At 59.0% G+C, this 57671-nt stretch carries 52 protein-coding genes and 1 other RNA gene (2 of these 53 only partly in view); 21 read left to right on the forward strand and 32 right to left on the reverse strand.

Annotated elements, in window-relative coordinates:
* From FTW19_RS12065 to FTW19_RS12090, 7 genes are all read right to left on the reverse strand, one after another.
* Positions 1-120, reverse strand: the 5' end (the start) of a protein-coding gene (locus FTW19_RS12065) for a vWA domain-containing protein (protein WP_147647860.1). The gene continues 1122 nt to the left of window position 1, outside the view; only the first 120 of its 1242 coding nucleotides appear in the window; the start codon lies at positions 118-120; its stop codon lies off the left edge, out of view.
* A 23-nt stretch (positions 121-143) separates the two neighbouring features.
* Entirely contained in the window at positions 144-830 is a 687-nt protein-coding gene (locus tag FTW19_RS12070) for a class I SAM-dependent methyltransferase (RefSeq protein WP_246153706.1), read from the reverse strand.
* Between the two features lie 81 nt (positions 831-911).
* Entirely contained in the window at positions 912-1127 is a 216-nt protein-coding gene (locus FTW19_RS25815; RefSeq protein WP_187143442.1) for a hypothetical protein, read from the reverse strand.
* Between the two features lie 4 nt (positions 1128-1131).
* The gene (locus tag FTW19_RS12075; protein ID WP_246153707.1) at positions 1132-2688 is read right to left on the reverse strand and encodes a magnesium chelatase; all 1557 of its coding nucleotides are present in this window, start codon (positions 2686-2688) and stop codon (positions 1132-1134) included.
* 11 nt (positions 2689-2699) lie between these two features.
* The gene (locus FTW19_RS12080) at positions 2700-3464 is read right to left on the reverse strand and encodes an MgtC/SapB family protein (protein ID WP_187143443.1); all 765 of its coding nucleotides are present in this window, start codon (positions 3462-3464) and stop codon (positions 2700-2702) included.
* Between the two features lie 132 nt (positions 3465-3596).
* Positions 3597-3905: a tetratricopeptide repeat protein gene (locus FTW19_RS12085; protein WP_147647862.1), complete on the reverse strand. Its 309-nt coding sequence runs from the start codon at positions 3903-3905 to the stop codon at positions 3597-3599.
* A 20-nt stretch (positions 3906-3925) separates the two neighbouring features.
* Positions 3926-4882 (reverse strand): quinone oxidoreductase family protein, encoded by a 957-nt coding sequence (locus FTW19_RS12090; RefSeq protein ID WP_147647863.1) that lies wholly within the window; start codon positions 4880-4882, stop codon positions 3926-3928.
* Between the two features lie 74 nt (positions 4883-4956).
* On the opposite strand from FTW19_RS12090, the gene FTW19_RS12095 reads away from it, so the two are divergent.
* From FTW19_RS12095 to dnaJ, 5 genes are all read left to right on the forward strand, one after another.
* On the forward strand, positions 4957-5478 hold the full coding sequence (locus tag FTW19_RS12095; RefSeq protein WP_147647864.1) for an acyl-CoA thioesterase: 522 nt from the start codon (positions 4957-4959) through the stop codon (positions 5476-5478).
* 41 nt (positions 5479-5519) lie between these two features.
* On the forward strand, positions 5520-6353 hold the full coding sequence (locus FTW19_RS12100) for an Mrp/NBP35 family ATP-binding protein (RefSeq protein ID WP_147647865.1): 834 nt from the start codon (positions 5520-5522) through the stop codon (positions 6351-6353).
* Positions 6354-6566: 213 nt separating this feature from the next.
* Positions 6567-7634: a heat-inducible transcriptional repressor HrcA gene (gene hrcA / locus FTW19_RS12105; RefSeq protein WP_246153708.1), complete on the forward strand. Its 1068-nt coding sequence runs from the start codon at positions 6567-6569 to the stop codon at positions 7632-7634.
* Between the two features lie 34 nt (positions 7635-7668).
* Positions 7669-8199 carry a nucleotide exchange factor GrpE gene (gene grpE, locus FTW19_RS12110; protein ID WP_147647866.1) on the forward strand — a complete coding sequence of 177 codons (531 nt, stop codon included), beginning with the start codon at positions 7669-7671 and terminating at the stop codon, positions 8197-8199.
* Positions 8200-8337: 138 nt separating this feature from the next.
* On the forward strand, positions 8338-9480 hold the full coding sequence (gene dnaJ / locus FTW19_RS12115) for a molecular chaperone DnaJ (protein ID WP_147647867.1): 1143 nt from the start codon (positions 8338-8340) through the stop codon (positions 9478-9480).
* Between the two features lie 77 nt (positions 9481-9557).
* On the opposite strand, the gene FTW19_RS12120 is transcribed toward dnaJ, so the two are convergent.
* The 3 genes from FTW19_RS12120 to FTW19_RS12130 form a co-directional block, all read right to left on the reverse strand.
* Positions 9558-10268: an RsmE family RNA methyltransferase gene (locus tag FTW19_RS12120; RefSeq protein ID WP_147647868.1), complete on the reverse strand. Its 711-nt coding sequence runs from the start codon at positions 10266-10268 to the stop codon at positions 9558-9560.
* A gap of 253 nt (positions 10269-10521) precedes the next feature.
* Positions 10522-11907 carry an L-serine ammonia-lyase gene (locus FTW19_RS12125; protein WP_147647869.1) on the reverse strand — a complete coding sequence of 462 codons (1386 nt, stop codon included), beginning with the start codon at positions 11905-11907 and terminating at the stop codon, positions 10522-10524.
* 82 nt (positions 11908-11989) lie between these two features.
* Positions 11990-12940, reverse strand: a complete 951-nt coding sequence (locus FTW19_RS12130; protein WP_187143444.1) for a HEAT repeat domain-containing protein — start codon at positions 12938-12940, stop codon at positions 11990-11992.
* A 105-nt stretch (positions 12941-13045) separates the two neighbouring features.
* Here FTW19_RS12130 and FTW19_RS12135 point away from each other — a divergent pair, with 105 nt between their 5' ends.
* The 4 genes from FTW19_RS12135 (at position 13046) to FTW19_RS12150 (ending at position 17913) form a co-directional block, all read left to right on the forward strand.
* Positions 13046-14623 carry a YifB family Mg chelatase-like AAA ATPase gene (locus tag FTW19_RS12135; protein ID WP_147647871.1) on the forward strand — a complete coding sequence of 526 codons (1578 nt, stop codon included), beginning with the start codon at positions 13046-13048 and terminating at the stop codon, positions 14621-14623.
* A gap of 500 nt (positions 14624-15123) precedes the next feature.
* Positions 15124-15342: a DNA-directed RNA polymerase subunit omega gene (locus FTW19_RS12140; protein ID WP_147647872.1), complete on the forward strand. Its 219-nt coding sequence runs from the start codon at positions 15124-15126 to the stop codon at positions 15340-15342.
* Positions 15343-15501: 159 nt separating this feature from the next.
* Positions 15502-16752, forward strand: coding sequence for a transcription termination factor Rho (gene rho, locus FTW19_RS12145; RefSeq protein WP_147647873.1), 1251 nt, complete (start codon positions 15502-15504; stop codon positions 16750-16752).
* A 300-nt stretch (positions 16753-17052) separates the two neighbouring features.
* Positions 17053-17913, forward strand: a complete 861-nt coding sequence (locus FTW19_RS12150; RefSeq protein WP_187143445.1) for a GNAT family N-acetyltransferase — start codon at positions 17053-17055, stop codon at positions 17911-17913.
* Between the two features lie 8 nt (positions 17914-17921).
* Here FTW19_RS12150 and FTW19_RS12155 read toward each other — a convergent pair whose 3' ends face one another.
* Positions 17922-20831: a serine/threonine-protein kinase gene (locus tag FTW19_RS12155; protein ID WP_187143446.1), complete on the reverse strand. Its 2910-nt coding sequence runs from the start codon at positions 20829-20831 to the stop codon at positions 17922-17924.
* A gap of 306 nt (positions 20832-21137) precedes the next feature.
* On the reverse strand, positions 21138-21800 hold the full coding sequence (locus FTW19_RS12160; protein WP_147647876.1) for a riboflavin synthase: 663 nt from the start codon (positions 21798-21800) through the stop codon (positions 21138-21140).
* A gap of 138 nt (positions 21801-21938) precedes the next feature.
* On the opposite strand from FTW19_RS12160, the gene FTW19_RS12165 reads away from it, so the two are divergent.
* The gene (locus FTW19_RS12165) at positions 21939-22238 is read left to right on the forward strand and encodes a hypothetical protein (protein WP_147647877.1); all 300 of its coding nucleotides are present in this window, start codon (positions 21939-21941) and stop codon (positions 22236-22238) included.
* 267 nt (positions 22239-22505) lie between these two features.
* On the opposite strand, the gene ribD is transcribed toward FTW19_RS12165, so the two are convergent.
* The 8 genes from ribD to FTW19_RS12205 form a co-directional block, all read right to left on the reverse strand.
* Positions 22506-23630, reverse strand: coding sequence for a bifunctional diaminohydroxyphosphoribosylaminopyrimidine deaminase/5-amino-6-(5-phosphoribosylamino)uracil reductase RibD (gene ribD / locus FTW19_RS12170; protein WP_147647878.1), 1125 nt, complete (start codon positions 23628-23630; stop codon positions 22506-22508).
* Positions 23631-23913: 283 nt separating this feature from the next.
* On the reverse strand, positions 23914-24909 hold the full coding sequence (gene ftsY / locus FTW19_RS12175; RefSeq protein ID WP_147647879.1) for a signal recognition particle-docking protein FtsY: 996 nt from the start codon (positions 24907-24909) through the stop codon (positions 23914-23916).
* 37 nt (positions 24910-24946) lie between these two features.
* Positions 24947-25939 carry an NAD(P)H-dependent glycerol-3-phosphate dehydrogenase gene (locus FTW19_RS12180; RefSeq protein ID WP_147647880.1) on the reverse strand — a complete coding sequence of 331 codons (993 nt, stop codon included), beginning with the start codon at positions 25937-25939 and terminating at the stop codon, positions 24947-24949.
* Position 25940: 1 nt separating this feature from the next.
* Positions 25941-26564, reverse strand: a complete 624-nt coding sequence (plsY, locus tag FTW19_RS12185; protein ID WP_147647881.1) for a glycerol-3-phosphate 1-O-acyltransferase PlsY — start codon at positions 26562-26564, stop codon at positions 25941-25943.
* A 53-nt stretch (positions 26565-26617) separates the two neighbouring features.
* On the reverse strand, positions 26618-27862 hold the full coding sequence (locus FTW19_RS12190) for a competence/damage-inducible protein A (protein ID WP_147647882.1): 1245 nt from the start codon (positions 27860-27862) through the stop codon (positions 26618-26620).
* Positions 27859-28914 carry a gluconolaconase gene (locus FTW19_RS12195; protein ID WP_147647883.1) on the reverse strand — a complete coding sequence of 352 codons (1056 nt, stop codon included), beginning with the start codon at positions 28912-28914 and terminating at the stop codon, positions 27859-27861. The genes FTW19_RS12190 and FTW19_RS12195 overlap by 4 nt, the downstream gene beginning before the upstream one ends.
* 214 nt (positions 28915-29128) lie before the next feature.
* Entirely contained in the window at positions 29129-29638 is a 510-nt protein-coding gene (locus tag FTW19_RS12200) for a phosphatidylglycerophosphatase A family protein (RefSeq protein WP_147647884.1), read from the reverse strand.
* A complete protein-coding gene (locus FTW19_RS12205) occupies positions 29628-29846 on the reverse strand; it encodes a DNA gyrase inhibitor YacG (protein WP_147647885.1) in 219 nt (72 codons plus the stop codon). The genes FTW19_RS12200 and FTW19_RS12205 overlap by 11 nt, the downstream gene beginning before the upstream one ends.
* A gap of 218 nt (positions 29847-30064) precedes the next feature.
* Here FTW19_RS12205 and FTW19_RS12210 point away from each other — a divergent pair, with 218 nt between their 5' ends.
* On the forward strand, positions 30065-30406 hold the full coding sequence (locus FTW19_RS12210) for a hypothetical protein (protein WP_147647886.1): 342 nt from the start codon (positions 30065-30067) through the stop codon (positions 30404-30406).
* A gap of 68 nt (positions 30407-30474) precedes the next feature.
* Here FTW19_RS12210 and rimO read toward each other — a convergent pair whose 3' ends face one another.
* Positions 30475-32043, reverse strand: a complete 1569-nt coding sequence (gene rimO, locus FTW19_RS12215) for a 30S ribosomal protein S12 methylthiotransferase RimO (RefSeq protein ID WP_222705578.1) — start codon at positions 32041-32043, stop codon at positions 30475-30477.
* A gap of 89 nt (positions 32044-32132) precedes the next feature.
* Between rimO and ffs the strand changes: the two genes are divergently transcribed.
* From ffs to cmk, 7 genes are all read left to right on the forward strand, one after another.
* An RNA gene (gene ffs / locus FTW19_RS12220) (signal recognition particle sRNA small type) lies at positions 32133-32230 on the forward strand.
* 85 nt (positions 32231-32315) lie between these two features.
* Positions 32316-33332 carry a beta-ketoacyl-ACP synthase III gene (locus FTW19_RS12225; RefSeq protein ID WP_147647887.1) on the forward strand — a complete coding sequence of 339 codons (1017 nt, stop codon included), beginning with the start codon at positions 32316-32318 and terminating at the stop codon, positions 33330-33332.
* A 245-nt stretch (positions 33333-33577) separates the two neighbouring features.
* Positions 33578-34441, forward strand: a complete 864-nt coding sequence (locus FTW19_RS12230) for a YihY/virulence factor BrkB family protein (RefSeq protein WP_147647888.1) — start codon at positions 33578-33580, stop codon at positions 34439-34441.
* Positions 34442-34535: 94 nt separating this feature from the next.
* On the forward strand, positions 34536-36095 hold the full coding sequence (gene pyk, locus FTW19_RS12235; protein WP_147647889.1) for a pyruvate kinase: 1560 nt from the start codon (positions 34536-34538) through the stop codon (positions 36093-36095).
* A gap of 257 nt (positions 36096-36352) precedes the next feature.
* Positions 36353-38311, forward strand: a complete 1959-nt coding sequence (mutL, locus tag FTW19_RS12240) for a DNA mismatch repair endonuclease MutL (protein WP_147647890.1) — start codon at positions 36353-36355, stop codon at positions 38309-38311.
* Between the two features lie 71 nt (positions 38312-38382).
* Positions 38383-40614, forward strand: a complete 2232-nt coding sequence (locus tag FTW19_RS12245; protein WP_147647891.1) for a hypothetical protein — start codon at positions 38383-38385, stop codon at positions 40612-40614.
* Positions 40614-41294 (forward strand): (d)CMP kinase, encoded by a 681-nt coding sequence (gene cmk / locus FTW19_RS12250; protein WP_147647892.1) that lies wholly within the window; start codon positions 40614-40616, stop codon positions 41292-41294. The genes FTW19_RS12245 and cmk overlap by 1 nt, the downstream gene beginning before the upstream one ends.
* Before the next feature lie 25 nt (positions 41295-41319).
* Here the strand turns inward: cmk and FTW19_RS12255 are convergent, their stop codons facing one another.
* The gene (locus FTW19_RS12255) at positions 41320-41646 is read right to left on the reverse strand and encodes an HU family DNA-binding protein (protein WP_147647893.1); all 327 of its coding nucleotides are present in this window, start codon (positions 41644-41646) and stop codon (positions 41320-41322) included.
* 122 nt (positions 41647-41768) lie between these two features.
* Positions 41769-42836 carry a signal peptide peptidase SppA gene (sppA, locus tag FTW19_RS12260; RefSeq protein ID WP_147647894.1) on the reverse strand — a complete coding sequence of 356 codons (1068 nt, stop codon included), beginning with the start codon at positions 42834-42836 and terminating at the stop codon, positions 41769-41771.
* Between the two features lie 116 nt (positions 42837-42952).
* On the opposite strand from sppA, the gene FTW19_RS12265 reads away from it, so the two are divergent.
* Positions 42953-43765, forward strand: a complete 813-nt coding sequence (locus FTW19_RS12265; protein ID WP_147647895.1) for a dolichyl-phosphate beta-glucosyltransferase — start codon at positions 42953-42955, stop codon at positions 43763-43765.
* Between the two features lie 76 nt (positions 43766-43841).
* Here the strand turns inward: FTW19_RS12265 and FTW19_RS12270 are convergent, their stop codons facing one another.
* The 5 genes from FTW19_RS12270 to FTW19_RS12290 form a co-directional block, all read right to left on the reverse strand.
* Entirely contained in the window at positions 43842-44750 is a 909-nt protein-coding gene (locus tag FTW19_RS12270) for a class I SAM-dependent methyltransferase (protein ID WP_246153709.1), read from the reverse strand.
* 112 nt (positions 44751-44862) lie between these two features.
* Positions 44863-45555: a cytochrome c biogenesis protein CcsA gene (ccsA, locus tag FTW19_RS12275; RefSeq protein ID WP_147647896.1), complete on the reverse strand. Its 693-nt coding sequence runs from the start codon at positions 45553-45555 to the stop codon at positions 44863-44865.
* 83 nt (positions 45556-45638) lie between these two features.
* Positions 45639-46319, reverse strand: a complete 681-nt coding sequence (locus FTW19_RS12280; protein ID WP_147647897.1) for a heme exporter protein CcmB — start codon at positions 46317-46319, stop codon at positions 45639-45641.
* 2 nt (positions 46320-46321) lie between these two features.
* Entirely contained in the window at positions 46322-46819 is a 498-nt protein-coding gene (gene ybaK / locus FTW19_RS12285) for a Cys-tRNA(Pro) deacylase (RefSeq protein WP_246153710.1), read from the reverse strand.
* A gap of 8 nt (positions 46820-46827) precedes the next feature.
* Positions 46828-47502: an ABC transporter ATP-binding protein gene (locus FTW19_RS12290; protein WP_147647899.1), complete on the reverse strand. Its 675-nt coding sequence runs from the start codon at positions 47500-47502 to the stop codon at positions 46828-46830.
* Positions 47503-47521: 19 nt separating this feature from the next.
* On the opposite strand from FTW19_RS12290, the gene FTW19_RS12295 reads away from it, so the two are divergent.
* The gene (locus tag FTW19_RS12295; RefSeq protein WP_246153711.1) at positions 47522-49030 is read left to right on the forward strand and encodes a M20/M25/M40 family metallo-hydrolase; all 1509 of its coding nucleotides are present in this window, start codon (positions 47522-47524) and stop codon (positions 49028-49030) included.
* A 76-nt stretch (positions 49031-49106) separates the two neighbouring features.
* On the opposite strand, the gene FTW19_RS12300 is transcribed toward FTW19_RS12295, so the two are convergent.
* The 4 genes from FTW19_RS12300 to FTW19_RS12315 form a co-directional block, all read right to left on the reverse strand.
* On the reverse strand, positions 49107-49859 hold the full coding sequence (locus FTW19_RS12300; RefSeq protein ID WP_147647900.1) for an SDR family NAD(P)-dependent oxidoreductase: 753 nt from the start codon (positions 49857-49859) through the stop codon (positions 49107-49109).
* Between the two features lie 164 nt (positions 49860-50023).
* Positions 50024-51346, reverse strand: coding sequence for a TolC family protein (locus tag FTW19_RS12305; protein ID WP_147647901.1), 1323 nt, complete (start codon positions 51344-51346; stop codon positions 50024-50026).
* Positions 51346-54531, reverse strand: a complete 3186-nt coding sequence (locus tag FTW19_RS12310) for an efflux RND transporter permease subunit (protein ID WP_147647902.1) — start codon at positions 54529-54531, stop codon at positions 51346-51348. Before FTW19_RS12310 ends, FTW19_RS12305 begins: the two co-directional genes overlap by 1 nt.
* A 3-nt stretch (positions 54532-54534) precedes the next feature.
* Positions 54535-55638 carry an efflux RND transporter periplasmic adaptor subunit gene (locus FTW19_RS12315; protein ID WP_187143447.1) on the reverse strand — a complete coding sequence of 368 codons (1104 nt, stop codon included), beginning with the start codon at positions 55636-55638 and terminating at the stop codon, positions 54535-54537.
* 941 nt (positions 55639-56579) lie between these two features.
* On the opposite strand from FTW19_RS12315, the gene FTW19_RS12320 reads away from it, so the two are divergent.
* A protein-coding gene (locus FTW19_RS12320) for a carboxypeptidase regulatory-like domain-containing protein (protein WP_147647904.1) crosses the window boundary here: on the forward strand, positions 56580-57671 show its 5' end (the start). It continues 2523 nt past the right edge of the window; 1092 of the gene's 3615 nt are visible here — the first part of the coding sequence; its start codon is at positions 56580-56582; its stop codon lies off the right edge, out of view.

The raw sequence follows: 57671 nt of genomic DNA on the forward strand, positions 1-57671 counted from the left end.
GGCGTAAGGGTTCTGGAAGCCGGAATCGAGCAGAAAATCGCCGAGCGCTTCCATCAGCTCTTCAAGGCCAAGCTCGCTGGCCAGGTCGCCCTCATACTTCTTGTAGCGCGTCGTCTTCATCGGCCTGCTTCGATGATACGCCCCTATACGTGTGTACCGGCCATCACAGCGAAGCGGGCCTCCTTGAACCAGCAGTCGGCGTCAGCAAAACCTGCCTCACGCATCCAGTGCAGTTGCTCCTCGACCGGAGAGCACTTGTCATCGGTCATGCGGTAGAGACTCGCTTTGATCTGGTCTTCTGTCGCTCCATTCACCCTCACCTGACGCAGCCAGAGCTCATGGTAGCGATCGGTGACGGCGGGCACAGATCCGGCCACCTGATCGGCATTGATGAACACGCCGCGCAGTTTCAATGCCTTGAAGGCGGCACGGAAGACCTGCTGCTTTGCTTCGTCCGTTGAGTGATGGATCGAAAGGGCAGAGACGACCGCACAGGCGTCACCGGGGAGGGCGTCGCGGGTGTAGTCAAGCTGGTGGAAATAGATGCCGCCGTCATGCGCGAGACGCTCGCGAGCGATCCCGAGCATCGATGGCGAGAGATCGACGAGATGAATCTGCGCCTCCGGAAAGTGCTGCCGGATAAGCGCTGTCAGAATGCCGGTACCGGCTCCGAGGTCGATGATGGTTTTCGCTGCGGGAGGAATCAGGCGGATGGCCCAGCCGTAGAAATCGTCGTGCGAGGGGATCAGCTTTGCACGGTCCTGGTCGTAGGTGGCGGCGGTGGTATCGAAGATAAGTTGCGTAGCGCTGATGTTCATGACCTGAACCATAAGCGCCGTCGTGGTGAAGCGAAAGCCAGTATAAGAAAGAGTAATCTTGAAATTCGAATTACTTTCCCGGTGGAGCACGCCCTAATCGTTATTAGGGTTGCCTCTTCCAGAAATGGCGTACCACGCGCAGCGGATCGCAAGGAGAAGAGCAGCAAAACCGGCCAGATTGAGACGTAAATCCCAGCGGTTATAGTCTCCGAAGAAGCGGAGCAGAATTACGCCAGCAAACCCCAGAACGATAGCTGAGATCCCGTGAATCCAACGTGCGAGATAGTCGTCTTTCCCGTTGAATTCCATCTACCTAGTTAAAGCCGCGCCTGGTCCGGTTCTTTGCTTCCCACTCAGCGCGTTCCTTCTCACGTTCGCGCACTGTCTCATGGAAATTCGCCGCCTGCTCATTGCGGCGTGCCTTCTCCCCAGCGGAGAAGCTGCGTTCTTCGCTGCGGGTAATGCGACGATGCGCCGTCATACCCTCCAGCAGAAACTCTGCTGCCGAGACGGCGAGTTCTGGAGACGACTTTGAGGTGATGCCCAGCGGCTCCAGCTTGTCCATGAGCCCTTGAATCTGCTTGAGTTCTTTCAGGGATGCGGCTGCAGCCTGCTGATCGTTCAACTGAACCGTGCCGCCGAGATTGAACCACTCCTCAATCTGTTGCGTGTTGATGTTGGCGAAATACTTGTCGAAGCTACGTTGCACCGCCTGGCGAATGATGTCGTGCACAATCACGTCGGCGCCGCGCATCTCGCCTTCGTACTCCAGCTCGATCTTGCCGGTGATGCCAGGAAGCGCCGTGTAGATATCGCCGATCCGAGGCACGGCCAGAGTCTCGTCATGCATCAGCGCACGCCGCTCGGCGTTCGATAGAACAAGCTCCATCGTCGAGATCGGCAGGCGCTGTGAGACACCGGAGCGCTTGTCCACCTTCTTGTCTTCACGGGCCAGGAAGGCGATCAACTCGACGACCTCTCGGATGTACTGCGGAATCTCGATCTCCGCGTTGGGGCGTGACGCCCATGCCTCCTGCGTGGTGATGGTAATGGCCTCTTCCAGCGATTCGGGATAGTGCGTACGGATCTCGGAGCCGATGCGGTCTTTGAGCGGCGTTACAATCTTGCCGCGTGCCGTATAGTCCTCGGGATTGGCGGAGAAGGCAATGGCAACATCCAGCTGCAGACGGACGGGGTAGCCCTTAATCTGAACGTCGCCCTCCTGCATGATGTTGAAGAGCGCCACCTGGATCTTACCGGCAAGGTCAGGTAGCTCATTGATGATGAACAGGCCGCGATTGGAGCGGGGCAGAAGACCATAGTGCATGGTCAGTTCAGAGGAGAGCTCCTGTCCGCCGCGTGCCGCCTTGATGGGATCGAGGTCACCGACCAGATCGGCGACGGTGACATCCGGAGTCGCCAGCTTCTCGACGTAGCGTTCGTCGGGTGTGAGCCAGGCGATAGGCGTGTCGTCACCCTGTTCCGCGATGAGATCGCGCGAGAACTTGCTTAGCGGCTTATACGGATTGTCGCGCAGCTCCGATCCGGCGATATAAGGGATGACAGAATCCAGCAGGCCGGTCAACGCGCGCAGGATACGGCTCTTGGCCTGACCGCGCAGCCCGAGAAGGATAAAGTTATGCCGCGACAGCACGGCATTCACAATCTGCGGAATGACGGTGTCTTCGTAACCAACGATGCCGGGAAAGATGGTCTCCCGGGAGCGCAGACGCGCAATCAGGTTTTCGCGTAGCTCATCCTTGACGGAGCGGTTTACGCGCTCCGGAGTCCACTCGCTCTTCTTCAATGCGCCAAGGGTCAGGGGCAGGTTCGTCGGTACCGGCATGCCACAAGTATAGGCTTCATGCATACGGAGCGCTCCTACTCTTCCCAGGAGAAGGTCCGAAGTCCTGGAAGTGCTCGCAGTTCCGTGAACGGTCGTGGCGTATGCGGCTGGTGTCCTCCCCTGGTGTTCCAGGTGATGTCGCATCGCAACGTGGTGATTCCGTTGACCTCATCGTGCATCACATGCCAGCGGTCCGCTTTGAATCCTGTCGAGGCCAGCAGGAACATCACCTCGGTCTCGATGGTCGGCGTATACGTAATCGATACCGCTAACGTTCCGCGACGCTTCCGCGGCAGTACGTCATCGACGTACCGCAGCAGCCAAAGGATGATGAGCGCCAGGACAGAGCCGATGCTGGCCAGGACGAGCTGACCGAGGCCGAACAGGATGCCCAGGATAGTGACGATCCAGATGGTCGCTGCTGTCGTGAGACCCGTGATGAAATTGTCACGGCGCACAATTGCACCTGCACCGATGAAACCGATACCAGTCAGAACGCCGAGCGGTAAACGCATCGGGTCGATCTGGACAAATGAGTTGAGCGCCTTGCCTACCGTCGGCAGAACGAGATTCGCCTGCAATCCAGCGAGTGTTGCCGCCAGGCAGACCAGCATGATGGTGCGAAGTCCGGCGGGGTGCGAGCGTTCATCACGATTGAAGCCAATCCCAGCGGAAGCCAGGGCAGCCAGTCCCAGGCGCAACGCGACATCCGTCCACGTCACCACAGGAGACATTACAGGCAGTTGGACAGCAAGCATGGCCACCATGCTACCCGAGGTGGACTGTTCGCGATAGAGCATTCTCCTAAAGGAGTAGAGCGGAATTCTGGCTGTTTGCGCCGTTTTCCGCCAAGAAAACGGCATTCGCGGACTTATCCAACACCACTGCATTAGGAGAATTGCTCTAGACGAAAGCGTTCGGTGAAGTGCCTCTTAGGGAAGGTCTGCCAGAAGACCGGAGAGCTCTGACAGCGCATGCCCGTTACCGGTCTTCTCTGCCGCTGCGAGCCCCGCTTCCAGCCGCTCGCGCGCTTCACTGTAGCGGCCCAGCTTGATCAGTGTCTGTGCCGCCATCTGATGTCCCGGAACGTAATCAGGCTGGTGCTCGCGCAATGTCTGAAATTCACGGAGGGCAGCGTCCGTATCGCCCTTACCCAGGTGCTCCATGGCGAGTCCGTAGCGTGCGAAGGCGTTGGCGGGGTCCTGAGTGAGAATCTCGGTCAGTGCGGCAATCTTGTCCATAAGGTTAGTCTAGCGACAATCTAGGGACGAAGAACGACACGCGGCTCATTCGGTTCAGTCCATGCACCGGTAACCTCTTCCAACGGACGCGATACGAACTTCGTCTGAAAGGGCTTTCTGCTGCAGGCTTCAAAGAACTGTTTGATGGCGATGCGGAGCTCATCCATTGAGGCCGAACCGAAGCCCGAGCCCAACAACTCAACTCCGCTTGAACGGAGATGAGATGCCGGCAGTGAGATCGCCGGTCCAGCGGATGAGCCAATCTGGATAAACCGGATGCGTGGGGCGTGATGCGAGAGGCCCTTATGCGCGATGGCACTCAGCATGGCCTCCGCAGGCGCTCCCCAAAGATAGTCGAGGACAACATCGACGCCGTTGGTTGCAATCTCATTGCGGAATGCCTCGATAAGGTCTTCCGGAGAAAGCATCAGCGAGATCGTCGCATCTGCACCCAGGGCCGTAAGCTCTTCCAGGGCCGCCGCATTTCTGCCGCATGCAACAACTCGCCGCGCTCCAAGATGTTTTGCAATCTGCACGGCGAGCTGTCCCGCGGCGCCGGTAGCACCGAGGATCAGCACTGACTCGCCCGGTTGAAACTTCGCACGCATGGACAGTGCTGCCCATGACGACATCGCTGGGTTCGCGGCCGCAGCGGCGAAGGCATCGTCCACACTCTCCGGAAGGTCAATCATGAAGTCGCCGGCCAGAGTGTACTGAGCCATCGATCCGAAAGGTGGGCGGGCAATGCCGAAGAAGACGCGTCTGCCGTCAGGTGCCGTTCCCACGCCGTCTACGCCCGGAACAAACGGAAACTTGCCGGTACTGCCGTAGTGTGTTCCGTTGGCAAGTGCCTTCACGATGGGGTGAATTCCGGCTGCCGTTACCCTGATCAGAGTCTCGTTTTCAGAAGGAACGGGGTCCTGAACGTCGTTGAAAGCGGGCAGCTGGGCGTACGACGTGACGAGTGCGGATTTCATATACCTAGCTTGATGCATCCGAGGAGCATTTGGGTAAAAGAAAACGAAACCGGCTACGGCGGTAAACTATTGGTATGCAAGAGAAGCGACAGCGTACGGTCGTCGAAAGTCAGGCCGAGCGCAGCGAAGTGATCTTTCCCGCCGATGCAAATGGGCTCGGCAACCTCTTCGGCGGACGTCTGATGCAGTTTATTGATCTGGTAGGTGCAGTTGCCGCCTACCGGCATGCACGAGCGACGACAGTCGTCACCGCCAGTATGGACTCGCTCGATTTCGTCGCACCGGTTCACGTGGGCGAGGTGCTGATTTTGAGGGCGAGCGTTAACCGTGCCTTCCGCACCTCCATGGAGGTTGGCGTCAAGGCGATGGTGGAAGATCCGAAGAGCGGCGAACTTCGTCATGTCTCCTCGGCGTACCTCACCTATGTGGCCGTCGACGAGAAAGGGAATCCCGTCCCGGTGGATTGCATCCTTCCTGAGACGGAGCATCAGAAGCGCCGCTATGAGGATGCACTGAAGCGGCGCGAGGCGCGCAGCGGCGAAACGGAGCGCAAGAAGCGCGTCCGCAAAAGTCTTGAAACCGGCTGGTATCTCTAACCGCAACCGCCGCAACCGAAAGAGATTTAGGAGTCAACCATATGGGACACATGGGACATGGCGCGCCTCAGGGCCCGCAGAGATTGCCTGGAATTGCCAACGTCATTGCCATCGGCAGCGGTAAGGGTGGCGTAGGAAAAACCACAACGAGCGTGAACCTGGCCATCGCGCTTGCGAAGCTCGGGTATCGTGTCGGCCTGGTAGATGCCGATATCTATGGCCCGAACGTGCCCATCATGCTGGGAACACAGCGCCAGCCGAACGTAGTCGGTGAGAACCGCATTGAGCCTATTCAGGCACACGGGGTTAAGTTCATCTCCATCGGCCTCATCTCGCCTGGCGACAAGCCAATGGTGATGCGCGGACCGATGCTGCACCAGATCATCCGTCAGTTCCTGCAGCAGGTGGAGTGGGGAGAGCTGGATTACCTTGTGGTCGACCTGCCTCCGGGAACCGGCGATGTGGTGATCTCGCTGGTACAGACAGTACCTCTGACCGGCGCCGTGGTGGTCTCAACGGGCTCCAGTGTGGCGCTGCAGGACGCGCGTAAGGCGCTGGAGATGTTCCACCAGGTAAATGTCGAAGTCCTCGGTATGGTGGAAAACATGAGTCAGATGCGTATGCCCGACGGCACGATGCTGGACGTCTTCGGCGCCGGGGGAACGGAGCAGACAGCACGGCAGTTCGGTCTGCCGTTCCTCGGCAGCGTCGATCTCGATCCCGAAATTCGCTCCAGTGGAGACCGCGGTCTTCCCGTGGCTCTCGGAGGGGAGACTTCCGAACGTGCAAAGGGCTTCTATGAGATCGCCCGCAACGTCATCTCCCGTGCAGCCGAGGTAAGCGCCAAGTCTGACGACGTGCTCGAGATCACCTAGGCATATCGTTTAATCGACCTCAGAACTGGGTGCCCCATCCATCGCAAAGCGATGGGTGGGGTATTCGAGCGCATCTGAACCCGCCACCGCTTCGTCCCGGCCTGTCTAAGCCGCACCATGCAAAGGCTTTGCGGAAAGCAGTCCACGGCGGACCGCTTTTTCCGGTGGAGCTATCTCTCCGGAATGGTCCACAATAGGTGTATGGGGCAGGGCGTGACTGCAAATCTCTCTCTACGCAAGCTGGCTGTACTTACGGCCATCGTGGAGGAGTATGTCTCATCGGGCGAGCCGGTCTCGTCTCAGGCGGTTGTGCGGAATGCCGTCGGTGAGATCTCAGGGTTGAGCTCCGCGACCATCCGCAATCTGATGGTCGACCTCTCTGACGATGGCCTCCTGGAGCAGCCGCATACATCCGCTGGACGCATTCCTACCGCGTCCGGATTCCGTGTCTATGTTGAACGTATCCGCTCCGGACAGGCAAGCTTGCTTGAACAGTCGCGCGTTGCGATCGATCAGCAGTTGCAGGGAGTCGGTAATACCCAGAACTTTCTGGAACGCACCAGCCGGGTTCTTGCCGCGCTCTCCAGTGGCGTTGGCATCGCATTTGCCAGCGCGCGCATCAGCGACCAGTTGGAGCACATCTATTTCTCGCGCCTGGGCTCCGGCCGTGTGATGGCTGTCGTCGTAACCCGGCCAGGCGTCGTGCGCGATCGCATGCTGACGGTAAGTCACGATCTGACTGTCTCTGACCTGGAGCGCGCGGCGAGCTATCTGAATGAAAACTTTCGCGGATGGACGCTCGATGCCATTCGAGGAGAGCTGGGACTTCGCATTGAAAGCGAGCGTAGCGAATACCACCAGCTTCTCGCCCGCGTGAAAGAGCTCTGGGGACAGGCGCTGCCTTCCGGTGAGACCGTGGTGCAGACCGTATACGTGGATGGCGTCGCCAACCTGGTGGCCAGCCATGCGGATAGAGATCGTCTACGCGCCATGATGCAGGCGCTCGAGACCAAACAGCGGTTGATCGATCTGTTGAACGCCTATATCGACGCGCAGCAGAAGAGCGTTCGCGTCATCTTCGATCTGGAAGAGCATGCTCCCGGAATGGAGGGGTTGGTTCTAGTAGCCGCTCCTGCATCGGTAGCCGGGGAAACCCGGGGAGCGCTGGCCGTCATCGGACCCCAACGAATGCGTTACGAGCAGACGATGGGCGCCGTCAGCTACGTCGCGCATCTCTTCGACCGGATGCTCCACACCGGCGGCACCACAGAGTTGCCCTGATGCGAGAGAATAGATGAGAAGGATTTTCAGGAATATGAGTCAAGAAACTGAGATGCAGGAGCAGGCGGTAGCTGCTCCCGTGGAAGGAACCGAAGCCGCCACCGCGGCTGAGCTGGAGACAGTGAAGGCAGAGCGTGACAGCCTGGTGGACCGTCTTGCCCGGCTGCAGGCGGAGTTCGATAACTTCCGCAAGCGTGAAGCCAAAGAGCGTTCGGAGTTCCGGGACTATGCCGTCTCGAACGCCGTGGAACACTTCCTGCCCGTGCTGGACAACTTCCAGCTTGCGCTGAAGTCGCAGGGAAGCGCGGAGCAGCTTCGCTCCGGTGTCGAGTTGATTCTGAAGCAGATGGAAGAGGCGTTGAAGACATTGGGCGTTACCCCGGTCGAGACCGTCGGAGCGCAGTTTGACCCGCGCTTCCATGAGGCTCTGGGGTCGGTTGAAACTTCCGAGTATCCCGATCATCAGGTACTTGAGGAAGTGCGGCGCGGATACCGCATCAAAGACAAACTGCTGCGCCCGGCGATGGTAAAGATCGCCGTCAATCATGCGCAGGTAAACGACTGAGCAAGTCGCCTAAAGGCGTAGAGCGGAGCCTGGGCTGTCTGCGCCGTTTTCCTTGCAAAGAAAACGGCTTTCGCAGATTTATCCAGAGCTACAGTATTAGGAGAATTGCTCTAGCAATCTTGCAGGGATGCAGTACGGATGAGTGCGACGGCTAACGTGAAGATTGATTACTACGAAGTCCTGGAAGTATCGCGGACAGCGACAGATACGGAACTGAAAGCCGCCTATCGCAAGATGGCGCTGAAATATCACCCCGACCGCAATCCGGATAATGCGGACGCCGAAGAACGCTTCAAGGCATGCAGCGAGGCATACCAGGTGCTCAGCGATCCGAACAAGCGCGCCGCGTATGACCGCTTTGGACATGCCGGCGTCAGCGGAGCGGGTGCAGGCGGCGGATTTACCGGCAGCCCCTTCGGTGACGCGCAGGATCTCGGCGATATCTTTGGGGACCTCTTCGGCGAGATGTTCGGCGGTGGGCGCGGCGGCAGCCGTCCGACGCGTGAGCAGCGTGGACGCGATCTTCGTTACGACCTCAAGATCGAGTTCGAAGATGCCGCCTTCGGCAAAGAGCAGGAGATCAAGATCCGCCGGATGGAGATCTGCGACGACTGCCACGGCAGCGGCGCGGCGAGGGGCAAGCAGCCCATCACCTGCCCGCACTGCGGCGGCCGCGGACAGGTACGCATGCAGCAGGGGTTCTTCTCCATCGCTCGTACCTGCACCTCGTGCCAGGGCACTGGAACGTTGATTGTGGATCCGTGTCCAACCTGCCGCGGCGAAAGCCGTGTGCAGCGCGAGCACGTCATCCTGGTGAAGATTCCTGCGGGCGTCGAGGATGGCACACGCATCCGCTATGGCGGCGAAGGCGAGGCTGGACGTTTCGGTGGACCGTCAGGCGACCTGTACGTCGTACTTACGGTGAAGGCACATGCGTTCTTTGAGCGCGATGGCGATGATCTTCACTGCTCCATGCCGATCTCGTTCCCACAGGCGGCTCTCGGTGCAGAGCTGGAAGTGCCTACGCTCGAAGGTCCGGCGACCATCAAGATTCCTGAAGGCACGCAGAGCGGCAAAGTCATCAAGCTGAAGGGTAAGGGGGTACCCCACCTGAACGCCAGTGGTAAGGGCGATCTGTTGGTGGAGATCCGCGTGCAGACGCCGACCAAGCTCAGCAAGCAGCAGCGCGAGCTTCTGGAACAGCTGAGCGAGAGCATGTTGATTGAGAACGCGCCGCATGGCCGCGGCATCTTCGACAAGATGAAGGATATATTCAGCTAACGAGCGGAGCTCGTAGGGATCGGATCTCTTTCGATTGGATTGAAGGCGCGACCTCTGGCCGCGCCTTTCTCTTTGCTCTATAGGAAAGCTCCGGCGATCGCCAGCGCTGCAATGGCAGCCGTCTCTGCCCGAAGAATTCTGGGACCGATGGTCACCGGGGTCCAGGTGTGTTGTTGGAAGAGCGCCATCTCCTCAGGCGTCCATCCGCCTTCGGGACCGATGGCGAGTGCGGTGGCCTCAGCCTGGCGAAGTGCGGAAGCGATGGTGGTCTGCTGTTCTGTCTCCGACAGCAGGATTTTGATTGTGAAGGTTTCTTTGCCGAGAGCAGCCTTCAAGGTCACGGGATCGCCGATCTCGGGAACGGATGCGCGGCGTGACTGCTTGCTGGCTTCCAGCGCGATGCGGCGCCAGCGCTCGACACGTTTGGCCGCGGCTTGTGCCAGGTGTTTCTCCGTGCGGCGAGCCAGAATGGGAGTGATGCGCTCGACGCCGAGTTCCGTGGCTTTTTCGATGGCCCACTCCATACGGTCGAACTTGAAGATCGCCAGCAGCAGATGAACCGGAAGTGCATGGTCGATCTCCTGCTCTTCGTGCAGGTCGAAACGAACCTCATCCTCGCTGACACTTGCTACGGTTGCGCGATGCAGAAAGCCGCCTGCAACGACGTCAAAGGTCTGACCGACCTCGGCGCGCAAGACCCGCGCGAGGTGTTGCGCTTGTTCTCCCAGCAGGGAAGCAGAGGTTCGTTCGTCATTCCATCGATCGGCAATCCAGCGGCGTCGTGTCATCACATCCAGCTTAAACACTGTGGGGAGCGCTGTCGCGCTCCCCACATGTGTTGCCTTGTTTGTTGCCTTACGTTGGAGGCTGACTCCCGGCGGTCTACTTTTTCGCCGTTCTTGTCGCCTCTCTATTCTCCCTGTTGCAGACAGCAACGCTGACTTGCAACTAGGGAATGTATAGAAGTCTGAAAAAACTGTGTCAAGAGAAAAGTGAAGAAAGTTGCAACGAAGTTTGCGACGGCCCGAATGAGAACTCGTCTCAACACTCGATGACATTCAACGCAAGACCTGCAAGTGAGGTCTCTTTATAGCGCGATTGCATGTCGAGACCTGTCTGATACATCGTCTTGATTACCTGATCGAGCGATACTTTGTGGCCTTCTGTTTCATGCATTGCCATGCGTGAAGCGTTCACTGCCTTTACTGCTCCCATCGCATTGCGCTCAATGCATGGGATCTGCACGAGACCGCCGATGGGATCGCATGTCATGCCGAGGTTGTGCTCCATGGCGATCTCCGCTGCGTGTTCCACCTGATCGTTGCTGCCATGCAATGCGGCGACGAGTCCGCCTGCCGCCATGCTGCAGGCAACGCCTACCTCTCCCTGGCATCCCACTTCAGCTCCAGAGATGGAGGCGTTCTCCTTGTACAAGACACCGATCGCGGCCGATGTAAGGAAGTAACGCAGAATGCCTTCGGTGTCTGCATCCGGAATGAAGTTCAGGTAGTAGTGCGCGACTGCAGGGATAATGCCCGCCGCTCCGTTTGTCGGCGCGGTGACCACACGACCGCCCGCGGCATTTTCTTCATTGACTGCCATGGCATAGACCGTGACCCAGTCCATCGGCGCCAACGGATCTTTACTGCGCTCTGCACGCAGACGCGTCGTAAGTCTGGGGGCGCGTCGGCGTACATTAAGACCGCCAGGAAGAATGCCTTCTGTCGTGATGCCTTTCTCCGTGCACTCCTGCATCACCTTCCAGATGGCGAGGATACGCTCTCGAACCACTGCTTCACTGCCGGCGAGTGCCACCTCGTTCGCCATGACGGCTTGTGCAATCGTCAGACCATGTTGCGCGGTAATCTGCAGCAGTTCAGCTGCCGAGTGAAACGGATACGGTACGTTACGCGTGGCAACAGCGCTTTGCCGTCCGAAGTCCTCTGCCTGCACCACAAAGCCGCCGCCTATTGAGAAGATCGTCTCCTGGTGCAGCGTATTGCCTTCCTTATCAAATGCCGTGAACCGCATGCCATTCGGATGAGAGGGAACTGCTGGATCGGGATACATCTGGTTGCGGAGGAAGAGAAGCTCTCCTCCTTCTCGCAGCGTTACTGCGTGATCCGCCGCCAACTGGATGCGGCCATCCGTTTGCCAGTCAGCGAGGATACGTTCGATGGTCGCGGGTGTTACCTGATCTGGAGCCTCGCCTGAGAGGCCAAGCACAATCGCCTTATCGCTGCCGTGTCCATGCCCGGTAAGCGCCAGGGAGCCGAACAGTTCCACGAAGACCCGGCTGGTTTGCGAGAGCAGACCCGACTGCCGCAGATGCTGCGTGAATTGCAGCGCTGCACGCATGGGACCGACTGTGTGTGAGGAGGAGGGACCAATGCCGATCTTGAAGAGCTCGAAGAGGGAAGTATTCACTGTCGTTCACCGGCCGGCTGTTCCAATACAGAAAGGCAGAGCTGCCGGCTCTGCCTTTCAGAGTACATGGATACATCTGGCTCTAGGGCTTTGATGAGGGCTTTATTGTCTTGCTCTTATGCTTCGGAACAATCGGAGCGGAGGAGCGCACCGAGGTCAGGCGAATGGCGGCTGCCGCAGCCGTAATCCGTACCGCAGGCTTGCTGTCGAGAAAGAGAGGGATGAGGTTCTCCGCGAGACCCGGGTCCTGGAAGTCGCCAAGCATACGCGCTGCCGTCAACCGTACTTCCTGATCCTTGTCATCGAGCGCATCAATCAACTCCTTGCGAACCTCCGGGCTCTTGTTCTGCGCGATCAGTTCTGTCGCAATGACGCGTGGACTGTCTCCGCCGGCCTTGTGCATGTAGTTGTACGCCGCAATGCCGATGCCGAAGGGGCCAAGGACGAACGGCGCTGTCATCTTTGCGATCTCGGCAGGGGAGTGCATATCCTTGCTGGCCTGATGCATCGCTCCGCCAAGCATGCCTGCATTTCCTTTGCGTTCGCCTTCAACGACAGCGAAGAGAAGGTCCTGCCCTGAGTGATCTCCCATGCTCCACAGCGTAGTCGCGGAGGCGAAGGCGATCTGCGGCTTGGGATCATCCAGCAGTTTGCGCAGTGTTGGTACGAACATGGAATTCTTCGTCTGCCCCATGGCGGCGATGGCAGCAATACGTACGTCAAGATCGGGGCTGTCGATCGCCTCCAGCAACATCTTTTGTGCCTTCGGTTCTCCGCCTAAATCGCCAAGGGCAGCGACGACGATGACGAGCGTCTCGGTTTTCTTTTCGGATGCCTCTTTATCCAGCAGGGTCCAGGCATCCGTATTGATCTGTGAAGGGGTAGCCTTCGGCGGTTCGGGGGTTGCATCCTCTGCAGAACGTCGCATCTCCGCAGGTGCAACCGCGTGAAGACAGAGAAATAAGACAATCAGTCCGCCGACCCAGGCAAGAAGATGCAGCGACCGACGCAAACGAGACGTATAAGCCTTCATGTTGTTTTTCCGGCGCTTGCAGCGGGAAGAGTTCTGCAGCGTTCTACTGCTTGGTTGGATGCTATAGTCGGAAGAATTTACTGCCTTCGCGAAACACAGGTTTACATGCTCTTTAAGACTCGTAGTGCTGCCGTTTACGGTATCGACGCACATTTGATTGATGTTGAGGTTGACTTTTCCACAGTGGTCCGAGACGCGGAGACCTTTTCAACCGTCGGCCTGCCCGATGCAGCCGTGAAAGAGAGCCGTGATCGTGTACGCAGCGCTATCCGCAACTCCGGCTTCGATATGCCGCCGGTGCGCATCACCATCAACCTCGCTCCCGCGGATATACGTAAGGAAGGTTCAGGGTTCGATCTACCGATCGCGCTTGGCATCCTGGGCGCCTATGGCGCATTGCAGCCGATTGATCTTACAGAGTTTCTCTTTCTCGGAGAGCTTGGGTTAGACGGCACTGTGCGTGCGGTACAGGGAATTCTTCCCGTAGCTGTTGCTGCACGGCAGAAGGGCGTGAAGCGGCTGGTGGTTCCAACCGTGAACGCACGCGAGGCTGCCGTCGTTGATGGCCTCATGGTGTATCCGGTGCGAAGCCTGATCGAGGTAAGGGAACTGATCAATGGCATCGCTACCGGGCAGGAGAGTATCGCACCAGTGCAGCTGGATAAGAGCACGCTGCTGGATGAGATTCAGGATGCAATGCCGGACTTCTCGGATGTTCGCGGTCAGCATACGGCGAAGCGCGCTCTGGAGGTTGCCGCCGCCGGCGGACATAACGTGCTGATGATTGGACCTCCGGGCAGCGGTAAGACGATGCTCGCAAAGCGGTTCCCGTCGGTTCTGGCTCCGCTGATGTTTGAAGAGGCACTGGAGACGACCAAGATCCATTCGGTTGCCGGCGTATTGAATGCCGAGACCGGCCTGGTGACACATCGTCCCTTCCGTTCTCCTCATCACACCGTCAGTGATGCCGGTCTGATCGGTGGTGGCGCTGTGCCGCGTCCGGGAGAGGTATCCCTGGCTCATAACGGCGTTCTCTTTCTGGATGAGCTGCCGGAGTTTCCAAGAAACGTGCTGGAGGTGATGCGGCAACCGCTAGAGGATGGCACGGTGACCATCTCGCGGGCTTCCATGAGCCTGAGCTTTCCGGCTCGGTTCATGTTGATCGCCGCGATGAATCCATGTCCTTGCGGCTACTTCAATGACAAGAGCCGCGAGTGTATGTGTACGCCGCCGATGATCCAGCGGTATGTCTCCAAGGTCTCCGGCCCTCTGCTGGACCGTATCGACATCCACATCGAGGTTCCGGCGGTGCAATATAGGGAACTGCGTTCGGGAGCAGCGGCGGAAGGTTCAAAAGAGATCCGGTCTCGGGTGTTGGAAGCGCGCCGACGGCAGCATGAACGCTTCGCGCTGGCTCCGGAAGGGGCAAAACGCGGCCGCAAAATCTTCGCCAATGCCCAGATGTCGACGCAGCAGATCCGTCTGCACTGCGAGCTTGCTTCGGACGCTGAACGTCTTCTGGAGCGCGCCATGCAGCAGCAGGGACTCAGCGCGCGTGCGCATGACCGCATTCTCAAAGTTGCCCGGACGATTGCCGATCTGTCGGGTGAAACACAGATCGGTGTGCCGCACATCGCCGAGGCGATCCAATATCGCACACTCGACCGACAGTACTGGTCCTGAGGTTGCCCTGTTTTCGGGGCATATATCTCATAAGTTATTGTATTTTATGGATCTAAAAATCTTCCATTTTTGGAAGGCAGGAATTCTCTCGAATACCGAAAAAAGTATTGACCTCGCCCTCCCTTAGGCGTTACCTTCTGGAAGGTCGCGGTTGGCGGGCTGGATTCCGGGTTCGCTGCGGTGGCCAAGGGTTTCCCGTCAGGCCAGGTGTGACCCAGTCGAATTCAAATGTAAGCACGGGGCGATAGAACCCCGAATCATGGCGTCAGTTCCGTTTGGAGGTTCCTCTGGGATCTGTCACGGCGCCATCTCCACAAAGGCAGATGTGGATGTAGACAGAGAGCGCAGATTTGCGTTCGCCCGAATGGACAAAAGATAGGTGCATCCTGGAGTACCAGCGCATCGTCTATTGAACAGAAACACGATTTGCAGCTAACGAAGTCTGCGGTCGATAGCAGCGCCGGGTGAGGACTGCACCCCGGTATAAGAGAGGAATAGGTATGCGCTCAGATCTTATTTTTGGAGCACTTACGCACGTCAAGAACCGTTACCAGCTTTGCCAGCTCGCTTCCAAGGCTACGCGTAAGCTCCACAAGCCCAACACCCGTGTTCAGGACACCACGAACGAAGTTCTCGGTCGTTTTCGCTCAGAGTCGCCGGTCCATGGCACCGCCAGCCTGGCTCACTCTGATCGCGTGCAGAATCGCCGCGCGGCCTAATCGGCCTCGCGGCGTTTGCCGCTTCCTTGCATCTGGTTTGTAGTTCTACCGTAATACCTCTTCTGCAACATCCCCTTCAGCAAATCGTAGTCAGTCGTTCCGCAGTGGACATCCCCGCCCGCAGCAAGACACTCCCCAATTTACGTACAAAAGGCAACAATGACGATTTCAGAACTCAAAGAAATGAATATCCAGGAGCTGGGCAAGCTAGCGCGCAGCCTTGAGATTCCTGGGACCAGCGGACTGCGTAAGCAGGATCTTATCTTCAAGATTCTTCAGGCCCAAAGCGAGAAGGAAGGCCATATCTTCGCCGAGGGCGTGCTTGAAATTCTGCCTGATGGCTACGGATTCCTCCGTTCTCCGGACTACAACTATCTGCCCGGCCCGGACGACATCTACGTTTCTCCATCACAGATCCGCAAGTTTGATCTCAAGACCGGCGACACCATCAGCGGTAACGTCCGCCCGCCGCACGAGGGCGAAAAGTACTTCGCTCTGGTTAAGATTGAGGCCATCAACTTCGAGTCACCGGAAGAGACCCGCTCGAAGATCCTGTTCGACAACCTGACCCCTCTCTATCCGCAGGAACGCCTGAAGATGGAGACGGTGCGTGACAACATTTCCGGTCGCGTGATGGATCTGCTGACTCCGATGGGCAAGGGCCAGCGTGGCCTGATCGTTGCTCCTCCGCGTACCGGTAAGACCATGCTGCTGCAGTCGATCGCGAACTCGATCACCGCGAACCACCCCGAGGTGGTGCTGATCGTTCTGCTGATCGACGAGCGCCCGGAAGAAGTGACGGACATGCAGCGTTCCGTCAAAGGCGAGGTCATCTCTTCGACCTTCGATGAGCCCGCTGCCCGCCACGTCCAGGTCGCCGAGATGGTGATCGAGAAGGCGAAGCGCCTGGTGGAGCACAAGCGCGACGTCGTGATCCTGCTGGACTCCATTACTCGTCTCGCACGCGCCTACAACACCATCGTTCCGCCCAGCGGCAAGGTCCTCTCCGGCGGTGTAGACTCTAACGCCCTGCAGCGCCCGAAGCGCTTCTTCGGCGCGGCCCGCAACATCGAAGAGGGTGGCAGCCTGACGATCATCGCTACGGCCCTGGTCGATACCGGCTCGCGTATGGATGAAGTCATCTTCGAAGAGTTCAAGGGAACCGGTAACTCCGAAGTCATCCTGGAGCGCAAGCTTGTCGACAAGCGCGTCTTCCCGGCGATCGACATCCAGCGCTCCGGTACGCGTAAGGAAGAGCTGCTCATCGCGAAGGAAGATCTGCAGCGTATCTGGATCCTGCGCAAGGTCCTCAATCCGCTCAGCCCGGTGGAAGCGATGGAACTGCTCACCGACAAGCTCGGCAAAACCCGCAACAACAGCGAGTTCCTGCACAACATGAACTCACTGTAATCACGTTTCGCTCTTCTGGCGCAGATCGCTTCGGCGGTGCGTGCGGTCCAGGTGGTGAGAGCGAGAGAAAGGCGCAGCCCTCGGGCTGCGCCTTTTCGTTGCGGCGAAGCATGCTTCCGCCTCTGCAAGAACTCCACGCGTCATCCAGGCGGTGTTCACGCGTGCCTGACGCGTGGTTCTCTTCCTTTCCTTCCGCTGGAGCGTTTTCCCTGTGGGTGCAATGCAAGCACAGGGGAATCTTTGCCCGCGTCGATGACGCGTGGGCCACGCGTCATCGACACGTTGTGTGAGTGTGGAGGGATGATTCACACGGCGGGCGATAAGCTGGATGACATGGGTATCAGCGTTCGCTTCTATGAAGATCCACGGTCATTCCTCGCCGTTGCCGAAGAGTTTCTGCTGTCGCGTGCTGTACTTCATAATCTGGTCCTGACCATTGTGGACACTCGGTTGGCTCAGCCTGAACCTGGCCGCTACTGGGTCGCGTTTCGCGATTCTCAGGTCGTTGGTCTGGCGCTTCAGTCTCCGCTGACATTTCCGGCTCTCCTCGTGCCGATGGAAGCGGACGTAGCCGCTGCTCTTGTCGACACCATCACGGAGGGGGGAATCATGCTGCCCGGAGTGAACGGCGAAGTGGCGACAGCCGCAAGCTTCGCCGGCAGATGGACGGAGCGGCGCCGGTCAGGTGCGGTCCCCATGCAGGCGTTCCGCATCTATCAGCTGGCCGGGCTCAATGAAATTGCTCCAGTGGGTGGGCAGCTCCGAAAGGGTGATTACAGCGATCGGAATCTGGCAGTGAGCTGGCTGCAGAAGTTCTATGCCGAGACGCATATGCACTCCGTAGACGCTGAGAACTTTATCGACACCGCTCTTGCCGCGGAACGGCTCTGGCTGTGGGACATTGGAGGCACAGTCTCGATGGCCGTCAGTAGTAAGCCTATTGCAGGCGTTGTTCGTCTCTCGGCGGTGTACACGCCGAAGGAACATCGAGGCTGCGGCTATGCCGGAGCTTGTGTCCACGCAGTCTCTTCGCTGCTCACCAACGCCGGCTACTGCTGCATCCTTTACACGGATCTGGGCAATCCCACATCGAACTCTATCTACCGCAAGATCGGATACAAAGCGGTAGGTGAGGCAATCCTCTATCGGTTTGAGTCGTAAGCAGCGTGTTAGTCGTCGAGCTTGATAAAGCCGAAGGCCTTCTGGTCGCCGATGGCGTAATAGAAGCTCCAGATCATCAACACCGTGATCACGACGATCCCGGTATACATCGGCGGAGCCAGCCAGTGCTCCGGATCGACAGTCCAGGGGAGCTGTTCCAGCAGCTTGGAAGTAAAGACAAAGACCGCGGCCGCGAGCGCTCCAACGCGCGAGATGAGATATGCCAACATGGCAGCCCATACCGCTTCCACCAGCAGGCTCCACCAGTCTCCGTGCGCCGATACGTGAGCCAGCAGCATGATGACGGCAAGGATCGCGGCGGCGAAGTACGTCTTTTTCAGAACGGCTCGTAATGCGACAAAGACCGGAATGGCGAGCACTGTGTTCACCAGCACGGTGCCGGCAAGGATCAGCACAGTATTGAGCCAGGGGATTGGGCCGCCCAGAAGCAGCGGCTCAACCTCCCATAGTTCGACCGAATGGATCCAGGGCTTCAAGAATGCGGTGAGAGCGAACTCGACGCCGGCGCAGGCGACGCCAAGGCTGACGCCCAGCAGGATGTCACGTGTCACCGTAAGGGATGTGAACTGGCGCTTGAGCAACAGAGCCATGCTGATCAGCAGACGTGGAACCCGGCGCCGGGCGAACGGCTCCATGGCAACATAACCCAGCCACGCGATGCTGGCTGACAGCAGGCCATACGACAGCTTGGTCAGCAGCCACGAGAACGTTGCATCCGGACTGCCCGTTGGTTTGAATCCGCAGAAGGCAGCGGCGACAAAGAGCAGGAAGACTCCGGAGGCCAGCGTGTAGGCGCCGCGTGTATCACCGCGACGCATGGCGAGGTTGCGACGCACCAGGGGAATGGCGGTAGCGAAGAAGGCGAGATAGAGGAAGATCTGGCTCCACGTCGCGGCGATAAGACCCTTCGCGACCGAGAGCGGCTTGTTCCAGGGTGGCATTACGCGGAGATAAGTGAACTTGCCGTACCAGGAGCTGGCGGTGAAGCTGACCTCTGTCTCCGGATGGCCAGGATAGGTACCGACCCATTCCCGCTGCTCATGCATCGCAACCGGAGGCGTAATGGTGGGGGTGACCTCGTGCATCAGCTTGGGATCGAGTCCGGCGGCGGCGAAGGCTGCATTCCAGTCCGTGGGCTTGGCGTCGTGTTGCGCGTTCAGCTCTTCCTGGGCAGGCATATTGACCAGCCGGATCAGGCGGCCGTTGGAGTCAACGTCGATGGAGACCATTCCTGGGCGGTTCGCCGCCGGATCGGTCTGCGTCGGCAGGTTCCTTGGGCTCAACTGTATTGGAAGCAGGGAATCCCGATAGGTCCTGTAGGTGAGAATGAGCGGGCCTTCGCTGGCTGCGGCCATCTTCTTAGGATCCGTCTGATAGTACTCGGCGATGTTTCCATTGGTCTGCAGCCAGGCTGCGGTATTTCTGGCGCGGTCGGGAATATGCAGTTCGCGCAACAGCTCCTGAGAGCGATGGAGCATCTCGTCGTACGACAGAGCGGGTGGTGCAACGCCGAGCGTCGTAGCCTTCGGTGCGAATAGAAAGCAGCTCACAAAGCCGAGAATGGTAATTCCAAGCAGGGTCCAGGCGCGCATCAGCGGCAGCTCTGACTCATTCGCGGCTGAGGTGAGCGCGTCGATCGAGATCGTCTCACCCTGTGCCATGGCCGAGGCCACCAGATCCACCGCAGGGAACTCCTGCATCATGTACGCGGCGGAGATGGGCCGGTCAGTGACTGTAGTGGAGAGGCACTGCATGATCACCCGTTCGATATCGGTGGGGACCTTTGGAGCATAACGGCGCAACGGCGATGGGGCTGCCTGCTGGCGCTCCTTGTAGTTCTTGGTATTCCACGGCTGCCGTCCGGCGAAGAGCTCGTAGAGAACGATGCCCAGAGCGAACAGGTCCGATCGTCCCGAGGCCTGCCCTCCGGTGAAGAGCTCCGGAGCCATGTAGCCGGGAGTCCCCGCGACTTCGTTCAGGCGGCCCTCTCCGGCGACAACGGCGAGGCCGAAGTCGGTGATCTTGGCATGGCCGCGTCCATCGACCATGATGTTGGCCGGTTTCAGGTCGCGATGCAGGACTCCCTTGGAGTGTGCTGCCGCCAGGCCCGCCGTAATCTGCGCGGCCATCTCGAGGGCCTTTTGCGTGGGCAGACGGCCGAAGCGCTTGAGCAGAGCGGAGAGGTTCTCGCCGTCCACGTACTCCATCGTCAGGAAGTGGACGGAGTGTCCGTGGGGGTTAGGGATCTCGACGATATCGTGCACGCGGCAGACGTTGGAGTGGGTTACCTCGCGCGCGGTGCGAACCTCAGCAAAGAAGCGGGCCAGCCAGGCTGGATCGTTCGACATCGCCGGAGGTAGAAATTTCAATGCTACGGTCTGGCCAAGCTTCAGGTCTTCAGCGCGATAAACGCGGCCCATGCCGCCCCGGCCAAGCGGTGATACGACGCGGTAGCGTCCGACGAGCAAGGTGCCTGGAACCAGCTCCTGCTCATCGAGCGAAGTCTGACTGCCGGAGGGCGTTGAGCCGCCGGTCGTTCCCGAAGGCCTGGCAGACATAGGCGTGCCGCTGCTATGACTGTGGCTGACGGGTAGATCACTTGGTGTTGGCGTCTCACCACCCATGGAAGAGGGCACGGGAGTAGGAGAAGGCGGCGCAACCACGCCAGGAAGGCTGCTGAAGGGCGTAGGCGTCGGCAGCGGAGGCGTCGGTGTCGCGTCACCTGTCACCAGGGTTTCTTCCGCCCAGATGCCAGTGTCCATCTCGTCCGCGGGTGTCAGGTACTGGCTGGGAACAGAGAGCAGCGTCGCCTCTTCTGCTGAGGAGCTCGATATGCCTGACGATGGCGTCGGCGTCGCGCCGTAAGGCGTTGCTCCAGCAGGAGTTGCTCCATTCATGCCGTGGCCCGATTCTGCAACGGAAATTGCTGTTCGATAGACCGGCTCGGACTTGCAGACAGGGCAAGGTCCAGGAGTCTCGGGCAACTCAGCGGTACAGACAATACAGGTACGCATGGCAGATGGGAGTCAAAGTGCAACAAAAAATGGGATACGCGAATGGTACAGCAGCTAACTAAGGAGGGGAAGCTGATTCGAGCGTTTTCCCTGTGGGGGTAATGTAGGGCTTCCGCATCTATGGGCGTTTTTCGCAATGAAAACGCCGCGGCACGCCCTTTTCGGGATACCCAGAAACAGGGAAAGCCTCTAATAGCCCCGGGCAATGAGCCCGGCTTCGGTCAGCGTTCCGGTCGCAGCCAGGGACTGCAATCGCATCTGCTCGGCATAACGAGCCAGAACGTCGGTTTCGAGATTGACCTCGGCGCCTGCCTTGAGAGCATGCAGATTGGTCGCTCCGTAGGTGTGGGGAATGATCGCGACGGTGACGACATCCACCTCAAGGCCTGCGACGGTAAGAGAGATGCCTTCGATGGTGATGGAACCCTTCTCCACAATGAAGCGTGTCAGGGCAACCGGTACACGGATTCGCAGCTGCCAATCGGAGTGCTCCGGTGTGGCGGGGTGAAGCGGTGTAAGTTCCAGCAGCGTGCCTGTAGCGTCCACGTGGCCCTGCACGATGTGTCCGCCAAGCGGAGTTCCAGCCGGTGTCGGCAACTCAAGATTCACGATGTGGCCTGGTGCAAGACGCGACAACGAGGTACGCGCGATGGTCTCAGTTGCCAGGTCAGCGGAAAAGATGCCTTCGGCGATATCGAGGGCCGTAAGACATACGCCGGATACGGCGACGCTGTCACCTTCCTTCAAGCGCGAGGTCAGTGAGACCGGAGCCTGCAGAGTGATGCGGGTAGCGCCTTCGGTGGGGGTAACGGATTGGATGGTCCCCAATGTCTCAATCAGGCCTGTGAACATGGTTTCTATTTTAGGGCGCGCCATCAAATTCCTGTTAGTCCCGCAGTGGGAACAGACTTAGCTGCGGTGTCCTTTATTCCATCCACGAACGTGGTATCGCCTGTATTTTGTGTAACAGCCAGTCGAGGAGGACGCGCCATGATGGGAAACGAGACGAACGCTAAATTCCTACTGTTTCAGGAACTGCTCCAACGGCTCGCCGGCGAAATCGAGAAGCTGGCAATCGAGTCGGGTGCTTGCGAAAAGCTGGCAATCTCAAAAGGCGCGACCTCCCAGGAGATTCATCAGGCCAAGGAGAGCGCTCTTGCCGATCCGGTCATGCGGGGAAAAATGAAGGAGCAATACAGCCGGATATGGAACTTACTCCTTCAATCGGGAACGGATGCCTTTACCGAAGAGACCTTCGAGGACTTTCCGTCGGACGGGCCATCAAACTAATGGACTCCTTGAGAAGATGCCGGGAGCATTTGGGGCATCGACAAATTCGGACGCAGTAGACACTCGTTGCCCCATTCTTAGCGGCTTGATCGCGAAGGGTGGGGTATCGCGCTTCGCGCGACCGGTTTCCATAACCTCGTGTCGATTAGAAGAAGTTGATACAAGTGCTTGCTGTCCCCGAGGGACACCACCCCAACGAACAAGTTCGTTGGGGACCCCGGACATGGGACACCCAGTGCATGGGCTATCCTAACTAGTCGATACGCCCTATCTGCCCCAGGGATCCCGAAGATATCCAGTGACCAAAGTATCGGAGCCGAACTCTGCCTTCGAGAGACGGCTCAACCGCTGTTCGAGCAGGTAAGGTGACGGTCCTCCTTCGGCAAACGGAACGGCTCCGTGGCCAAGCTCAGCGTCGGCATAGAAGAGATCAACCTCATCGACGAGATCGCCGGCGAGGAAAGCTGCATTCAGCCGGCTGCCGCCCTCGAGAAGTACTGAGGTGATCTGCCGTTCGGCAAGAGCGCGCAAGGCGTTTATCAGATCGATGTGCTGATGTGGCGACTGTATGCGCTCCACCTGAACGCCTAGTTCGAGCAGTGCATCTTCAGATGCCGTGGAAGCCGATTCATGACACAGGACCAGCAGGTCATCAGCAGCCGAGGCGACAAGCTTGCTGGAGAGGGGAAGCCGTAGATGCGTATCTAGAATCACCCGAAGTAGTTTGCGCCTGCGGGGTAGATTGGTGCGGTCGGTGAGTAGAGGGCTGTCTGCCAGGGCGGTGCCGATCCCGATCAGGATGGCGTCGGAGGCGTGCCGCATCTGCTGTACATGGGCTCGCGCGGCGGCGCCCGTCAGCCAGTGGGGCTCCTGCGTATGACGGCGTTGGGGTGGAGGCGCCAGATATCCGTCGACGGAGAGAGCAGCCTTGAGGACAACGTAGGGTGATCCGGTAACGATCCACTTTGCGAAGGCATTGTTCAAGGCACGGGCTTCTTCCTGCAGCACGCCTGCTGTGACCTGAATGCCGGCCTGTGCCAGCCGGGCCAGTCCCTGACCGGCGACCTGCGGGTTGGGGTCCACCGTAGCTGCCGCGACACGGCCAACGCGGGCATGAATGAGTGCGTCCGCACACGGGCCGGTACGGCCATGATGGCTGCAGGGCTCCAGCGTGACATATGCGGTTGCACCTTCAGCCTCGCCTCCGGCTTCTTTCAGCGCGACGATCTCGGCATGATCGCGGTGTTCGTACATATGGAAGCCGCGTCCGACGACCCGGTCGTCTTTCACAAGCACGCATCCGACAGTGGGGTTTGGGGAGGCCAGGCCTACGCCTTCGCGTGCCAATGCGAGGGCTTGCTGCATGTAACGAATGTCGTCTGTCAGTTCCATCGGCTTGTCTTGCGGTGCTTATATTGCCTGGGTGCCCCACCCTCGGGGTCCCCAACGAACCTTGTTCGTTGGGGTGAACGCTCGCAACGCTAGGGTGGGTAAGGAATACCCCAAAACGCTAACAAAAATACAAACGAATTTGTCGATACAGCTTAGTGTCCTGAATCTACAGTTCGTGACATAAATCATGAACAGTATTTGCCGTCCGAAGCGTTGAAAAAAGCAGGTCCTTCACTACGTTCAGGATGACAACATTTATGACAAGAACTTCTGAGATACCACACTAGTTGAAAAGGCCTTCGACAAACGCGGCGGAGTCGAACTGAAGCAGATCATCCATCTTCTCGCCGATACCGCAGAAGACGACAGGCAACTTCAACTCGTGTGCGATGGCAACGACGATTCCGCCTTTGGCGGTACCGTCCAGCTTGGTGAGCACAATGCCGGTGACACCGGCGCTCTCCGTGAACAGGCGTGCCTGCTGCAGGCCGTTCTGCCCGGTGGTGGCATCGATGACCAGAAACACCTGGTGCGGAGCGCCCGCAACAAACTTCTGGGCGATGCGGCGCATCTTGTCGAGCTCCGCCATCAGGCCCGCTTTGGTGTGCAGGCGTCCAGCGGTATCGACCAGTACTACCTGCGTCTCACGCTTCTTTGCAGCATCGAGAGCGTCAAAGAGAGCTGCGGAAGGATCGCCGCCCTGGCGTGTTTTGATGACCGGTACACCCGAGCGCTGTGACCAGACCTCGAGCTGCTCGATGGCGGCGGCGCGGAAGGTGTCGGCGGCGCACAGCAGCGTGGAGCGGTTCTGCGACTGGAAGAAGGCCGCGAGTTTGCCGGAGGTGGTCGTCTTCCCGGTGCCGTTCACGCCGACCATCAGAATGACCTCTGGCGGCGTTGATGGTGGCCGCACGACGCGCTGGACGTCATCGAGGATGGATTTGATCTCCTGCTTGAGCAGATTTTTCAGCGCCGAGCCGGATTCGATGCCCTCGCGCTTCGCACGCTCGCGAAGACGGCCGATGATCTCGGTTGTGGTGGAAAGACCGATGTCTGCCGTCAGCAGAATAGCTTCCAGATCTTCAAGGTCGCTCTCATCAACCGTCCGGGTAAACGAGAGGGCCTGGTCAAGCTGCGCGCTCAGGTTCTCGCGCGTGCGGGTGACCGCCTGCTTCATGCGGCCGAAAAAGCCGCGCGATGTTTCGAGTGCTTCCTCTTCCTGTTCCGGTTTACGGGGTTCGTCGTCCTTCAACGAACCGAAGAGTGTCTGAATAGCCATCCCCTATAGTGTATCGCTCCCACAGGGAGCCGACGGCTTACTCAGCCCGCAGAGAGCGGGTCATGAGCTCGCGGATCGCCTCCATGGGCGCTTTACCCTCATGAAGAACTGCCTCCATCTGCTCGGTGATCGGCATCTCCACACCGTGCTTGCGCGCGAGACCCAGGGCTGCGGACGTGGACAGCACGCCCTCGGCGACCTTGCCGTTGAGCGAGGCGATGATCTCCGGCAGCTTGCGGCCCTTGCCTAACTCGATGCCGACGGTGCGGTTACGCGAGAGGGAGCCGGTGCAGGTCAGCACCAGGTCGCCTACGCCCGAAAGTCCGGCCAGCGTCTCAGGACGTCCACCGCAGGCGACGGCGAGGCGGGTAATCTCGGCGATGCCACGAGTCATCAGGGCGGCGGCAACGTTGTGTCCGAGTTCAAGACCGGCAACGACTCCGGCGGCGAGAGCGATGACATTCTTCAACGCTCCGCCGAGCTCGACACCGACGACATCGTCATTGGCATAGGTGCGGAAGGTCGAAGAAGAAAAGTCCGACTGCAGCCGCTGCGCCAGGGTGCGGTTCTTCGATGCGATAGTGACCACGGTCGGCATCCCCTGGGCAACCTCCTGTGCGAAGGACGGGCCGGAGAGCACTGCGACCTTAGCCGGCGTCAGCTCTTCAATCACCTGGCTCATCCGCAGATACGTACCCTGTTCAATGCCTTTGGTCGCCGAGATGACGGCATGGTCTGGCGTAAGGAGCGAGGCGGCATCGACAAACGTGGCGCGCAGATGCTCTGAAGGAACAACGCACAATACGATCTCGGAAGCCGGAATTGCCTCTGCCAGCAAAGTGGTGATTTTCAGGTCTTCCGGCAGCGCAAAGCCGGGTAGGAATCTGCGGTTTTCCCTGAGGGCGAGCATCTCCGTGGCGTCCTGTTCGGAGTGTGCCCATAGTGTCAGCTCATGTCCGCCACGGCGTGCCAGTGACAACATGAGTGCGGTACCCCATGCTCCTGCTCCCAATACAGCGATTCGGCTCATCCTACGCTTCCTTCTTTTTGCCGAAGCGGTTTTCCGTTCCCTTGAGCAGCCGCTGAATATTCGAGTGGTGCTTGAAGATGATGACCGCGGGAATCACAACAAAGCTTGCCGCAACAATCGGGCTTACATTGCCATGCGAGAACAGAAAGGCGAAGACCGGAAAGACTGCCGCCGCCACAATGCTGGCCAGAGAGACATACTTCCAAATCATAAAGACCACGATGAAGACAGCGAGGCAGCACAGCGTCGTCAGCGGCGAGATCGCGAGAAAGACGCCGAGGCCGGTGGCCACTCCCTTACCGCCGCGGAAACTGAGCCATACGGGAAAGATATGGCCAAGAATCGCCATCGCCGCAGCGGCTGCCGCCATGTCCTCTGTGTTCATGCCGTGGGCTGCGGCGATATGACGGGCGATGACTACGGCGGCGACTCCCTTCAGCAGATCCAGCAGCAGGGTGGCAATCGCCAAGCCCTTTTTACCGGAGCGCGCTACATTCGTGGCGCCGGTATTGCCGCTGCCTGTTTTGCGGATGTCCTGCTTGAGAAAGAGACGAACGAGGATGTAGCCGAAGGGAATCGATCCCAACAGGTAGGCAAGCACGAGAGTGAGAAGCCAGGGGTTCATTGCGTCAGAGGTGAGTGTAGCAAGGTCCTTATAATTCCCGCCTTAGCCTAACGTCACATCAGTTTCCTGCGCAGCATATCCAGAGCATTCTGTGTTGCCCACCAGCGAATACGTTCGCGGTCTCCACTGAGGCTCAGCTTCTTCACATCGGTATCCTGTCCATCGGCAAGCGCCACGAACACCAGACCGACTGGCTTCTCATCTGTGCCTCCGCCAGGGCCGGCGATGCCGGTGATACCGATACCAATCTCCGCTCCGGTCCTGGTGCGGATGCCTTCCGCCATTGCGCGAGCAACTGCCCCGCTGACCGCGCCGAAGGCATCAATGACAGATTCGGGGACATCGGTAAAGCTGTTCTTCAGGTCGTTGGAATAGGCGACCACTCCTCCCAGAAAGGTGCGCGATGCATTCGGCAGTGAGGTTAAACGCTGTGCCAGCCAGCCGCCGGTGCAACTCTCAGCGGTGGCGACGCGGACGTCTTTCAGGCCCAGCAGCAACTGCACTACCTCTTCCAGCGATTCTCCGTGCGAAGAGAAGACATCGTCTCCCATCTCCTGTTCGCAGCGGCTGGCCACTTCATCCACGCGGGCCTGCGCCTGGTTCAGGGATACGCCGGCATACTGAAAGTGCAACTGGATCTCGCCGTTGTGCGCCAGGATGGTTGTCTCCACATCGCTGTAGCCCTTGTAGATCGGGGCGACCCTTGCGTCTACAGTCGATTCCGGTACCAGCGCGATCCGCAGCATTCTTTTGGTGATGAACCGTGGCGGCAGAATGGAGTGCAGTCGCGGGCGCACTTCAGCGTCGTACATTGCCTTCATCTCCTTTGGTGGTCCAGGAAGAAGGATGACGAGCTTGCGATGCTTGCCGACTACAGTGTCCATGAACTGTCCCGGAGCCGATCCATTGGCATTGGGCAACACCACCGCCCCGTCGATGACGTCGGCCTGCTTGGCGTTGTTGTCGGACATAGTGATGCCGCGTTTGGCAAAGCGGGTATGAAGGCCGGCAAGGAGATCGTTATTCCGTTTCAGGTTGAGCTTGAGCACGGAGGCGACGGCCTCGCGCGTCAGGTCGTCCTCAGTTGGCCCAAGACCTCCCGAGAGCAGCACGATGTCGACCCGCGACAATGCTGTCGCGACAGCACTCGTGAGATGGGTGAAGTTATCGCCCACAATGGTTTTGAAATCGACCGTAACTCCAAGCGAGTTAAGGCGGTCCGTGAGAAAGAGCGAGTTCGTGTCCTGGCGATGCGGCGTCAGCATCTCTGAGCCGATCGCGATAATCTCTGCGTTCATGAATTTATAGATGGAAGAAGCTGCCCTTCGATACCGAGTTCGACGTGATAGAGGGCGTTATTGGTAGCGATGGCGGCGCAGCCGTCTTCCAGGAAACAGAACCCAACAATCGAGTTACCGGAGACAATCAGCGATGCCTCTCGCCTGGGTGTGATGCGCACAATGCCGCGCTGTCCGTTCAATGATGCGGCGACATAGAAGTTGCTGTCAGTATCAAAGGCAGAGCCCTGGGGCCGTCCCAGGCCGGTGTAGAAGGTGTCCACCTCTCCATTGCGATTGATGGTGTACACATGGTCGCGGCTGGAGGTGGTCGGCGCCGTTACGAAGAGCGTGCCGTTTGTTGAGACGGTAAGGTGATAGGCGGCGACACTGGGTTCAAGCGTGGCGTAGACAAAGATCTGGCGCTCGCGGTCGATTTTGAAGATGGTTCCGCTGCGGTCACCCACAAAGAGATTGCCGTCGTTATCGAAGGCGATCCCGGTGGCGACCCCCATGCCTTCGGCGTAGACAGCCATCGCTCCGGTGGGAGAGATACGGTAGACGATGCCTTCCGCACGAGAGCTTGCGTAGAGATAGCCTTCGGCGTCGAAGGCAAGCCCGGTGGGGTTCATCAGGTCTCGCACAAAGGGGCGCACCTGGAAGTCGCGATCGATACGGAAGATCGAGACAGGTGTCTTCTGATTGCGTGGTCCGGAGAGCGTGGCATAGACATTGCCTTGTGCGTCGACCGCCGGATTGGCGACAGGATGCAGGTTGTCCGCCATGGGGACCGCGACCCTCACGGGAAGGGGATTGCTGGTTGAGCCGTGAGAGCGGACGACCAGGTCTCCGGTGATAGAACCTTCAGGGACTCGCACCGACAGGCGTGAAGTCCGCGAGAGAGCGAGCCTTGCAGGCACGTCGCCGATAGTGACAGTCGGCAGATGCCCTTCATACACACCCAGAGCTTTGCCCTGTACCTGGAACTCGCCGTTCGGCAGGGCTGCCAGTGGTGTTACGGAGTCGAGGTGAGGCGCCTCGACATTTGACCCAAAACGAAAGGCTGCTGCCATGGATTAAGCCTAACGCAGGTAGAAGGTTCGTGCCCGGGTGAGGCAAATTCGGGATGCCCATGCCCTGGGTGCCCATTCATCGCAACGCGGGGGGCTCGACGAACTTGATTCGTTGGGGTGATAAGGCGATGGGTGAGATATCTCGCCCCGAATCTCACCCATCGCTCCGCAGTGGATGGGGCACCCAGTTTCGTGGCTAATTTGGCGATAGGGCCTAAAAATTAGGGAAGGCGAAGTGCGCGATCAGTACAAAACAAATCACCGCGTAGACGCCCGCCATCAGGTCATCGGCCATGATGCCTGTGCCCTCAGGCAGGTGCTCAAGCTGGCGCACTGGCGGCGGTTTGAGGATGTCGAAGAGCCGGAAGAGCACCAGCGCCAGCACGTAGTGCTTCCAGATGGGAGCGGCGAAGAGCAGCGCAACCCACTGGCCGGCCGCTTCATCGATCACCACCATCTGCGGGTCTTTGCTGCCGCTCTCGCGGGCCACGCGGGTTGCCGCGGGAATACCTATGACCGTCGCCAGAATGGCGAGCACGAGTGTCAGAAGCGCTAACTGCGGCCGGGTAAGGTCAAGAAAGAAGGCCAGCAGGCGCCAGATCAGCACCGCCAGTACCGATCCATAGGTTCCCGGGCCCGGCTTAAGCAGACCGGAGCCGAAAAATGTACCGACGACCCATGCCCAGGCGGTTTTGCGCGGATTGGTTGGAGTGCTAATCGTCATCGTTATCCTGCTGCGGACGCCGGGCGTGCTCCGCAAGTCCTTCTAATACTTCAGGATCCAGGATTGGAGAAGAGATTCGGTACTCTCCCGAGGCCCATTTGCCGAGGTCGATCCGGCGGCAGCGGTCACTGCAAAACGGGTAGTCGTTGTTCTTTTCCAGCACCAGGGTGCGGCATGTCGGGCAGCGGAGTGCTTTGTTCGGTGCCATCGGTTTCCTTTTCCAAGGTACACCTCACGGCCCGCGTCGAGTGCAATCCATGAAAAACCGGCAAAAAGGGCAGAAAAATAGCAACGCCGGAGCATTTGGCAACGTCTGTATCCCGGGCGTAAGATTTCACGCCGGAAGTGAAGCAGTATGTAGTCGGCAGTACACGCAGTACGAAGTACCGCAGTACGTCGTTGTTGGACCTAGAAAGGTAACACCGCATGAAGAAAACAATCCGTTTTGTTATGCCGCTCGCAGCAGCGGCCCTCCTTGCCAGCTCCTCGGTTATGACGCTGGCCCAGCAGACCCAGTCCTCAAACACCACCGCTCAGTACAACGGTGCGTTCGCAGGCTCTCCGGAACAGGAGCAGGCCTACAAGGACGGCATGGAAGCCGCCAAACTGGATACGCTGGCCAAGCGTAAGGTCGACCCCACCAGCTCGCATCTCTACAAGAACCCGCCTGCCCATGTGAAGAAGGATCAGCGTGATGCATATCGCTCTGCCTTCACCTCCGGCTACAACAAGGCGATCAATGATGCGAAGGCGAATGGCGGTTTCTAAACCACGAAGCGCAGGAAAACGAAAAAGGGCCCCTTTGCGGGGCCTTTTTCATTGTGCATGGATGATTCCTACTCGATGATGCGGGCGACTACATCGTAGTCATGCGACTCAGTGATCTCGGCGCGATAGAAGGTTCCTGGAACCAGGGTCTCGTGCGGGCCAAAGTCGTTGATGAGTACTTTGCCGTCAATCTCAGGCGCATGCAGCATGGTGCGTGCGTCCCACAGCAGCGGTGTCTCTTCGTTCGGACCTTCTACCAAAACCTCGACTTCGCGCCCGACCCAGGCCTTCTTCGCCTTGGTGCTGAGCTTCTGCTGCAGGCGCATCAGTTTGCGGCGGCGCGACTCGATGGTGCGCGAAGGCACCTTCTCCTCCAGATCGAAAGCCTTGGCGCCCTCTTCATCCGAGTAGGAGAAGACGCCCAGCCAGTCGATCTGCGCCTTCTGGATAAAGTCCATCAGATCTTCGAACTCGGCGTCGGTCTCTCCGGGGAAGCCGACGATGAAGCTGGTCCGCAGCACGATGCCGGGTACGGTCGCGCGGGCGCGCTCGATCATCTTCAGGAAGATGTCGCCCGAGCCGCCGCGTTTCATGCGCTTCAGGGCTGTCGGCGAAGCATGCTGCAGCGGAACATCGAGATACTTGGAGATGTTGTCGTACTTTGCAATGGTCTCGAGGAGGAGCGGCGTGACCTTGTTGGGATAGGCGTAGAGGAACCGCAGCCACTTGATGCCGCCGATACCGGGAACATTGATCTGCGCCAGGGCATCGAGCAGTTGCGCCAGGCCGTCCTTCAGGCCGAGGTCTTCTCCGTAGCAGGTGGTGTCCTGGCCGATCAGCGTAATCTCGCGCACACCCTGTTTCACCAGCGACTCGGCTTCGGTAATGATCGACGACATCCGGCGTGAGCGGAACTTGCCGCGAAGCTGCGGAATGATGCAGAAGGTGCAGGGATGATCGCAGCCCTCGGCGATCTTGATGTATGCCGAGGCTTTCGGTGTGGTGAGAATGCGCGGTGTCTCGTCGGAGTAGAGATACTCGGGCAGGGAAGGCGATGCGCCATCCCATGCATCGCGGCTGAAACGGCCCTGCTCTTCGCGCAGGTCGCCTTCAGGACGTGAATGTTTTTTGACTGCCGAGGGAGCACGGTCGATCAGCTCAGACTCGAGCGATGGCGTTGCATTGATGATGTTGAATGGTGAAGGCTCTTGCTTCACTGGAGCCATGCCTGCGGCCGCGAGTACGGCTTCAAGCTCACCGGTACCGATGACGGCATCGACCTCGGGGATGTTCTTGCGGATCTCGTCGCGATAGCGCTCGACCAGGCAGCCGGCGACGATGAGCTTCTGCGCACGGCCCGCGGTCTTGTGCTGGGCCATCTCCAGGATGGCGTTGACGGATTCCTGCTTGGCAGAGTCGATGAAGCTGCAGGTGTTCACGACGATGACGTCGGCTTGTTCTGCATGCGGTGTCAGCTCAGCGCCTGCATGGTGCAGCAGGCCCATCATGACTTCAGAGTCGACCAGGTTCTTCGGGCAGCCGAGAGAGACAAATCCGATACGTGTTTTTTGCTTTGCGGCGTCGCGATCAAGCACAGCTTCAGACGCGGAATCGCCAGATTTTACAGGGGTAGACACTTTAATATTCTACCCTGATTTCCACCGCTTTCCTTATCGCTTCGGTGTGTCATCAGCAGGCTTCTCGAAACACTGCTAAACTAAACGAGTGCCGGGACCTACGCGACGTAATCCCGCGAACCCCGCCAGGTCCGGAAGGAAGCAACGGTAACGGGCCAGTATGTGCGCAGTAGGCTCCCCGGTACTCTTCAAAGCACTCTCCAGTTGTGCCCCCCACTCTACAATCCATCGCTGGTTCGATATCCTTCCAATTGGAAGTGTGAGGTGACCGTTTGTCTCTTGAGTTGAAGCCACACGTCAGCGTGCGGGCGAAGATCAGTTCTCTTGGAACCTATGTCCCCCCTCGGCTGTTGACCAATGCCGATCTGGAGAAGATGGTCGAAACCAGCGACCAGTGGATCGTGGAGCGCACGGGCATTCGTGAGCGTCACGTCGTTGACAAGGGCATAGCAACCAGCGATCTGGCGGCAGAGGCAGCGAAGAGATGTCTGGAGGCGCGTGGAGTCTCTCCTGACGAGGTCGACGCCATCATCGTCGCCACCGTGACTCCGGACATGATGTTCCCCGCTACCGCCTGTCTGGTGCAAAGCAAGCTGGGTGCTCGCGGCGCATGGGGCTTTGATCTCTCTGCTGCTTGTTCCGGTTTTCCGTATGCCTTGCAGGTCGGCGCCAAACTGGTGGAGAGCGGCGCTCACAAGAAGGTGCTGGTCATCGGCGCCGATACAATGTCGTCCATCCTCGACTACACCGACCGTACGACCTGCATCCTGTTCGGTGATGGCGCCGGCGCGGTACTGATCGAGCCATGTGAGAGCGATGAAGTTGGCCTGATTGATTTCTGGCATGAGGTCGATGGAGCCGGCGGGGTCTCGCTGAATATGCCTGGCGGCGGCAGCCTTCACCCTTCCAGCCACGAGACCATCGATCAGAAGATGCACTATGTGCATCAGGATGGACAGGCGGTTTATAAGTTTGCGGTACGCAAGATGGCAGAGGCGGCCGAAGCTGTGCTCACACGCAATAACGTGAAGGGCGAAGAGCTCGGCTGCTTTATTCCGCACCAGGCAAACAAGCGCATCATCCTGTCCACAGCGGAACGTCTCGGCATGCCCGAAGATCGGGTCATCATCAACATCGACCGTTACGGCAACACGACTGCCGGGACCATTCCTCTTGCCATGGGAACTGCCGTGGAAGAAAAACGGCTGAAGAAGGGCGATCTGGTACTTCTGGCCTCCGTCGGAGCCGGGTTTACTGTCGCTTCTACGCTTCTGCGCTGGGAGATCTAGAAGGCAGAGAGATGACGCCGGCGCTTCTTTTGAAGCGCCGGCGCATATTTTTAACCCGCTAGAGCATTTTCCCTGTTGCTGGGTAGCCCGGAACGGGTGTGCAGCGGCGTTTTCATTGCGGAAAACGCCCATAGATACGGGATCCCTGCACTACACCTACAGGGAAAATGCTCTAACTCTGAAAGCACGCCGGACGATTGTCAGCGTCGTCGATATCACGGAATCAAGGTAGTCTGTTGTCATTCATGCGCCGATTCTGGGCTCATCTGCGGCTGGCTGCGCGCAACGGGTTTCACCACGACGTCTTTGGCACCGCCAAAGGTTGTGCTTATTCGGCTGTCTTTGCGGTGTTCCCGGCGCTTATCGTCACTGCCGCCGTGATTGCGCGGCTACCGGATAGCTCTCTCTTCCGGCAACAGTTTTCCCTGATCTTTGACCGGGTGTTGCCACCGCAGGTCCTGACGTTGCTGGCATCGTACTTCCGGCATACCAGTGAAACGAGTGCAGGTCTGCCGGTGAGTGCTTCCATTGTTAGTTTGACCGGCGCTTCGGGCGTTCTGCTGACGTTGATGGAGGGCTTTCGCCGCGCCTATGGCGTCCCGCAGGGTACGTGGGGCTTCTGGAAGCGACGCATCGTCTCGTTTCTGCTGGTGCCGATCTCGGTTCTGCCGCTCGGCCTTGCCAGCGTGCTGGTCGTCTTCGGCCATTACATCTCGCTCTGGTTTTACGTTCTTGCTCCGTACCATTCACGAGACATCATCTACTTTGTAGCAACCGCCGCCCGCTGGGTGATCGCCCTGGCAGGCACGGTAACCATTCTGTCGTTCATCTACCACTTCGGCACGCCGAGTTCGGTTTCATGGCGGCGGACCCTGCCGGGAGCTCTGTTCGCAACGCTCCTCTGGTTCGCGTCGACACTCGGCTTCGGATGGTACGTCACGCTCTTTGCCAACTACTCGCGAGTGTACGGGTCTCTCGGCGCGGGTATCGCGCTGCTGGTGTGGCTGTATCTGGCAAGCATCAGCGTCCTGCTTGGAGCAGAGCTTAACGCCGTGCGCCAGGCGCATCACATCTCGCATCGAATGGCCAGCAGTCCACTTCACGGCTGATAATTATGGTGGTCGAACCAGTCACAAGGGCAAAGCAGGTAGAATGGCTGCGGACTACTGCTGTATTGCCGCATCATAGGGGACTGAATCGCACATGTTGAATGGTTTGAGCCTGGGAGAGAGCGGCCAGCGCCGCGCTAAGATTGTCGCAACGCTGGGACCCACGTCGAGTGATGAGCTCATCTTCGGACAACTCGTCCGCGCCGGGCTTGATGTTGCCCGCCTGAATTTTTCACATGGGACTCATGCCCAGAAAACCGAACTGATCCGGATGGTCCGCCGCGTCTCCCAGCAGGAGAAGAAGGCTATCTGTATCCTGGCCGACCTGCAGGGGCCAAAGATTCGTACCGGCAAGCTGAAGGGCGGCAAGCCCGTTCTGCTGGAGCAGGGAAAGCTGCTCACCATCTCTCCCAAGATCAAGGAAGGCACGGCAGCGGCCGTTGGAACTACCTTCACTACGCTGGCAGAGAACCTCGAGCCCGGCGCCCGCATCCTGCTGAGCGACGGCCTGATCGAGCTGGTCGTCCGCGAGGTCAATGGCGAGGACGTGGTTTGCGACATCCTGAATGGCGGCATGCTCGGTGAGAACAAGGGCATTAACCTCCCCGGCATTCCGGTGAAGGTTCCCTCGCTGACCGAGAAGGACGAGGAAGACCTGGAATTTGCGATTGGCGAAGGCGTCGATACGGTCGCGGTCTCGTTTGTCCGTACGGCGGACGATGTGCGTCACGTAAAGACCCGGCTGGCGGCGCTGAAGAGCGATGCCTGGATCATTGCCAAGCTGGAAAAGCCGCAGGCGATCGAGCATCTGGACTCGATTCTGGAAGTCGCCGACGGCATCATGGTGGCCCGCGGCGATCTGGGTGTTGAGGTCCCGCCGGAGAAGGTTCCCGCGATTCAGAAGCACATCATCGCCAAGGCGAATGAGGCGCGTAAGCCCGTCATTACGGCAACCCAGATGCTGGAGTCGATGATCGAGAATCCTCGTCCAACCCGCGCCGAAGCCAGCGATGTCGCCAATGCAATCTACGATGGCACCGACGCTGTGATGCTCTCGGCGGAGACCGCAAACGGCAAGTATCCGGTCAGTGCGGTGGCTATGATGGCCAAGATCGTCGCCGAGACGGAGATGCAGATTCGCGACAATCCTGTGCCCAAGGTCCGTCCTTCGCGCCGCGGAGCGTTATCGGTTACCGAGACCATCTGCGAATGCATGGCTCTGGCTGCGCAGGATCTTGACCTGACTGCAATCGCAATCTTTACCGAGAGCGGTTATTCCGGCCGTCTGCTGTCGAAGTATCGTCCAGAGACCCCGATCTACGTTCTCTCGCCGGATCAGGCGGTCATCAATCGCTCGATGTTGCTGTGGGGTACGACGCCGGTACTCTGCGCCCGCTTCCATGACACCGACGTTCTGGTCAGCATGGCCGACGACATTCTGCGCGATCTCGGTTATGTGCAGGATCGTCAGATTCTCGGCATTGTTGCCGGCACCCGTACCAAGTCCGGCGGCACGAACTTTATGCGTTTGCATATGGTCGGTGACCAGGAGTCGACTCTTTCGCTTAAGACTCTTTCTCTTTCGAAGAAGAAGTCCAAAAAGGACAAAACAAAGGACAAGTCCAAAGGGAAGTCGAAGTCCAAGAAGAAGTAGAATGCGCAGACCGTAAGCCGTCCATGTAGGATGGCAGAAGGAGATTATTACCGCGATGTCGCACGCACAGAACACATTCCTCGACCGCTACTGGCAGGTATTCCTTATCCTCTTCGGCGTTTTCTTTGCCTTCCTGTGCGGTACCTTCAAGTAGAGTTCATGACAACGCCCGTATCCGATACTCCGGATGCGGGCGTTTGTGTTTAAGACAGCCTTTCCTCACTCCCCTCGCGCCGAACTCCCCATAAAATATCCGGATGGGCCGTATCCGTGTGCTGTCAGACCAGGTAGCGAATCAGATCGCTGCCGGCGAGGTGGTAGAGCGTCCAGCCTCTGTCGTCAAGGAACTCCTGGAGAACGCGCTCGATGCCGGCGCTGCCCGGATCCGCATTGAAGTCGAAGCAGGCGGGCGGAAGCTTATCCGCATCGCCGACGACGGACATGGCATGGGGCGCGACGACTCTCTGCTGGCCTTCGAGCGGCATGCCACCTCTAAGCTGCGCAGCTCCGATGACCTGCTGCAGATTGCCACCCTCGGCTTCCGTGGTGAGGCGCTGCCCTCTATCGCCTCAGTCTCCCGATTGACGATGGAGACCCGTGCACCGGAAGACGAAGCCGGCACGCTGCTGGAGATCGCAGGCGGCAAACTCCTCCGGGTGGAGGATCTCGGGCGCCCGGCAGGCACGACCCTGACGATCCGGGACCTGTTCTTCAATACGCCCGCGCGTCGGAAGTTCCTGCGTAGCGAATCGACTGAGCTGCAGCATGTCGCCGCCCTGGTGACGCACTACGCCCTGGCGAATCCGACAAAGCACTTTGAGCTGCATTCGGCCACGCATGCGTTGCTGGTGGCCCCTGCGGTGACCTCGGCAGCGGATCGTATGTTCCAGATCTTCGGCCGCGAGACGGTGGACCAGATGATTCCTGTCGCGGCCGAGACCGACTTTGCCCGCGTCGGCATTCCAGAGCCTCCGCCATGGAAGCGGGACGAGAACTATGAGCCGCCCGAACCTGGAGTGATGCGGATAAGTGGTTTTGTTTCAAAACCTGAACTGCAAAAGCTCAACCGAAACTCGATCTATGTTTTCGTGAACGGACGGCTGATTCGCGACCGTCTGGTGCTGCATGCCCTGTCGGAGGCTTATCGCAACGTCATTCCGCCGACCAGCTTTCCGGTGGTGCTGCTTTTCCTTGAGGTCCCACCTGCCGAGGTGGATGTGAATGTTCATCCAGCGAAGACCGAGGTACGTTTCCGGCAACAGTCCATCGTGCATGACTTCCTGCGTGATTCGGTGCGCACGGCATTGATGGCGGCAAGGCCGGTGATGAGTTTTGCGATGGCGCTCACGGATTCGCCATTGGCGGCTGAGGCGCTGCGCATCGACGTTAGCCCCATGCCGGGTGCGCCTGATCTTCCTCCAGCCTCCGAAGGAGATCCGCAGGCGGGTGACGCCGCGGCGTTTTCGCTGCAGGCAGATCCGTTTCTTGCTACCGAGCAACGCATTGTCTTCCCTCAGACTGAGGCTTCCGTTGATGAGCCGCCATTTCTGCGCGAGCCGGAACAGCGGGTATCGGGACGGCACTCCTGCTCTTCGGCGACGCCGGAGGAAGGCGAAGAACGTCCCGAGACACTGCATTCGCTATCGACATTGCGGGCTGTGGGGCAGTTACGCAACTCCTTCATCCTGGCCGTGAATGAAGACGGCCTCTGGATCATCGACCAGCACGTCGCCCATGAGCGTGTTCTGTTTGAGAAGATTCTGCGTGAGCGCCGTACGGAGTCGGTACAGCGGCAGAGGTTGCTGATGCCGCTGCTTGTCGATCTGCAGCCGGCGCAGATGCTTGCCTTTGCTGAGCTGGCCGATGAGTTGGACCGCAACGGCTTTGAAGCGGAGCCCTTTGGACCGCGAACTCTGGCCGTCAAAGCGGCTCCCGTCGGTCTGGAAGGCAAGGAGCTGGAGCACCTGCTGGACGAGGTGTTGGCGGATGATCGCACGGGGCAGGTTGAGAACGCTGAGGCTCGACGCACACGGATTGCGGCGTCGATTGCCTGCCACGCGGCGATCAAGATCAATATGCCGCTCGATCCGGCAAAGATTGAGTGGCTGCTGGCGGAGCTGGCGAAGACGCAGCATCCCACAAGCTGTCCGCATGGACGGCCGATCGCGTTGCGTTATTCGCTGAAGGAGATTCAGCGGGCCTTCAACCGCATTTAGTTGCATCTCCAGGTGGGATAACGTCCATCCTGACGGCACTGGACAGCAATTGCCGATAGACTTAAAAGGTTATGACTCGTGAGCAATTGGAACTTGCGCGGCGTCGCGCCTTTGGGCTAGACAGCAATGCGCTTTTGATTTTGGAAGATGCCAATGCGTGGGTTGACCGCATGGGACTCGTTCTGTGGACGCCGAAGACGCAGCTTGCTGCACCCGCCCCCGTCTTCGTTTCAGCGGTAAGTGGAGTTGCGGAACCTGGAGTAGCCGAGGCAGAGGCTGGAAAGCAGATGCTGGGCCGGCTGGTTCGTGAGGGAGCGGCGGTGCCGTTACTCCTCCTTGGAGGCGCCGCCCCCGGCGATATTCCAGATTTTGTCGTGAGTGCAGCCGCGCTGCCTTATCTCTACACGCTGCGTGGCGACAAGAACTGGAAGGCAGCCCCGGTGGCTTCGTCTATCTCGCCGCTCGCAATGAAAGTCTGGGGTGTGTTGAAGGCCAAAGGGCCGCAGACCGTCTCCAACCTGCTTCCGGAGCTTGGCCGCGAGCTGACGCACGCCGCCGTGCTGCGTGCGCTGAGCGAGTTGTGGGCCATGCTGCGCGTGATCCCGGTGTACCAGGATGGAGAAGAAGAGACCCAATGGGAGCTGCTCACAGCGCGGTTTACCAAGCAGATCAAGGCCGGTGGCAATGCCGGTGTGCCGACGGCCCTCTCGGCCATGATCTCGCTGTATCTGAGCGCGGTGCTGGTTGCGGAGCTCGATGAGATTGAGGTGTTCCTCTCGCCGCTGGTGGCGCGCTCAAAGGTGCGTGATGCGGTTAGCGGTTTGAATGCTGCCCGTCAGCTTGACGAAGTGGTGCTCGAAGGCAAGACGCTGCTGCATATTCGCGGCGAGCTGCCTGAGATGCCGGAGATTGTTCCGGTCGAAGTTCCGGAGGGCGTGGCTGAAGAGGGCGTCGATGTTGGCGATGTCGGCGAGGCCGAGCCTGATCGCGAGGGCCTGCTGGAACGCGCTCGTCAACGCACCGAAAAGACCTTTGCCCCAACTCGCCGTCCCACCGACCGCAGGCCGTCCCGCGAGGGAGAGCGTCCTGCCCGCAGGAGCTTCCGTCCCGAAGAAGGCGCCGCCGGCGGTGAGCGTAAACCGTTCCGTCCGCGTCAAGAGGGCGAGGGAAGCGAGCGTCCAGCACGCCGCAGCTTTGGTGGAGAGCGTGACCGCAAGCCTTTCCAGCGCAAGCCATTCGATGGTGAGCGTAAGCCTTTCCGTCCGCGTGAAGCGGGTGAAGGTGGTGAGCGTCCAGCGCGTCGCAGCTTCGGTGGCGACGGTGAGCGCAAGCCGTATCAGCGTAAGCCGTTCGATGGTGAGCGTAAGCCCTTCCGTCCGCGCGAAACGGGTGAAGGTGGTGATCGTCCAGCGCGCCGCAGCTTTGGCGGCGACGGCGAGCGCAAGCCGTATCAGCGTAAGCCATTCGATGGTGAGCGTAAGCCCTTCCGTCCGCGCGAAACGGGTGAAGGTAGTGATCGTCCAGCGCGCCGCAGCTTTGGCGGCGACGGCGAGCGCAAGCCGTATCAGCGTAAGCCATTCGATGGTGAGCGTAAGCCCTTCCGTCCGCGCGAAGCGGGTGAAGGTAGTGATCGTCCAGCGCGCCGCAGCTTTGGCGACGGCGAGCGCAAGCCGTATCAGCGCAAGCCGTTCGATGGAGAGCGTAAGCCCTTCCGTCCGCGCGAAGCGGGTGAAGGTGGTGAGCGTCCGGCCCGCCGCAGCTTTGGTGGCGATCGTGACCGCAAGCCGTATCAGCGGAAACCGTTCGATGGCGAGCGTAAGCCATTCCGCAAGCGCGAAGAGGGCGAGGGCAGTGAGCGTCCGGCCCGCCGCAGCTTCGGCGGTGATCGTGACCGCAAGCCGTTTCAGCGGAAACCGTTCGATGGCGAGCGTAAGCCGTTCCGCAAGCGTGAAGAAGGCGAGGGGGGCGAGCGTCCGGCGCGCCGCAGTTTTGGCGGAGATGGTGACCGCAAGCCATTCCAGCGCAAACCGTTTGATGGTGATCGCAAGCCTTTCCGCAAGCGCGAAGAAGGAGCGGGAGAAGATCGTCCGCGCCGTACCTTCAAGGCTGACGGCGGTAAGCCATCCTTCGGTGGCAAGAAGTTCGGAGGAGCTCCAAAGAAGTTTGGTGGAGCGCCCAAGAAGTTCGGTGGAGCGCCCAAGAAGTTCGGGTCGAAGCCGGGTGGAAAAGCCGGAGCTCCGAAGAAGTTCGGTAAGCCCGGAGCCGCGAAGCCGTTCCGTAAAAAGCGGGAGGGTGATGAGTAATGGCGGATCGCAAGCCCGTCGTTGCCATTGATGGACCCTCCGGTGCAGGTAAGAGCACCATCGCTACGTTTCTCGCAAAGCGATTCGGCCTATTGAATCTGGAAAGCGGCGCAATGTACCGCGCTGTCGCGTTGAAGGCTCTTCGTCTGGGACTCCCCCTGGACGATGAGCCCGCGCTTGCGTCGATGGCTGAGACCATGGTCATCGAGCTGCAGCCGACCGAGAACGGGAACCGAGTGCTTCTGGACGGAGAAGATGTCACCGCGCAGTTGCGGGAGAAGGATGTGACGCAGGCCGCCTCAAAGGTCAGCGTCCATCCCAAAGTCCGCGCCCTGATGGTTGCCGCGCAACAGCGCATGGGAGCCCAGGGTGGCGTGGTCATGGAAGGCCGCGATATCGGTACGGTCGTCTTTCCCAAGGCAGAAGTGAAGATCTTCCTTGATGCCTCGGCGGACGCACGCGGGTACCGTCGATTCGTGCAGACTGGCCCTAGCGAAGGCCAACCGACGGAAGACGCGGTCAAGCAGGAGCTGCGGGAACGCGATGAGCGCGACCGTAATCGCGCCGAATCACCGCTGAAGCCTGCCGAAGATGCTGTGCTGGTGGACTCCACTGCGCTTACGCTGGATGAGGTCAAGGCTCGGGCGGAGGCAATTGTCCTGGAGAAGTGGAAGCAATAAAGCTCCCACGAAAGACAAAGCCCGCCTACATGGCGGGCGGGTGGTGGATGTCGATCTCCTCGGGAGCAGAGGATTCCTTGGGATTGACGAGGTCGCGCAGCTCTTTGGCCGGCTTGAAGTACGGCACCCGCTTTGCCGGAACATCGACTTTGGCGCCGGTCTTTGGATTGCGGCCGATGCGTGGCTTTCTTTGGCGCGTGCGGAACGATCCGAAGCCGCGAATCTCAATCTTGTCGCCGGTTTTGAGGGCGCCGATCACGGAGTCAAAGAGAGTATCGACGATGATCTCGCCGTCGCGGCGGGTCAGGTCTCCGAGAGCGGTGACTTTTTCAACGAGGTCGGCCTTGGTCATCGGCATCCTTTCGGGGCTTGCGTGTACGGGGAACCGAAAATCACGCGTAAATGCGAGACAGCTTTAGCTTTACACGTTTTGACGAACGACGGCAAAGGGTGGTTTCAAAGATTTTTTGCCGGTTACTTCCACATGAAATAGAAACCCGGGGCCTCATTCAGTAGTTTGCTCGGGTTTGGGAAGATATCGTCCGGATCGGAGTTCACTAGTGCCGAGAGCAGGCCCGTCTTCTCCTTTCTGGGGCGAACGATGCCAGGCTCGCCCGAGATTCCAACTTCTTTCGCGGTTTCCATCAAAGCGTCGCGGTAGCCACCCTGGCGATCGATAAGGCCGAGAGGAAGGGCTTGTTCGCCCGTCCAGACCTGTCCGGTAGCCAGGGGCTTGATCTTGTCGTCGGCAACATGGCGGCCCGTGGCGACATCGTGAATGAACTGCACGTGCATGTTGTCGACCAGAGTCTGGAAGTACGCCTGTTCCTTGGGGGTGAGGTCGCGGGTGGGGCTTCCGGCGTCTTTCAGCTCACCGGCCTTGAGAATGACATCCTTCAGCTTGGCCCAGCGCATCAGGTCGCCGTAGTTCATCCACTCCATGATGACGCCGATGGAGCCAACGACCGAGGCCTGGTTGGCATAGATACGGTCGCAGCCAGAGGCAATGTAATAAGCGCCCGACGCACCGACTGACTCGATGCTGGCAATGATCTTCTTGTGCTTCGCCTGCTTGACGCGCAGCACCTCGTGATAGATCTCCTGCGAGGCGGCAGCGCCACCGCCGGGTGAGTTGATACGCAGGATGATGGCTTTGACGTCGTCATTGTCGGCCATCTTGCGAAGCTGCTCGTTGAACTTGTCCGACGAAAGGATGACGCCGTTTACCTCAATGACACCGATCTTGCCGCCGGAACCGAAGCTGCCTGTCGTGGATTCTGTGTCAACGCCGCCGGCTTTGATGACGGCATAGACAAACAACGAGAAGAGGCAGACCAGGACGACCGCGCCTCCTCCGAGGATGCCGATCCAGAACCACGGCGAGCGCGGCCGCCGCGGCGGACGGGCGGCATAGTAACCGTAAGGCTGCTGTGGTGGCGGTGGTGGTGGTGGCGCATAGGTGTAGCCCTGTGCAGCCGGGGCAGGTTGAGACTGCGGCGGAGGTGGATCCTGTGGCGGCGGGCTCTGGAACTCGTCCTGCATAGATGTCGTTGAGTGTACACCGCAAAACTGCGTCTGAGGGCATATCGCGCTCGTCTAAAGGAAGAGTATGATAAGCGGCGACAAACCCTTATCATTATCCTTGCGAAAGCCCGGCTATGCAGCACCCGAAGATCAGTATCGTCATTCCCGCGTTCAACGAGCAGGCGCGTATTGAAAGAACCCTGGACCGCGTCCTGAGTTGCGTGAGCGACCGGGGATGGGATGCTGAGGTGCTGGTCGTCGACGACGGCTCTACCGACCACACGCCCGCCATCATTAAGCGGTGGATGGAGCACCATCCAGGTCTCAAGCTCATCCATAATCGCGGCAACCGGGGGAAGGGCTACAGCGTCCGCAACGGACTGTTGCAGGCTGCCGGCGAGATAGTGATGTTTACCGATGCCGACCTGTCGGCCCCGATGGAAGAGGCGGAACGGCTGTTCGCCGCCCTGGATTCCGGCGCCGATGTGGCCATCGGTTCGCGCTGGCTGGAGCGCCAACGGCAGACCATCCATCAGCCGCTGTACCGGCGTTTCTTTGGACGCTGCTTCAATGCCATGACGCGCCTGGTGATGGGACTTCCGTACAAGGACACCCAGTGCGGCTTCAAGGCCTTTCGCCGCAGCGCTGCACAGGTCATCTTCCGGCTGCAGCGCATCGAACGCTGGGGCTTCGATCCGGAGATCCTTTTCATCGCCCGCAAGCTCCGTTACGTCGTCCGCGAGGTTCCGGTGACCTGGGGCCACGATGAGCGGTCGCAGATGAGCTACCTGAAAGACGGGGCCAAGATGCTGGAGGAACTGGCGATCATCCGCTGGAACTCGCTGGTTGGCCGGTACGACAAAGACATCGCTGCCATGAAAGACACCAGCGGCATGGTGACACCACAGGTGGAGCGTCCAGTGCCGGTCGAAGCTGTACGGCGGTAAGTTTTCTTTTCAAAACGGGGACGTCGACGGGTTCGGCGTGACCGGGCAACGAGAGTATGGGCTGTCCGACCTTGTCCTACTCCGCGAAACGGCAGCAGCTGATCCAGCACGTTGTTGGCTGGGTGAGCAGACCGTTATCGCAGAATCGATGAAAGAACTCCTCCAGCGCATCGATAAACGCCGCATGGCGCGGGTCGCCGGGCAAGGGAGCCATGGAGTACGACATCGCCTGGCCGGTCAGGGCCTCCAACGTGAGTTGTTGCTCGCCGGCAATCGCCGTCTGGCGAACCTCTCCTCCGGGGAATAGCGTCTCCAACCTGTCATGCACGCGATAGCCGTCGCGGACGTAGCGGTAATCGGTTCCATGCGTGGTGAGCAGCGACTCAAAGGCCTGCGAGAGAGGTGAGTCATTCTTCGATCGCCCAATGCTGACCATCGCTACCCAGTGCCCGGGCTTGAGGATGCGCTGAAACTCCGGAAGCGCCCGCGCGTGATCGAACCAGTGAAAGGCTCTGCCTGCTGTTATCAGATCGACGGAGTGGTCAGGGAGCGTTGTCGCTTCGGCCGTGGCGTCGATAAGGGTGAGGTTCGGATGCCTGCCGCACTGATCCGCGCAGGCAGCCCGCATCTCGGCGTTCGGCTCGATGGCGATGGTGGGATTGCCGTTGTCGAGGAACAGCTCCGTCAGCATGCCAGTGCCGGCGCCGATATCGGCGACCGTATCGCCGGAGGTCAGGCCGATCCACTCACGCAAAATACGCATGACCTCGGATGCGGGATAGCTGAGCCGGTACTGTTGATAGGCGGCAGCGCGGCCTGTGAAGCGTTCGGTATGGCCCATGGCCGCCTCGAAGTGACTAGCGTCTGTAAATTGTTCCGTACGGCCCATGGCCGCCTCGAAGTGAGTACCGTCTGTAAATTGTTCCGTACGGCCCATGGCCGCCTCGAAGTGAGTACCGTCTGTAAATTGTTCCGTACGGCCCATGGCCGATTAGGTGTTAACGGGTTTTTCGCCAGCGATTCAGGGCAAAGAGAAAGTAAGCCGCCTGGATTCCCAGGACAAACGCATAGGCAAGGACAAGGTGACGATGCGCCATCTAGATAGCCTCCTGCAGTTCTGCCAGACGCTCCCGGCGGGCACTGATGAGCCGGAAGCCGATCATGATGCAGCCCCAGAGAAACCAGCCGGCGAGGTTCCAAAGGAAGGCTGGGTACATGGACTTATCCAGGCCTGCACCGTCACCTCCACCGAAGACGGGGGAGGGATGCTGGGTGCGGAACCAGCGGATGGAGTAGTAGACGATCGGGACATCCACGGCTGCGAAGACTGAGAGAACGGATGCGAGGGTTGAGGTCTGGCCCGGAGGCGAGAAACGGCGCAGCAGCAGGTAGCTGACGTAAAGCAGCCACAATAGAAGAAAGGTGGTCAGGCGTTCATCCCACGTCCACCAGATACCCCAGGCGACGCGTCCCCACAGGGAGCCAGTGACCAGGCCGATGGTGCAATAGACCGTCGTAATCTCGGCTCCGGCAAGAGCAAGCGCATCCCAGGCCGCGGCCTTGATCTCGTCCTTACGACGGAAGTAGAGATAGCCGAGCGCGCCGATCAGGTTTATGTATGGAAAGCAGAGCGCGGAGATGGCCGAAGGCACGTGGTAGTAAAAGATGCGGTAGACCTCTCCCTGCTGGGCGTCGACAGGGGCAACCATCGCCTTCTGAAAGCCGATGATCAGGATGAGAATCGTCGCGAGGAAGAGTGCGATTCCGGATGCTTTTTTCAGGCCTTGCACGGTGTCATCAGTGTATCAACGCAAACCCACGCGATTCAGTCTCAGCCCGCATTGTGTGCGTTAAGCGAACAGCTTCTTTGACCTTATTCCGCTGAAAGAATGGTCTCGAACAGCAGCAAGGATACGGTGGTATAAACCGTGTCGTAGATGCCCAGGATGCGCAGGCCGGACTGCGGCTCTGTCTCTCCCGTCAGGATTCCTGTAGCAGCCGAGATCATGGCCAGCAGGGCGGGCAGGGCGATGGGGAAGAGAATCAGTGGCAGCAGGAGCTCGCGGCTGCGGGCACGCAGGCCGAGCGCGGCAAAGAAAGTGCCGTTTACGACGATGGCCCAGGTTCCCAGGGGGAGCAATGCAAGCAGCATGCTTGATTGTCCTAAAATGTGTAGATTGAAAAAGATAAAGAATATTGGTGCAAGTATTACTTCTACTATTGTGACGAACAGGAAGTTCGCCAGTGCCTTGCCGAGGAAGAGAGCGGATGGGGGAGAGGGCGACATCCGCTGAGCGTCGAGGACGCCGTTCCGCATCTCGCGTGACCAGGACTGATTCAGCGCCGTGGTGGAGGCAAAGAGCAGTCCCACCCAAAGCAGACCGCCGGCAATCTGCCGGGCGAGGGTCGGCTGCGAGGTGGGATCGAAGGCGAGCGAGAAGACGACGACAATCAGCAGCGTGAAGAAGAGCATGCCCATCAGGGCATCGCGCGAGCGGAACTCGAGGCGAAGCTCCTTTTCCAGGTGCAACCAGACGGTGCGGAGATAGTTCATGCCTATTGCACCGGCGCTTTCGTGAGGTCGACGACCTCGGCTCCGGAGGCGCGCAGGTAGTCCGCTGGTGACATCAGGAGCTGCATGCCACGTTGTCCGGCGGAGACGGAGATGCGGTCCCAGAGCTCGAGCGTCTCGTCGGCGAAGGCACGGAAGGCTTTCTTTGCGCCCATCACAGTGACACCGCCGCGGATATAGCCGGTGAGCGGTTCTACGTCTTTGAGCGACGCCAGCTCAGCCTTCTTTTCGCCGGCAGCGGCCGCGAGCTTCTTCAGGTCGAGTTCGGCATCGCCGGGCACGACGGCAAAGACGTATTCGCCGGAGTGCAGGCGGGAGAGCAGTGTCTTGTAGACCTGCTCGATCGGCATCTCGATCTTCTTCGCGACGGAGATGGCTGTGAGGTCATTGGGGTCAACCTCGTAGGTACGGATCTCATAGGAGATGCCGAGCTGGTCGAGGATGCGCGCCGCATTGGTCTTGGATACGTTTACTTTAGACACGTGCGAGCTCATTGCTTCTGGGTGGCCTCCATCGAGACAAACTCGCCGGCCTGGATACGCAGAACATGGTCGGCCAGTGGCATGGCCAGCTCCGCCTGATGCGTGGTGAGAACGATGGTGCGGGCATGGCCGTTGGCCAGCGGCCAGGTGCGGAAGTCTTTTAGCAGGTCGAGCATCTGGGCAACAGAATGGACATCCAGGTTTGAGAAGGGCTCGTCGAGTAAGAGCATCTCGGGGTCGGCGGAGAGAACTCGCGCCAGCGAGACCCGCTGCCGCATCCCCTGTGAGTACTGGCTGACGGGCTTATTAAGGTGCGGATCGAGACCGACTGCTCGCAGCGCCATCTCGGGGGAGCCGCTACACGCGCACTCTCCCGAACCCTTGCGCAGGCCTGAGTAGTAGGTCAGGTTTTCCATGGCGGTCAGCTCGTCGTAGAGCATGGTGGCATGGCTCATGTAGGCGACGCGGCGTTGCTGCTTGTTGGCCGGCCCGTCAAGGACAGTTAGTCCGCCTCGGGTCGGCAGCGAGAGCCCGGCGAGCATACGCAACAGAGTGGATTTACCGGCTCCGTTTTCGCCGAGAACAAGATAGACGGCGCCCGCCTCAAGCGTGACCGAGAGGTTCTTCAGGGCGGCGAAGCGGCCATAGAGTTTGGTGACGTTGGTGAGGACGGCAGCTTGCATGCGCTACGGAAGAGTATAGGTGTTTCGGCGAAGGGATGCCCGCCTGACGGTTACGATGATCCTGATAGGTACGATGATGCTGAGAGGATGCACGATGAAGACAGCGGCGGCAGGAATAGTGCTGGGAGTAGTGTGTGCGGTGAGCGTGCCGGCGCAATCAGGCAGGAACGCCGGAAATGGTGAGGTGGCCGAAGCTCGGGCGATCTTCAAACAACTGATCGAGATCAACACGACGGACTCTGTTGGCAGTGTGACCGCGGCAGCGGAGGCCATGCGGCAGAGACTGCTGGATGCCGGTTTTCCCGCCGCGGACCTGAAGCTGCTTGGACCCAACGACCGCAAGATGAACCTGGTGGCGCGCTATCGCGGCAAGCAGGGATCGACGCTGAAGCCGATGCTGGTGATCTGTCACCTGGATGTGGTGGAGGCGAACCGTTCCGACTGGTCGACCGATCCGTTTGTCTTTACGGAGAAGGATGGTTACTTCTACGGGCGCGGGACCTATGACGTCAAAGACGGAGACGCCGCAGCCATCGAGGCTTTTCTGCGCATGAAACGCGATGGCTTTGTGCCCAGCCGCGACATCATTCTGGCGCTGACCGCCGATGAAGAAGGCGGCGCCTCGAACGGTGTGGGCTGGCTGATGCAGCATCATCCGGAGGAGATGCAGGCAGAGTTCGTCATCAATCCCGATGGCGGTGGCATGACGACTGTGAATGGCAAGCCATACTCGCTCAATGTTGAGGCGACGGAGAAGACCTATGCCGACTACGTGCTGACGGCAACCTCTCCCGGAGGCCACTCCTCGGAGCCGATGCCAGGAAACGCGATCTATCGTTTGGTGGCGGCCCTTGCGAAGGTGGAGAAGTATCAGTTCCCATTCGAGCTGAATGAGGTAACGCGAGCGCAGTTTGCTGCGCTGGCAAAGCTGGATGGCGGACGTCCTGGTGCTGACCGGATTGCCGTCCTGAAGACTCCTCCAGACCCGGGTGCGTTGAAACGGCTGAACGAGAATCCTGAGATCTATCCCGCGCTGCACACCACCTGTGTGGCGACCATGATCCAGGGAGGACATGCGCCCAATGCTTTGCCGAATAAGGTACAGGCGAATGTGAACTGCCGCATTCTTCCCGGACATACGCAGGAGCAGGTGCGGGAGGAACTGGTCCGTGTGATTGGAGACGGCGAGGTGAAGGTGGCTTATAAGAGCGATGGAGGCCGCGTGAGCGACACCGCACCCAATCGCACCAGTGCAGCGCCTCCTCCTCCGCTACCGGCAGTCTTCGATCCGCTTAAGCAGGTCGTCGAGCAGATGTGGCCGGGACTGGTGATTGTGCCATCGATGGAGTTCGGTGCGACTGACTCTATCTACACCATGGCTGCGGGTATGCCGAGTTATGGTATCTCCGGCATGGGAATGGATCGCGACGAGAACCGTGCGCACGGGAAGGATGAGCGGATCAAGGTCTCGGATTTCGACGCGGGGTGCGAGTTCTTCTATCGCTATCTGAAAGCGGTCGCGAAGTAGCTTCGGAGTGTGCTCGGGCTGCGGTCAATCAATGACCGCAGCCTGACCAGCAACAAAGCATGGTGAGACAGGTAGATTAGATACCTGCGCCGCCGCCGACTTTGATGATTTCGCCGGTGATCCAGCGGGCATCTTCAGAGACAAGGAAGGCGGTCGGAAGGGCAATGTCTTCCGGCTGACCGGCACGTCCAAGCGGAGTGATGGAGATGAAGAACTCTTCCTGTGGGGAGCCGGTAACTCCAACCTTCTCGGTGCCTTCCGTGACGACATAGCCGGGGTTGATGGCGTTGACACGGATCTTCTTCGGCGCGAGCTCCTTCGCGAGCACCTTGGTGATGGTGTCGACCGCGCCCTTGGTTCCGCTGTAGATGCTGGTTGTCGGTGGTGCGAAGGTGCTGGCAATGGAACTGATGTTCACTACGCTGCCGCCTTCGGCTGGGAAGTGCTTAACCGCCTCACGCGTGGCCTGCAGAAGGCCAAGAACATTGGTGTTGTACTGGCGGGCATACTCTTCGGCGGTGATGTCTTCAAGGGGGACGAACGAATAAACGCCGGCGTTGTTGATAAGAATATCGACTTTGCCATACGCCTTTTTCGCTTCCTCGAAGAGCGTTACGGTTTGGTTGTTGTCCGCAACCGAGCCGCCGATGGCGACGGCATTTCCGCCGGCAGCTTTAATCTCGGCGACTACCTTATCCGCGCCTTCTTTCGAGGAAGCGTAGTTGACGACGACGCTGGCGCCGTCCTTCGCGAGCTGTTTCGCAATGGCGGCGCCAATGCCTTTGCTGGCTCCGGTAACGACGGCAACCTTATTCGATAGCTTTCCCATAAATTCCTCCGGGTCGAATGTTGTGGAAGTATTTCGACGGCCATCTAATTGATGTCGCACAGGGGAAGAGGATTCATAAGGATGTGCAGTAATCAGGATTTAATAGAAGATTCGCTGATCGCGCAGGTTGAAAACACTGCGCGATCAGCGGGTTAAGGATTGTTCTATGGAGTGATGCGGCCGGCAGCGTAGTCCAGCGAGCGCAGGGAAAGCAGGTAGTCAAACCGTGCATTCACCGCTGAAACCGCAGCCTGTGTGCTTTGGAGTTGAGCCTGGCTGAGTTCGACAATCGAGCTCAATCCCAGTTTGTAACGGGTTTCCGCCAGGCTCAGAGCCTGTGCCGTCTGATCCCGGAAGGCGTCGGCCACCTGTATCTTTCGGAACGCGGTCTGTGCGCTCAACGTGGCGGTTCGCACATCTCTGGTGATGTTGTTGGAGAGATCGGTTGCTGCTTTCTCCTGTGCCTGGGCGCGAAGCCGGGCCTCTTTGGCTTCCGCGCTGATGCGGAAGCCGGTAAAGATGGGCAGACTCAGGTTGACTCCCGCTCCGGCATACCAGTTCTCTGGGAAGACCGTTCCATCCGGGCGTACTGGAGTGACTCCGCCAACAGCGAGTGCGGAGATGGTCGGAAGGTTCTGTCTCGCCTGTGCGGTGGCGAACTTTTCTTCTGCCTGCGTGTTGAGTTGAGCGGCACGGAGATCCGGCCGCTGCATGATCGCCTCTTTCTCGATGGCATCGCTTCCTTCGGGTGGCAACGGGACGTCTCCGCGATCCTCTATCGCCTTGTAGAAGGTCGAGGAAGACTCGCCCAGCAGTGCAGCAAGAGCTGCACTGGCCTGTTGCACTTCGATTTCGGCATCCAGCTGCAGCAGCTCTGCCTGGGACAAATTCGCTGCAGCTGTATTAAGGTCAAGCTCGCTCTTCAGCTTGCTGGCAGCCAGCGCTTTGGTGAGGTCGCGTGCACTGCGGCGTGCAGCGACGGCTTGCTTCGCTACATCAAGCAGGCTCTGCGCGGTTAGAAGCTTATAGAAGGTCTCATCCGTCGCATAGACTACGTCCTGCTGTGTCGCAAGTGCATTCTGTTGCTCTGCCTTGGCTCGCAGCCGGGCCGATGCAAGCAGGTTGGAGGTGTGCCCAAAGTCGGTGAGCAATTGGCTTAGAGTGCCACCTGCCCCGGCATGGGTATACAGCCGGGACGAGTTCAGTTGGCCAGCGCCGATGCGTGTACCGTCTTCCGCCTGTACGGCGGTCATGTTGCCAGCGATCTGCGGCAGCTCTGCCGACCGCTGCCGCACAACCTCTTGCCCTTCAGCAAGAGCAAGTAATCGCCCGGCGGCGATGCGCGGGTTCTGTTTGACGGCAGTCGTCTCTGCCTGACTGCGTGTGATGGTGATAGAAGCTGCTGCCGTCACCGGTGTGGAGTTTTGCTGAGCGATTGCGGAAAGTGAGACTAGTCCCGCGAGGATGAAGGAACGTGCGATGTACATTAAGCCACCTCCGCAGTACGCCGCTTTTCGATACGGCGATGGATGAGCAGGTAAGCGCACGGCACCAGAAACACCGTCACGACACCCGAGACCGTAAGGCCTCCCAGAATCGCGCGGGCCAGCGGCGCATACTGCTCGCTTCCTGCCTCCAGTGCAAGCGCCATGGGAATTAGGCCAAGCACCGTTGCCATGGTGGTCATCAGAATCGGTCTGAGTCTGACCTTGCAGGCGGTTACGATCGCATCTTCCAGTGCGTACCCGTCTTTCCTGAGCTGGCCGACGAACTCGACGATCAGAATGCTGTCTGAAACGACGATGCCGGTCATCATCAGCACGCCCATCAGGCTCATGATGTTGAGCGTGGTGTGCGTGACTAGCAGGAAGAGGATTACGCCGGAGATGCCGGGAGGAATCGCCAGCAGGATGATGAAGGGATCCACGAATGACGCGAACTGCGCCATCAGAATCAGGAATACAAGAATCACCGACAGAATCAATCCGATGCCAAAGCTGGTAAAGGACTGCTTCATGCTGACGACCGATCCGCGTATTGTGATCCGGGTGCCTTTGGGAAGCTTCAGATTGTTTACGACGGCGTCGATTTGTTTGCCGACATCGACGAGGTTTTCTTTGGTTGGCATCACGTAGATGTCGAAGACCGGCCGAAGCTGATAGTGATCAACCTCTGTCGGCGTGTTGATGTTGTGAATGTCAGCTACCGTTTGCAGGGGTGTTGTGCTCTTGCCATCGGCAGAGCGTAGCGGGATCTGCTTCAGGTCTTCCAGGGTCTGGATCTGCTTCTCCGGATACTGCACGGTCAACATGTAATTGTTGCCACTCTTCGGATCGATCCAGAAGCTTGGGGCTACCTGTCCGTTCGAGGTCAGAGCTGTAATCACATTGTTGACGACGGTGTGCGGCGTAAGGCCGAGCAGCGCCGCACGTTGACGGTCGACATCGAGCGAGAGGCCGGGATAGTCGACATCCTGAGGAATCAGTACGTCGTTGACGCCGTGGATCGCACGAAGTTTTCGGGCTGTATTCTGCGCAAGCTCATATCCACCGGTCAGGTCTTTGGTGCTGACCTGAATATCGAAGGGAGCTGGAAGCCCTTGGTTGACAACAGAGTCCACCAGGCCACCGGCCTGAAAGTAGGTCTGGACCTCAGGCAGGTCAGTGGCCAGCTTTTCCCGAACCCGCTGCATGTAGTCGTAACTGCTTCGTTTGTGTTCCTCTTTGAGGCTCACCTGGACGAAGGCTGTGTGCATGCCGGAGTTCGAGGTGTAGATGGCTGAGAGATCGGGTGTTACCCCGATGTTAGAGACGATCATGTTCAAGTCGTCTTCTTTAACCACTTGCCGGATATCCTCCTCGACTCTGGCGACGAACTGGTCCGTGAGCTCCAGGCGTGTACCGGTAGGCGCCTTCATCGTGATGACGAACTGCCCTGGGTCTGTTCGTGGAAAATAGGCTCGGCCCAGGAACGGAAACAGTCCAAGGCTAATCAATACGAAGAGCGAGAAGACGGCGACAACCTTGCCGGGTGTTTCCAGACAACGTTTGATAGCAGCATCGTAGTGTGCCTGCAGCCAGCCGAACATGCGGTTGAAGCGGTGAACGATGTGGGAGAACAGGTCTTTCTTGCGCGGTCCTTCCGGCATATGTTCCGGAGCGGGATCGTCGGGTAAGGCCTGCTCGTGTGGCTGGTCATGGGAGGTGTGTTTGATAAACCGCGAGCAGAACAGCGGTACGACGGTCATTGCGACGAAGTAAGAACAGAACAGGGCAATGACGACCGCGAGCGCCAGCGCGGAGAACAAATATTTGCTGACGCCGGTGAGCAATACGACCGGGAAGAAGACGATGGCCGTACTACAGGTGGCCGCAAGGACCGCCAGCTGCACTTCGCGTCCTCCATCTTCTGATGCGGCTACCGCGGCCTGCCCCATCTCAAAGTGGCGGAAGATGTTTTCCAGTACGACAACCGAGTTATCGATCAGTCGCGAGAGCGCCAGAGCGATACCGCCCAGCACCATGGTGTTGATGGAACTGCCGGTAAAGTTGAGGATCAGGAAGGTGGCCAGGCACGAGATCGGGATCGACAGCATGACCGCGATCGTTGCTCGAAAGTCCCCGAGGAATAGCAGGATCATGATGCCCGTCAACGCAAGGCCAATCAGACCTTCACTGATGACGTTCTTAACCGCGGTTTTGACGAAGACGGACTGATCAAAGACGACCGCGGTCTTCAGTTGCGGAGGGATATCGATCAGATGCTTTACCGCATCACGAACGCCGTTGACGATCGTGATCGTGTTGGAGTTGCCGCCCTGCTTCAACACCGGCACATATACAGACTTCTGCCCGTCGACGCGGACAATGTTTGTCTGCAATTGGCCGGCGTCAACGGCATGTCCGATATCGCCCACCAGCAGCGAGGCATTCCCGGCGGTGCGTAGCGGGATGGCGTTCACATCGTCAGGGTTCGGCACCTGACTGTTGGCGTAGATGTTGTAGTCTTTCGGTCCAATACGGACATCGCCGGCGGGAAGAATCAGATTGGACTCATTCACCGCTTGAACGACGTCCATCACACTCATCTGCGCCGCTTGCAGCTTCTGCGGATCAACGTAGATCTGGATCTGGCGGTAGCGTCCTCCATAGGGCTGAGGTACGGAGGCGCCGGGAACATTTGCAACCTGGTTCCGGACCGTGAACTGAGCGGTATCTTTGAGTTGCGTTTCGTTCAGACCTTCGCCTTTCAACGTGATCAGACATACGGGCAGGTTGGAGGCATCGAAGCTGAGTACGACGGGCGGCAACGTTCCCGGAGGAAGGCGCCGCAGATTTGCCATCGCCAGGTTGCTGATGTTGCTGACCGCGGCATTGGCATCTGTTCCGGGTTGAAAGTAGATCTTGATCAGGCTGACGCCCGACATGGAGCGCGACTCGATATGGTCAATGTTGCTGCCCAATGTGAAGAAACGCTCGTAGCTATTGGTAATGTCTGACTCGATCTGCTGCGGCGGCATGCCCGAATAAAACGTGGCGACAACAACCACCGGAATCTTGACCGCGGGAAACAGATCGACAGGCATGCCGAAGATGGCGGCCGCGCCGACAACCACGACCATCAGGCAGGCCATCAGGACAAAGAAGGGGTATTTGATTGCAAATCCTGACATGGATTAGCGCCCTCCTTCTGCCTGTTCCTTGTAGTCCACAAGGTCCATATGGGCTGGTACCGCATGAACAGCTTGTCCTGCCTGCAACGCCGATTGGCCTCCGACGATGACCTGGTCTCCGGGATTCAGTCCGGCGGTGATCTCCTGCGTATTGGCGCTGGCGATGCCAAGCGTGACGTTTCGTGACTGGGCATGGCCGGTCTGATCCACCACCCAGACGATGGTGTGGTCGCCGTGAAGAACGGCGGCTGCCGGAATCACCAGGGCGTTGTCCTTATGCTGAAGCTGGAAGCTCGTATTGGCATACATTCCTGGAGTTAGAGAGAGATCGGGATTTTTGACGTCAACCTCGGTCAGCATGGTCCGCGTCGTGTCGGATACATTGCGCGTATAGCGGACGACCTTGCCGGTAAAGGTTTTCCCTGTGGCCGGCACACGGACTTTGACCTCAGATCCCTCTTTGACCAGAGGAACGTTTTCTTCCGGGATTGGCAGACGAAGGCGCAGCAGATCGCTCTGTGCGAGCCGAACGACTGGCTGGGCATTCGCGCTGTTGCTGGTGCCAGCCGGAATCAAAGATCCGGTGTCGGCATAACGCATAGTAACGACGCCGTTGAATGGCGCGGTGATGGAGGCATAACCAGCCATCGTATGAACCCGCTGCAAGTCAGCTTTGGAGATACCGAGAGCTTCTTCTCCGGCCTTTGTCGCAGATTTTGCAGCATCTACCTGAGCCGCAGCCGCGAGATCATGTGCTTCTGCGTCATCGAGCTCCTGCGCGGCAATTAGACCGGGCTGTTGTTCGGCGGCCGCCTTCAGTCGCTGATAGTTGGCATGGCTGGCGGCGTAGTTTGCTTCCGCGCGAGCAATTTCATTCTTCAGGCGGGCGATATCGGACTGGCTTCGCGCCACACCTGCATCGGCGCCGAGAACCTGCGCCTGCAGTTCCGGTACTTCGAGGGTTGCCAGGACCTGCCCCTGATGCACGCGGTCTCCGATGTCGACGTTGATCTGGCGGATATAGCCGGAGACCTTGCCATGCAGATCGACCTCCTGGAAGGGCTGAAACACCGCCGCGACCTGCAGCTCGCGAGAGATAGGTTGCATTGCAGCGGGGGCCGTGGACACGCTGAGGATCGATGGAGATGGAGAAGCCTCCGATTTGCTGTTACATCCGGACAAAGCCGAACAGGCAAACGGGATCAGGCACGCCGCATACAAAGCGGGCGAAAGCCGCAACGGGACTTGCATAGAGAAGCCTCATTTCCTGGTTTCAAGACAACGGATCATGCCGCCGCCATGAAACAGCGACAGCTAAGCGCTGGCGGAAATCAGGCTTGGAGGAGGTCGGAAGAAAAGGGAAGGTGTTTTTCGAAGCGGAATCACCGCCGGTGGCGGCTCTTCCTGACGAACTGGGGAGACAGAGAGAGGTTCAGAGAGGGTCAACTGTGGATCGAGAAACTGAACTACTACCGCCGATTCGCAGGACACTGTGGCGTCGAGATTCTGCTTTGCACTCTCACTGGCGCGGGTACAAAGTTTTGCCTCCGGTGTCTGACGCTGAATTGCCTGGCTCTTATAGAGAGAACACTTATACAGCGTTCCCCAGGCTAGTACACAGCAACCAACCGCCACCAGAAAGATGGCCGTCATGAATCCAAAGTTGCGAACTCCGGACGTAGCTTTATCTTGCACCGCCACTAGTATAGTCCATCTACCGAAACGACTCTGATGTCCTTCGGAGACGGATGAGCTCTCGTTTGCCCCCAGTAGAAAGCTGCGCTGTAGCCGTCGGCGGCAGCATCAGCGAATTTGAAACGTGATGGCCACCTCGACAGGGCCAGGTCGTATCTCTAGTGTTTCCAAACAGAAGCGAGCTTATCAGGGCGTTTTCGTGTCAGCAGAATTGAACACGATTTTGTTTTTCTGTTGACATCGGATTGTCCCTGACATAGTTTGACCATACGCCACTGAAACGATCATTTCATTGGCGAAATGAAATCAAATTGACTCGGTTTTGCCATTCGTCCCCTCGGAGGCACTCCACGATGGACTCACGTAGACACGTTCTGGCCGTGTTTATCCTTTTCCTGTTCGGGTTGTTTGGAGCAGGGCGCAGCTTCGCACAAGTAGATCAGGGTTCGGTCGCGGGAATCATTCGTGATCCGCAGAACTCGGTCATCGCCGGTGCCAAGGTCAAGCTGATCAACAAAGAAACCAATCTGACGCTGACTCGTTCAACGGATCGGTCGGGTGCGTACAACTTCACGCCGATCAAGATCGGAACCTACTCTCTGACGATCGAGGCGCCCGGATTTGCCTCGGAGACGCATGACAATATCAAGGTCAGCGTGAGTCAGACGGTCGGTCTGAACCTGATCCTCAAACCCGGCAGCACCTCTGAAACCATCACGGTGACGGCGGAGACGGAGCTGCAGGCGCAGGAGGCATCGACCGGTCAGGTCTTCTCCTCGCAGGTGATCAATGACATGCCTCTGGACGGCCGGAACTACGTCTTTGCGGCGCAGTTGACCACCGGCGCATCTGCTCCGAACCAGGGCTTCCGTCAGGTGGCAGGTGCGGGCGACTTCACTTCGAACGGCAACCGCGTCTCGCAAAACAACTTCATCCTGGATGGCGTCGATAACAACTCCAACATGCAGGACTTCCTCAACGGAGCGACCTATGCGGTGCGGCCTCCGGCGGATGCGCTCGCCGAGTTCAAGGTAGCCAGCAGCGACTACAGCGCTGAACTGGGCCGCGGGACGGGCGCAGCGATCAATGCCTCCATCAAATCCGGCGCCAATCAGTTCCACGGTTCGCTGTGGGAGTACCTGCGCAACGATCGCATGAATGCGCTGGACTACTTCGCCACCAGCCGGACCTCCTATCACTTCAACCAGTTTGGAGCGACCTTAGGCGGCCCGATCTGGAAGGACAAGCTGTTCTTCTTCGCTGACGCGCAGGGAACTCTGATCAATGCCTACAATCCGGCGGTCCCGAATATGACGGTGCCTACCGCACGCCAACGCGTGGGCGATTTCAGTGAGTTGCTCGACGCGAACAATACAGCCGGCCGCGGTGTTGTCCATCTCTATCAGCCCGGTGGAACAGCGACTGCGACCATCGGTGGCCCTGCG

The sequence above is a fragment of the Terriglobus albidus genome (assembly GCF_008000815.1).
GTDB lineage: Bacteria > Acidobacteriota > Terriglobia > Terriglobales > Acidobacteriaceae > Terriglobus > Terriglobus albidus_A.

Coding starts and splice junctions, on each gene's coding strand:
- FTW19_RS12070 (WP_246153706.1), bottom strand. CDS start 830: ATGGTTCAGGTCATGAACATCAGCGCTACGCAACTTATCTTCGATACC.
- FTW19_RS25815 (WP_187143442.1), bottom strand. CDS start 1,127: ATGGAATTCAACGGGAAAGACGACTATCTCGCACGTTGGATTCACGGG.
- FTW19_RS12075 (WP_246153707.1), bottom strand. CDS start 2,688: ATGCATGAAGCCTATACTTGTGGCATGCCGGTACCGACGAACCTGCCC.
- FTW19_RS12080 (WP_187143443.1), bottom strand. CDS start 3,464: ATGCTCTATCGCGAACAGTCCACCTCGGGTAGCATGGTGGCCATGCTT.
- FTW19_RS12085 (WP_147647862.1), bottom strand. CDS start 3,905: ATGGACAAGATTGCCGCACTGACCGAGATTCTCACTCAGGACCCCGCC.
- FTW19_RS12090 (WP_147647863.1), bottom strand. CDS start 4,882: ATGAAATCCGCACTCGTCACGTCGTACGCCCAGCTGCCCGCTTTCAAC.
- FTW19_RS12095 (WP_147647864.1), top strand. CDS start 4,957: ATGCAAGAGAAGCGACAGCGTACGGTCGTCGAAAGTCAGGCCGAGCGC.
- FTW19_RS12100 (WP_147647865.1), top strand. CDS start 5,520: ATGGGACACATGGGACATGGCGCGCCTCAGGGCCCGCAGAGATTGCCT.
- grpE (WP_147647866.1), top strand. CDS start 7,669: ATGAGTCAAGAAACTGAGATGCAGGAGCAGGCGGTAGCTGCTCCCGTG.
- dnaJ (WP_147647867.1), top strand. CDS start 8,338: ATGAGTGCGACGGCTAACGTGAAGATTGATTACTACGAAGTCCTGGAA.
- FTW19_RS12120 (WP_147647868.1), bottom strand. CDS start 10,268: ATGACACGACGCCGCTGGATTGCCGATCGATGGAATGACGAACGAACC.
- FTW19_RS12130 (WP_187143444.1), bottom strand. CDS start 12,940: ATGAAGGCTTATACGTCTCGTTTGCGTCGGTCGCTGCATCTTCTTGCC.
- FTW19_RS12135 (WP_147647871.1), top strand. CDS start 13,046: ATGCTCTTTAAGACTCGTAGTGCTGCCGTTTACGGTATCGACGCACAT.
- FTW19_RS12140 (WP_147647872.1), top strand. CDS start 15,124: ATGCGCTCAGATCTTATTTTTGGAGCACTTACGCACGTCAAGAACCGT.
- rho (WP_147647873.1), top strand. CDS start 15,502: ATGACGATTTCAGAACTCAAAGAAATGAATATCCAGGAGCTGGGCAAG.
- FTW19_RS12150 (WP_187143445.1), top strand. CDS start 17,053: ATGATTCACACGGCGGGCGATAAGCTGGATGACATGGGTATCAGCGTT.
- FTW19_RS12155 (WP_187143446.1), bottom strand. CDS start 20,831: ATGAATGGAGCAACTCCTGCTGGAGCAACGCCTTACGGCGCGACGCCG.
- FTW19_RS12160 (WP_147647876.1), bottom strand. CDS start 21,800: ATGTTCACAGGCCTGATTGAGACATTGGGGACCATCCAATCCGTTACC.
- FTW19_RS12165 (WP_147647877.1), top strand. CDS start 21,939: ATGATGGGAAACGAGACGAACGCTAAATTCCTACTGTTTCAGGAACTG.
- ribD (WP_147647878.1), bottom strand. CDS start 23,630: ATGGAACTGACAGACGACATTCGTTACATGCAGCAAGCCCTCGCATTG.
- ftsY (WP_147647879.1), bottom strand. CDS start 24,909: ATGGCTATTCAGACACTCTTCGGTTCGTTGAAGGACGACGAACCCCGT.
- FTW19_RS12180 (WP_147647880.1), bottom strand. CDS start 25,939: ATGAGCCGAATCGCTGTATTGGGAGCAGGAGCATGGGGTACCGCACTC.
- plsY (WP_147647881.1), bottom strand. CDS start 26,564: ATGAACCCCTGGCTTCTCACTCTCGTGCTTGCCTACCTGTTGGGATCG.
- FTW19_RS12190 (WP_147647882.1), bottom strand. CDS start 27,862: ATGAACGCAGAGATTATCGCGATCGGCTCAGAGATGCTGACGCCGCAT.
- FTW19_RS12195 (WP_147647883.1), bottom strand. CDS start 28,914: ATGGCAGCAGCCTTTCGTTTTGGGTCAAATGTCGAGGCGCCTCACCTC.
- FTW19_RS12200 (WP_147647884.1), bottom strand. CDS start 29,638: ATGACGATTAGCACTCCAACCAATCCGCGCAAAACCGCCTGGGCATGG.
- FTW19_RS12205 (WP_147647885.1), bottom strand. CDS start 29,846: ATGGCACCGAACAAAGCACTCCGCTGCCCGACATGCCGCACCCTGGTG.
- FTW19_RS12210 (WP_147647886.1), top strand. CDS start 30,065: ATGAAGAAAACAATCCGTTTTGTTATGCCGCTCGCAGCAGCGGCCCTC.
- FTW19_RS12230 (WP_147647888.1), top strand. CDS start 33,578: ATGCGCCGATTCTGGGCTCATCTGCGGCTGGCTGCGCGCAACGGGTTT.
- pyk (WP_147647889.1), top strand. CDS start 34,536: ATGTTGAATGGTTTGAGCCTGGGAGAGAGCGGCCAGCGCCGCGCTAAG.
- mutL (WP_147647890.1), top strand. CDS start 36,353: ATGGGCCGTATCCGTGTGCTGTCAGACCAGGTAGCGAATCAGATCGCT.
- FTW19_RS12245 (WP_147647891.1), top strand. CDS start 38,383: ATGACTCGTGAGCAATTGGAACTTGCGCGGCGTCGCGCCTTTGGGCTA.
- cmk (WP_147647892.1), top strand. CDS start 40,614: ATGGCGGATCGCAAGCCCGTCGTTGCCATTGATGGACCCTCCGGTGCA.
- FTW19_RS12255 (WP_147647893.1), bottom strand. CDS start 41,646: ATGACCAAGGCCGACCTCGTTGAAAAAGTCACCGCTCTCGGAGACCTG.
- sppA (WP_147647894.1), bottom strand. CDS start 42,836: ATGCAGGACGAGTTCCAGAGCCCGCCGCCACAGGATCCACCTCCGCCG.
- FTW19_RS12265 (WP_147647895.1), top strand. CDS start 42,953: ATGCAGCACCCGAAGATCAGTATCGTCATTCCCGCGTTCAACGAGCAG.
- FTW19_RS12270 (WP_246153709.1), bottom strand. CDS start 44,750: ATGGGCCGTACGGAACAATTTACAGACGGTACTCACTTCGAGGCGGCC.
- FTW19_RS12280 (WP_147647897.1), bottom strand. CDS start 46,319: ATGAACTATCTCCGCACCGTCTGGTTGCACCTGGAAAAGGAGCTTCGC.
- FTW19_RS12290 (WP_147647899.1), bottom strand. CDS start 47,502: ATGCAAGCTGCCGTCCTCACCAACGTCACCAAACTCTATGGCCGCTTC.
- FTW19_RS12300 (WP_147647900.1), bottom strand. CDS start 49,859: ATGGGAAAGCTATCGAATAAGGTTGCCGTCGTTACCGGAGCCAGCAAA.
- FTW19_RS12305 (WP_147647901.1), bottom strand. CDS start 51,346: ATGTACATCGCACGTTCCTTCATCCTCGCGGGACTAGTCTCACTTTCC.
- FTW19_RS12310 (WP_147647902.1), bottom strand. CDS start 54,531: ATGTCAGGATTTGCAATCAAATACCCCTTCTTTGTCCTGATGGCCTGC.
- FTW19_RS12315 (WP_187143447.1), bottom strand. CDS start 55,638: ATGCAACCTATCTCTCGCGAGCTGCAGGTCGCGGCGGTGTTTCAGCCC.